Genomic DNA, 47630 nt, shown 5'->3' with positions numbered 1-47630 from the left:
ATGTGCGAAGGTGGCGGAATTGGTAGACGCGCTAGCTTCAGGTGTTAGTGCCCCCCGGGTGTGAGGGTTCGAGTCCCTCTCTTCGCACCATGCTTTTGTCAGACAGCATGTAAATCCAGACTGATAACCCGATGTGCGAAGGTGGCGGAATTGGTAGACGCGCTAGCTTCAGGTGTTAGTGCCCCCCGGGTGTGAGGGTTCGAGTCCCTCTCTTCGCACCATGCCTCTGGCATGTAAAACACAGAGAATGCGCTCCAACCGCATTTAAAAACCAGCTGGAGAAAATCAGTGTGCGAAGGTGGCGGAATTGGTAGACGCGCTAGCTTCAGGTGTTAGTGTCCCACGGATGTGAGGGTTCGAGTCCCTCTCTTCGCACCATTCCTTCTGCAAAAGGCCCATCACGACAGTGACGGGCCTTTTGTTTTTGTCCCTGCCATGGCTATGCTGTTGAAGACGTCATGCCACCACAGGGGCTTTCCCATGATCCTGGATACCGACATTCACAACTTCTATGAGCATCTGGTGCTCAAGGAGATAGAAAAACAGGGGCTTAGCCAGACACTGACCCCCCACCAACTGGCCGATCTCTGCTGCCTGACCCTGAACCAGCTCCCTTCCCACTACATCCGCCACGACGTCGACATGATCTACTTCACCACGGATGCAGAACGCAACGAGATGGAGCAGAAGGTCATCGCCTCCCTGCGACTGGCCCATGACAAGATCCAGGCCGTACCCGCCCGCTGACCGCTTTCCTATGGCCAGCTCTGCTGCCAGAGCAGGGTGACGACCCCCGTCATGCCCGCGACCGGCAGCAGGATCAGCGCCGGCCTCAGCCTGGGCTCCAGCATGATCCAGGCCGCCAGCAAGAAACCCAGGCTCCACAGGCCGTACGCCTTGTCCTGACCCCAGACCAAGACCGCCAGAAGAGCGGCCAAGAGTAGAGCACGTACTATCCAGTTCATTGGCAATGGCCCGAAAAGATATTAATGATAACCATTATCATCTTTGATGTTGCCATCTGCAATCGAACTTGCCTATGGGTTTCCGGCTTTCAAACGGCATCGACTGGACAGTGAAAAATGCCGATTGGATCAACTATTTTGTGGGATTTTAAAATTTTAAAGCGGTTTTGCCGAATGAGTGGGGATTTTACACCTCATCTTTATGGTAGATTGCGCCCTCTTTTGGTGAGCCCCTCGGGATACGCGTATCCGCAGGACGAGAGGGACTGACCTTGGCGAGCAAGAATTTAGGGAGCGTCTATGCAAAACCAACAAAACCACATCCGATTGCCGGGCATGTCACAGGTGTTTGCCTGCCTGGCCATCTTCCTGGCTCTGGCCTTCTCCTTCACCAGCGTGCTCGACCTGCCAATCCAGCTGGCACTGTTCATCGCCTGGTTCGTCATCATGGGGCTCGGCATCCGGCTCGGCCATGATTACAAGTCCCTGGAACAGGCGGCCGTCGACGGCGTCGCCAAGGGGATGGGGGCCATCCTGATACTGGTCTCCGTCGGGGCACTGGTCGGCACCTGGATTGCCGGCGGCATAGTCCCCAGCATCATCTACTTCGGCCTCAAGGTGATACACCCGTCCATCTTCCTGCTGGCGACCCTGATCATCTGCTCCCTCACCTCCCTGGCCACCGGCACCTCCTGGGGCTCTGCCGCCACGGCGGGGATCGCCATGATGGGGATAGGCCACAGTCTGGGGGTCCCGGCACCTCTGGTGGCGGGGGCCGTGCTCTCCGGCGTCTACTTCGGTGACAAGCTTTCCCCCCTCTCCGACTCCGTGGTGCTGGCATCCACCATGTCCAACGTCGACGTGGTGGAACACATCAAGGGGATGCTGCCCATCAGCCTCTTCTCCTACGTCATCACCGCCGCCCTGTTCACCGTGGTCGGCATGCAGTACTCCGGCAACGTCAGCCTGGAGCAGGTCAACCTGGTGATGGAGGCCCTCGACAAGCAGTTCAACATCACCCCGCTGGCCATAGTGCCGGTGATCCTGGTGCTGGGCCTCTTGGCCAACCGCAAGCCCGCCTTCCCGGTGATCAGCTTCGGCGCCCTGCTGGGCCTCGTATGGGCCATCGCCTTCCAGGGCATGGATCCGGTCAAGGCGATGCACGCCGCCTACAGCCCCTTCCCCATCGTCTCCGGGGTCGACTTCATCGACAACATCCTGGGCCGTGGCGGCATGGAATCCATGCTGGGCTCGGTGGCCGTCATCATCTTCGGTCTGGGGTTTGGCGGCCTGCTGGAGAAGGTCGGCATTCTCTCCGTCATCGCCAGCGCCTTCGAGAAGCGCATCAACAGCGCCGGCAGCCTGACCAGCCACACCATAGGCACCGCCTTCCTGGCCAACGTGTTCGGCTCCGCCATGTATGTGTCGCTTATCCTGACCCCCAAGATCATGGCCAAGAACTACGACCGGCTGGGACTGGCGCGCAAGAACCTCTCCCGCAACGCCGAGTTTGGTGGCACCCTCACCTGCGGCATGGTGCCCTGGAGCGACAATGGCATCTTCATGGCCGGGGTGCTGGGGGTGGCCACCCTCGACTACCTGCCCTACATGTGGCTCAGCTTCACCTGCATCATAGTGACCATCACCCTCGCCTATCTGGGCAAGGGGGTGAACCGGGTGCCGGTGATCGAGGCGGCCAACTCCCGCTAACCGCCGGAAAAACCATGACAAAAGGCGCCAGCACGGCGCCTTTTGTCTGGCCGCGATTCGAGGTTAAGCTGGCAGTCACCTTGATCGCACGCGGCAGGACGCCCAGATGAACTTCACCTTTCGCCAGATCCGCTATTTCGTGGCCGTGGCCGACAGCTTCTCGGTCAGCCGCGCCGCCGCCGAGCTGCACATCTCCCAGTCGGCGGTCACCAGCGCCATCCGCGAGCTGGAGACCGAGCTCGGCGCGGCCCTGTTCGAGCGCAATCCGCGCGGGGTCAGCCTCACCACCCAGGGTCACCAGTTTCTGCTGCACGCCCGTCGCATCCTCGGCGCCATGACCGAAGCCGGCCAGTCCCTCAAGGCGGTGGCCCAGCAGGATCAGGGGCGGCTCACCATAGGCGTGACCACGCTAGTGGCCGGCTACTACCTGTCGGAGGCCCTCGGCCGCTTTCGCCGCGCCTTCCCGGCGGTGCAGATCGAGGTGAAGGAGGATGAGCAGCCCTATCTCGAGCACCAGATCGTCAACGGCGAGGTGGATGTGGGGATCCTGATGACCAACCGCACCATCCGCCAGGAGGCGTTCGATACCGAGCTGTTGACCCGCTCGCCGCTGCGGGTCTGGCTCGCCGCCAACCACCCGCTCTGCGCCGAGTCGACCCTCTCCCTCAAGGCGCTGGGGGAAGAGCCCATGATCTCGCTGACCGCCGACCAGCTGGATCAGATCATCGGCGGCGGCCTGCGCCGCTACGGCATAGCGCCACGCATCGTGCTACGTACCGCCTCGGTGGAAGCGGTGCGCAGCCTGGTGGCGAGCCAGCTCGGGCTCGCCCTGCTGCCGGATTTTGCCTACCGCCCCTGGTCCCTGGAGCAGGAACGGGTCGAGGCCCGCGCCATCAAGGAGCCCATCCCCGCCATCGACATCGGCCTGGTGTGGCGGCGCGGCTCGCGGCTGGACTGGACCGCCCGCGAGTTCATCGACATCGCTAGGGATCAAAGCCGGCTGCGGGCCCGCCAGCACCTTCCCCGCTGAGTGGAACCTCCTGCTCCGTCACGGGGTCTCTTGCAGAAATTCAGATTCATCTGCACTCGATATCAATTTTTAAGATACCTCTGGCGTTAAAAATTGAAATTCTCATTGCTCACGGCTTCTCCTACGCTCATAGCTGGTTAACAGGATGTTAATTGTCAGCGTGGCATCACAACCGTGCCCGCCCCAGCAAGGAGAGCAAGATGAAACTGACCCCCCTCACCCTGGCCCTGATCCCCGCCCTGCTGGCAGGTCAGACCCAGGCCGCCCCCACCTCCCTCGGCAAGGGTGAAGGCCAGCTCAACATAGTGGCCTGGGCCGGCTATGTGGAGCGCGGCGAGACCGACAAGAACTACGACTGGGTGACCGGCTTCGAGAAGGAGACCGGCTGCAAGGTCAACGTCAAGACGGCCGCCACCTCGGACGAGATGGTGGCGCTGATGAACGAGGGGGGCTTCGATCTGGTGACCGCCTCCGGCGACGCCAGCCTGCGCCTCATCGCCGGCGGCAAGGTGCAGGCGCTGAACCTGGCGCTCATCCCGAGCTACAACAAGATAGACCCCCGCCTGCAGAAGGCCCCTTGGCACACGGTGGACGGCAAGCATTACGGCGTGCCCTACCAGTGGGGCGGCAACATATTGATGTACAACACCAAGGTGTTCCCCAAGGCGCCCGACTCCTGGAGCGTGGTGTTCGAAGAGCAGACCCTGCCGGACGGCAAGTCCAACAAGGGGCGGGTGCAGGCGTTCGACGGCCCCATCCACATCGCCGATGCCGCCCTCTATCTGATGACCCACCAGCCGGCCCTCGGCATCAAGGATCCCTACGAGCTGAACGAGGATCAATACAAGGCCTCCCTCGACCTGTTGCGCAAGCAGCGCCAGCTGGTAGGTCGCTACTGGCACGATGCCTTCGTCCAGATCGACGACTTCAAGAACGAGGGGGTCGTGGCCTCCGGCTCCTGGCCCTTCCAGGCCAATACCCTGATCGCCGACAAGCAGCCCATCGCTACCACAGTGCCCAAGGAAGGCGTCACCGGCTGGGCCGACACCAGCATGGTGCACAGCGAGGCCAAGAACCTGACCTGTGCCTATAAGTGGCTGGAGCACTCCCTCAACAACAAGCTGCAGGGGGATCTCGCCTCCTGGTTCGGCTCCGTGCCCGTGGTGCCGGCCGCCTGCGAGGGCAACGCCCTGCTGGGGAAAGAGGGGTGCAAGACCAACGGCATCGACAACTTCGACAAGGTGCACTTCTGGCGCACCCCTGTCTCCCAATGCAAGAGCCAGGGAACCTGCGTCCCCTACTATCGCTGGGTCTCGGACTATATCGCCATCCTGGGTGGCCGCTGATCCAGGCAATGCTGTAACCACTGGGCCGGACAGGAGTCCGGCCCGCTTCCCATAGACAAGGACGTATCATGACAGCCGTACAATTTGACCGGGTCAGCCGCCACTATGGCGAGGTGGCCGCGGTTGACGACATCTCCTTCCAGATCCCCGCCGGCGAGTTCTTCACCCTGCTGGGGCCGAGCGGTTCCGGCAAGACCACCTGCCTGCGGATGATCGCGGGCTTCGAATACCCGAGCGAGGGGGAGATCCGACTGTTCGGCGAGCCCTGTTCCACCGTGCCCCCCTACGATCGCAACCTCAATACCGTGTTTCAGGACTATGCCCTGTTTCCCAACATGGATGTGCGCGACAACATCGGCTACGGCCTGATGCTCAAGGGCGTCGCCAAGGCGGAGCGCTACCGCAAGGTGGACGAGATGCTGGAACTGGTGCGCCTGCCCGGCGTCGGCAACCGCAAGCCGGGCCAGCTCTCCGGCGGCCAGCGCCAGCGCATCGCCATCGCCCGGGCGCTGATCAACCAGCCGCGCATCCTGCTGCTGGACGAGCCGCTCGGCGCGCTGGACCTCAAGCTGCGCGAGCAGATGCAGCTCGAACTGAAAGCCTTGCAGCGCCAGCTCGGCATCACCTTCATCTTCGTCACCCACGACCAGCAGGAAGCGCTCTCCATGAGCGACCGCATCTGCATCTTCAATCAGGGCAAGATCGAGCAGATTGCCGCGCCGGATACCATCTACGATGCCCCCGCCACCCCCTTCGTCGCCCGCTTCGTCGGCACCGTCAACCTGTTCGAGGGGGAGCAGGCCAGGCGCCTGTGCGGCGATGAGCGCCAGATGATGGTGCGCCCGGAGCGGATCCGGCTCGCCGAGGCCGGCGCGCCGGGCTGGTCAGGGGAGGTGCGCGAAGTAGAGTATCTCGGCCCCTTCGTGCGCTACCGGGTCGATCTCGGCGAGCAGCTCGAGCTTATCGTCAACCATCCCAACGAGGGCCAGGCCCGCCTGCCCCGTGGCACCCGGGTCAGCCTCAGCTGGCCGGAGCAGGCGATCCATCGCCTGCACACCGCCCACCAGGGAGCTCAACCATGAGCGCCCCTCACAGTGCGAGCCTTGCCATGAGCCACGCTACCGACTCCGTTCGCGTAAGGCCGCTGCGGCGCCTCTCCACCCTGCTCTATGGTCGCTCCGGGCTGCTGCTGGCCATCCTGCTCGGGCCGCCCCTGCTCTGGCTCGGCATCATCTATGTCGGCTCCCTGCTGATGCTGCTCTCCAACGCCTTCTTCGGGCTGGACGAGTTCAGCGGCCAGATCCGCCACGAGCTGGGGCTGCAGAACTTCGTCGCCCTGCTGCGGGCGGAGAACCTGGACGTGATCCTGCGCACCGTCGGCATGTCGCTGCTGGTGACCCTGGCCTGTGCCCTGCTCGGCTTTCCGGTGGCCTACTACATGGCGCGCTACACCAGCGGCAAGACCCGGGCCCTGTTCTACGTCGGCATCATGCTGCCGCTCTGGTCCAGCTATCTGGTGCGGGTCTACGCCTGGAAGCTGATCCTGGCCAAGGAGGGGGTCATCAGCTGGCTGGCAGACACCCTGGGACTGGACTGGCTGCTGGACGCCATCCTCTCGCTGCCAGTGATAGGTGGCCCGTCGCTGTCGTTCTCCCGCATCGGTACCTTCATCGTGTTCGTCTACGTCTGGCTGCCTTTCATGATCCTGCCCATCCAGGCGGCGGTGGAGCGGATCCCGCGATCCTTGCTGGAAGCGAGCGGCGATCTCGGCGCCACCCCGGCCCAGACCTTTCGCACCCTGATCCTGCCGCTGGCCCTGCCCGGCGTGGTGGCGGGCTCCATCTTCACCTTCTCCCTGACGCTGGGGGACTACATCATCCCCGGCATCATAGGCAACTCCACCATGTACATAGGTCAGGTGGTCTACATGCAGCAGGGCACGGCGGGCAACCTGCCCTTCGCCGCCGCCTTCTCGCTGGTGCCGATCCTTATCATCGCCATCTACCTCACCATCGCGAAACGCTTGGGAGCCTTCGATGCGCTTTGATACCCATATGTCACTCATCCATACGAGTTCGCGGGTGCCCATCCTGATCATGGCTATTCACCTGACGACAGCGAAACGCCTGGGGGCCTTCGATGCGCTCTAATACCTCCATGAAACGGGACCATGGCAGCCAGCCCTCCGGCCTGCTCAAATACGCGGCCATCGGCGGCCTGTTGTTCCTGCACTTTCCGATCCTGTTCATCTTCCTCTATGCCTTCACCAGCGAGAGCAAGAGCTACCAGTTCCCACCCCCCGGGCTCACCCTCAAGTGGTTCGAGGTGACCCTCAACCGCCCCGACGTGTGGCGCGCCATCCAGCTGTCGCTGGAGGTAGCTGGGCTGGCGACGCTGGCCGCCATGGTGCTCGGCACTCTGGCGGCGGGGGCCATCGCCCGTAGCCGCTTCTTCGGCCAGGAGGTGGTGTCGCTCTTGCTGGTGCTGCCCATCGCCCTGCCCGGCATCGTCACCGGCATCGCACTGCGCTCCGCCTACGGGGTGATGGAGATCCCCTTCAGCTTCTGGACCATCGTCATCGGTCACGCCACCTTCTGCGTGGTGGTCGTCTACAACAATGCCCTGGCGCGCTTTCGCCGCACCAACCAGAGCCTCATCGAGGCGTCCATGGACCTCGGTGCCGACGGCTTCCAGACCCTGCGCTACGTGATCCTGCCCAACCTCGCCACCGCGCTGCTGGCGGGGGGCATGCTGGCGTTCGCCCTCAGCTTTGACGAGGTGATCGTCACCACCTTCACCGCCGGCCAGCAGACCACGCTGCCGATCTGGATGTATCAGGAGCTGATCCGGCCACGGGACAGGCCGGTCACCAACGTGGTGGCGCTCATCATAGTGGCCTTCACCACCATTCCCATTCTGCTTGCCTACTACCTCACCCGCGACGGCCAGGACGTCGCCGGCAGTGGCAAATAACGACTCAACGCGTGCGCAAGGATGCAACCATGAAACTCTCAACCCAACTCTTGATCGACGGCCAGTTCGTCACCGGTGACGGCCAGGCCGAGCCCATTCTCAACCCGGCCACCGGAGAGCTTCTCGCCTCGGTGCCAGAAGCCTCGTTCGAGCAGGTGAACCGGGCGGTGAACGGCGCCCAGCGCGCCTTCGCCCAGTGGAGCCGCACCACCCCAGCCCAGCGCAGTACCCTGCTGCTGCGCCTGGCCGATGCCATCGAGCGCCACGCCGAGGAGTTTGCGGCCCTCGAATCCCTCAACTGCGGCAAGCCCTATCTGGCGGTGCTCAATGACGAGCTGCCGGCAGTGGTGGACTGCTTCCGCTTCTTCGCCGGCGCCGCCCGCTGCCTGCAAGGGCCACTGGCGGGGGAGTATATCGAGGGGCATACCAGCATGATCCGCCGCGACCCCATCGGTGTGGTGGGCAGCATCGCCCCCTGGAACTATCCGTTGATGATGGCGGCCTGGAAGATGGCCCCCGTACTCGCCGCCGGCAATACGGTGGTGCTCAAGCCCTCCGAGCAGACCCCGCTTACCGCCCTGCGCCTGGCGGAGCTCGCCAGCGAGCTCTTCCCCCGCGGCGTCATCAACATCGTCTGCGGCCGGGGCGAGAGCGTGGGGGCGCCGCTGGTAGAGCACCCGCTGGTGCGCATGGTGTCGCTGACCGGTGACATCGCCACCGGCCAGAAGATCCTGCAGAGCGCCGCCCGCACCATGAAGCGCACCCACCTTGAGCTGGGGGGCAAGGCGCCGGTCATCATCTTCGATGACGCGGATCTGGAGGCCGTGGTGGCGGGCATTCGCACCTTCGGCTTCTACAACGCCGGCCAGGATTGCACCGCCGCCTGCCGCATCTATGCCCAGGGCAAGATCTACGACAAGTTCGTCGCCGCCATGACCGAGGCAGTGGCCTCCATCAAGGTGGGCGGTCCGCGCGAAGAGGGGGTGGAGATGGGGCCGCTCATCTCGGACCGGCAGCGCAACCGGGTGGCCAGCTTCGTGGAGCGGGCCCAGAGCAGCGGCCACGTGGAGGTGACCACTGGCGGCAAGATCCGCGCCGGCAACGGCTTCTTCTTCGAGCCGACCCTGATCGCCCATGCCCGTCAGGAGGATGAGATCGTGCGCCGGGAGGTGTTCGGCCCCGTGGTGTCGGTGACCCGCTTCAGCGACGCCGAGCAGGTGGTGCAGTGGGCCAACGACTCGGACTACGGCCTCGCCAGTTCGGTCTGGACACGGGATCTCGGCCTTGCCAGCAAGGTGGCCAGCCACCTGCAGTACGGCTGCACCTGGATCAACACCCACTTCATGCTCACCTCCGAGATGCCCCACGGCGGCATGAAGATGTCCGGCTACGGCAAGGATCTCTCCCTCTACGCGCTGGAGGATTACACTGTGCCACGCCATATCATGCTCAAGCTCTGAACATGATTCAGGCTGGCCCCTGGGCCAGCCTGAATGCGCAAACAACAACGAAATCCCCTGCCCGATACCTCCTACGACAACCGCCACAACCAGTGGTGATCCAGAATAAGCAGACCAAACAGCAGCATCAGGTGATAAATGGAGAAACGGAAGGTGCGCATCGCCTGACCGGGCGGCTCCCCATACTTCAGCAGCCAGCCATGCCAGCAGAACACGAGGTTCAGTCCCAGGCTGCCGACCAAGTAGAGCAGCCCCGACATGCCGATCAGGTAGGGCAGCAGGCAGACCAGGGTCAGGATCAGCAGGTAGAGCAGTATGGCCGTCTTGGTAAACGCAATGCCGTGAGTGACGGGCAGCATGGGAATATGGGCGCCGGCATAGTCATCACGCCGATGGATGGCCAGGGACCAGAAGTGGGGCGGCGTCCAGGCGAAGATGATCATCACCAGCAGCCAGGGTTCGGCCGAGAGCTGCCCCGTGATACTGGTCCATCCCAGCAGCGGTGGCATGGCCCCCGCCAGCCCGCCGATGACGATGTTCTGGGGCGTGGCCCGTTTCAGCAGCAGGGTATAGACGACCGCATAACCGAACAGGCTGGCCAGGGTCAGCCAGGCGGTCAGGGGATTCACCCCCCAATAGAGCAAGACAAACCCCAGCAAGGCCAGCAAGATCGCAAAGGTCATCGCCTGCCTCGGCGCTATCCGCCCCGTGGCGACCGGTCGCCAGCGCGTTCTTTGCATCCGGGCATCGATGCCGTGATCCAGAGAGTGGTTCATGGCCGCCGCCCCGGCCGCCAGCAGCCCTATCCCCGCCAGCCCCAGCACCATCTCGTCAAGGGAGGCTTGGGACGGCTCGGCCAGCAGCATCCCGACCCAGGCGGTCAGCAACAGCAAGGCCACCACCTTGGGTTTGGTCAGCTGGTAATAGTCCCGCAGCAGCCGGGGATCGATGAAGCGTGCCAAGGAGTGGCTGTTCATGTCTGACTCCTGATCGCCTCGGGCGACAGCAAGGGGGAAAGCCGGGGGATAGAGAGCCGCCCACGGGCCAGCACGCAGCACACCAGCAGGTGCGCCGCCACCAGGTTGTGCGCGAGGGCATTGGCCAGCGGCAGGGCCAGATGGACATTCGCCAGCCCTAAGGCAATCTGCACTAGCAGCAGGACCAGCAAGAGCGCCCCCAGAAAGCGCAGAGGGGCTCCCTGGCGGATCAGGACGAGGGCAAAGCCCCCCACCAGCAAGGCGGTGGCCAGGGCCCCCAGACGATGGGCGATATGGATGGTCTGGCGCGCCTCCTTGCTCAGCACCCCGAACTCATAGCTGGCATGACCCAGCGGCAGATGAAAGGCCTCCTCCCAGTTCAATTGCGCCTGCCAGCTCCCCTGGCAGAGCGGCAGCTCGACGCAGGCCATGGCGGCGTAGTTCGCCGACGTCCAGCCCCCCAGCGCTATCTGCAGCAGCAGCACGCCGCAGGCAGCATTGCCGAGCCAGGGCAGCCCCTGACTGCGGCAGACGGGCGCATTCGCGGGGGAGCGCGCAAGCTCGGCCCGATAGAGCCAGAGCAGGGTCAGGATGGCGAACCCACCCAGCAGGTGGGTGGTCACCACCAGGGGATGCAGCGCCAGCGTCACCGTCCACATGCCCAGCGCCGCCTGCCCAACCACCAGCACCAGCAAGGCCCCCGAGATACCGCGTAGGCGGCCGCCAGCGCGCCAGCTCAGCACGAACAGCAGCGCAATCACAGAGCCCAGCACACCTGCGAAGTAGCGGTGCACCATCTCGCTGCGCGCCTTGTGGGGCTCCAGCGGCGTATCCGGGTAGAGCTGGGCCGCCCGCGCTATGTGGCCAGATTGAGGGACGGCCAGGGAGCCGTAACAACCGGGCCAGTCGGGGCAGGCCAGCCCGGCATCCGTCAGCCGGGTATAGGCCCCGAGCAGGACCACCAGCACCGCCAACGCGATGGCGATCGAGGACAATCTCTTCTGCATTTTCATACACAACCTCGCTGACGCCGACCCGATCGTACCGCAGCCTGGGCCATGTGATCCCACACCAGCCTCGTCGTCATTGCACGCCTCGCTGATACTTGAGCAGTTGCTGCAGATCCGACAGCACCGCCTTGCCAAACAACGGCCATTGCGCCGTGCTGGCCGGCACTCGGTAGCGTAGGATGGCCAGTCCCTGAGCGTCCACCAACAACATGTCACCAGCCCGGACCTCGTCGCTTGCCCCGCGCTGAGAGGGCAATTGCACCAGCGCCAGCTTGTCCAGATTGCGCCCCAGGGCGCTCTGGATCCGTGCCATCAACTCGGGTACCTGCCGGCACAGCCCCTCGCAGGGTCTGGCCACCAGATAGACCAGTCGCCACTGACTCTGGCTGGAAGGGAGCGGGGGCAACAGATAGATCTCCTGGTGCATCCAGATCCCTTTGCTGCGGGTACCTGGCTCATACCAGCCCTGCCTCAGCGTCAGAGCCGCCAGCAAGACCGGTAGCAGGATCACTGCGGCAAAAAGGAGCGGTACCCTCCATCTGCGCCATGGAGTCATGGGGAAAACCTCCTCGCCAGCACCAGCCCCCCCACCAGCACCACCAGCGCCAGCCCAAGCCATTGCACCGCATAGGCCCTGTGCTTTTCTGGGGGCATGACGTTCTGCTGATAGTGATAGAGGAAGGGGGTGCGTTTCTGATAGAACACGGCGTCTGCGAGGGGGGAACCCATGGCCTGTCCCAGGGCATCCACCTGGATGGCCTGCACCCGGTTCGGGTAGGGGCCGGTCTCGATATTCTGGCCAAGCAGGATGCCACCGGGGGCCGTGCGCAGTACGCCTTCAAGTGTCAGGTCAGCCGGGATGACGGGATTGGGCAGTTGCTCCCGGCTCAGAGGGGCGGGTACCCAGCCCAGATTGACCAGCAGCAGGGAAGAGACCCCCTCCGCTCGCACCGGGATGAGCACGTCATAGCCTATCTCGCCCCCTACGGCCTGGTTGTCCAGCAACCAGACATGGGGGGATACCCACTCGACCTCCCCTCTCAGGGGCATGCCGTCCAGCGCTCCGGGATTTTGCCAGTCGAGCTGGGCCAACGTCCTTGGCCCGGCCTGCTGCATCTGCGCCATCCGCGCCAGCCAGTCCACCTTCTCCGCACCGCGCTGCCACTGCCAGAGCGCCAGCTTGCACAAACCGGCCGCCACCACCAGAGTGAACAACAGCACGAACCAGCGTCTGTGATGCCAGGGTCGTTGCTTGTTCCATGTTGCCAAGTCGCTCATATCAAGAAGGATCCCGACATGTTGCTCAAGATAGTGCTGGTACTCATGCTGCTGCTCATCATAGGTCAGCTGTTTCACGCCCTCTGGCTGATGATGAGCGCAGGCCATACGCAGAAGATGTCAGCCCCCCTGGGACGCCGCGTCTTCTTCTCCCTGCTGGTAATCGTCATCCTGCTGCTCTCCCTTGCAATGGGCTGGCTGGAGCCCAACCCCCGCCCCTATTAAACACGCCTTCAGAGCAGGTAGACGAAGACGAACAGACAGAGCCAGACCACGTCGACGAAGTGCCAGTACCAGGCCGCAGCCTGAAAGGCGAAATGACGCTGTGGGGTGAAATGGTCCCTCAGCATGATGCGCAGCCAGATGATGGTCAGGAAGAGGGTGCCCAGCATGACATGCAGACCGTGGAAGCCGGTCAGGATGAAGAAGGTATTGCCATAGATGCCCGAGTCGAACCGCAGCCCCAGATCCCGGTACGCATGCAGGTATTCATAGCCCTGCAGCCACAGGAATGTCAGCCCGAGCACCACTGTCACCAGCAGCATCCCCTTGAGTCGGTTGCGCTTCCCGGACTCCAGTCCGGTATGTGCAAACAGCAGGGTGACGGAGGATCCGAGCAGGATCACAGTGTTGATCAGGGGAATGCCATGCCAGGGCATCGCCTGGGTCGTGGTGCCCCCCGGGGTCTTGAGCAGGGGCCAGTGGGCGGTGAAATCCGGCCACAGCAACTGGGCCGTCATCGCCTTGTTGCCCGCGCCGTCGAGCCAGGGCATGGCGAGCTGGCGGGCATAAAACAGCACGCCGAAGAAGGCCAGAAAGAACATCACCTCGGAGAAGATGAACCAGACCATGCCTTGTCTGAAGGATCTGTCCATCTGGGCGCTGTAGAGCCCGGTCATGGACTCCTGGATGATGTGGCGAAACCAGCCGAACAGCATGAATGCCAACAGGGCGACACCGGCCATCATCAGATACCGACCGATACCGGTCTGTTCGCTCGCCAGCTCGTTGACCAGATGCCCTGCCCCCAGCGCCAGGAGAAACAGGGCCATGGCGCCTATGATGGGCCAGCGACTCTGGTCCGGGACGTAATATGTCTGATTCACCTTGGCCATGATTATTTCCTCTGTGCCAGTGCCGGAACGGGTGCGGACTGGGTGATGTCATAGAGCGAGTAGGAGAGCGTGATGGTGTTGATGTCGTCAGGCAGCGCCGGGTCGATATAGAACTTGAGCGGCATCAGCTTGCTCTGCTCCGGCTGCAGTTCCTGGCGGTTGAAGCAGAAACACTCCACCTTCTTCAGGTAGGCAGCGGCAGGACCGGGTGAGACGGACGGCACCGCCTGACCCACCATGGTGCGCTCAGTGGGGTTGAATACCCGGTAATTGACCAGCTTCACTTCCCCCGGTCGCACCGACAGCCGCACCGTTTCACCGCTGAACTCCCAAGGCATCCTGGCATCCGCATGGGCAAGAAACTCGACCTGTATGCTCCGCGTGCTGTCGGGCACCGCCCGCTCCGTCGTGGCTGGCCGGTCGTCGGTCTTGCCATTGAGACCGGTGATCCGGCAGAAGACGTCATAGAGGGGGACCAGCGCAAAGGCGAAACCAAACATGGCGAGCACGACCAGAGCCAGTTTTCTCAGCAGGGGGCCGTGATTGATCTGGGCCATATGGCCTCCTTACCGCTCTTCCGGCCCTATATCGGGCGGAGTCTTGAAGCTGTGATAGGGGGGCGGTGATGGCAGGGTCCACTCCAGCCCCTCGGCCCCCTCCCATACCCGATCGCTCGCCTGTTCCCCCCCCCTGATGCACTTGATCACCCCCCAGACGAACAGCAGTTGTGACAGCCCGAAGGCGAAGCCGCCGAGACTGATCAGCATGTTGAAGTCCGCAAATTGCAGGGCGTAATCCGGTATGCGGCGGGGCATGCCCGCCAAGCCGACAAAATGCATGGGGAAAAACAGCACATTGACCGAGACGAGCGAGCACCAGAAATGCCATTGCCCGAGCCGCTCGTCATACATGTGCCCAGTCCATTTCGGCAGCCAGTAGTAGGCAGCAGCTAGGATCGAGAAGACGGCACCGGTGACCAGCACGTAGTGGAAATGCGCCACCACGAAATAGGTGTCGTGATACTGGAAATCCGCCGGCGTCATGGCCAGCATCAACCCCGAGAAACCGCCGATGGTGAACAGGGTGATGAAGGCGATGGCAAACAGCATGGGGGTCTCGAACGTCAGGGAGCCGCGCCACATGGTGGCAACCCAGTTGAACACCTTCACCCCGGTCGGCACTGCAATGAGCATGGTGGTGTACATGAAGAACAGCTCGGCCACGACCGGCAATCCCGTTGTGAACATGTGGTGCGCCCAGACCATGAAGGAGAGCAGGGCGATGCTGCTGGTGGCATAGACCATGGAGCGATAGCCAAACAGATTCTTGCGGGAGAAGGTCGGTATGATGCTGGAGACGATGCCGAAGGCCGGCAATATCATGATGTAGACTTCCGGGTGACCGAAGAACCAGAAGATATGCTGGAACATCACGGGATCCCCGCCTCCGGCCGCGTCAAAGAAGCTGGTACCGAAGTACTTGTCCGTCAGCACCATGGTCACCGCCGCCGCCAGCACCGGCATGACGGCGATGAGCAGAAAAGCCGTGATGAGCCAGGTCCAGACAAACAGCGGCATCTGCATCCAGCCCATGCCGGGCGCCCGCAGATTGAAGATGGTCACGATGACGTTGATCGCCCCCATGATGGAGGAGATCCCCATGATGTGGATGGCGAAGACGAACAGGGCCGTGCTGTTGCCACTGTATTGGGTGGACAGGGGGGCATAGAAGGTCCAGCCCGAGCTGGGTCCACCTCCCTCCATGAACAGACTCGACAGCAGGATCAGAAAAGCAAACGGCAGGATCCAGAAACTCCAGTTGTTCATCCGGGGCAACGCCATGTCAGGCGCCCCGATCATGATGGGGATCAGCCAGTTGGCGAGGCCCGTGAAGGCGGGCATGACGGCACCAAAGACCATGATGAGGCCGTGCACCGTGGTCATCTGATTGAAGAACAGGGGCTCGACCAGTTGCAGACCGGGGTGAAACAGTTCGGCCCGGATCACCATGGCCATGGCGCCGCCGGTAAAGAACATGGTCAGGGCGAAGAGCAGATAGAGGGTGCCGATGTCTTTGTGGTTGGTGGTGTAGAGCCAGCGCCTCAGGCCCGATGCCGGTTGGTGGGCATGCTCGCTGTGCAGGGTATCCGTGATTCCATCGCTCATGCCGGCGCCTCACTTGTCCTTGATGGGTTCGACTGGGTTCAGAAGGGACTGCACCTCGGCAGCCTGGATGAGATCACCGGTCTTGTTGTCCCAGGCATTGCGTTCATAGGTGATGACGGCGGCAAGCTCCTGTGCCGTCAGTTGCTTGCCGAAGGGTTGCATCGCCGTGCCGCTCTTGCCGTGCAGGACGATGTCCAGATGCTGGGCCCGATTCTCCGCCAGCGTGGTCACCTTGCTGCCCTTGAGCGCAGGGAAGATGCCGGGCAGTCCGGTGCCAGCGGGTTGGTGGCAGGCAGCACAATGCCCCAGATAGATCTTCTCCCCCATCTCCATGGCTTGAGGCAGCGTCATGGTCTCCGCTGCCTGCGCCTGTTGCTCCGCCTGGGCAACCGCCTGATCTGCCGCCGCCTTGGCGATCCACTCGTCGAACTCCCCGGCGGGTTTGGCCAGCACGACGATGGGCATGAAACCGTGGTCTTTGCCGCACAGCTCGGCACACTGCCCTCGATAGGTTCCGGCCTTGTCGATCCGGGTCCAGGATTCGTTGATGAACCCGGGGTTGGCGTCTTTCTTCACGGCAAAGGCGGGCACCCACCAGGAGTGGATGACGTCGTCCGAGGTCATCAGGAACCGGATCTTCTTGCCGACCGGCAACACCAGCGGTTTATCCACTTCCAGCAGATAGGTGTCGCTCTTGGGTGCTTCCCCAGAGATCTGCTGCTTGCTGGTCGCCAGCAGGGAGTAAAACGCCACAGGATGCTCGAGATATTTGTAATGCCACTTCCATTGCGACCCCGTGATGAGCACGGTCAGATCGGCCTTGGAGGTGTCTTCCATCTTCAGCAGCGTCGAGGTCGCCGGGGCCGCCATCGCGACCAGGATCAGCACGGGGATGGCCGTCCACAGCAGCTCGATGCGGGTACTTTCATGGAATTGGGCGGCCTTGGCACCGCGGGACTTTCGATGGTGCACTATGGACCAGAGCATGACCCCGAAGACGAGCAGGCCGATGACGCAGCAGATATAGAAGATCGTCATGTGCAGGTCATAGACCTGCTGACTGATGGCGGTCGCCCCGCGCGTCATGTTGAAGGTGAGATCGCTGGCGAAGGCGCTGCTGCTGGCAAACCACATCAGCCATGCGCCATGGTTAACTGCATTTTTTCCCACACTGCACTCCCTGTGCACGTTAGAAAAGATGGACGGCATTGACTACCAATAAAGCTAACCACATGAAAAACAATGCATTTATTAAAATGCTATTTACATTCAAGTATTAGTCCATATTCGGAAAAAACCAAAATGCTGGCGGTCGGGGTGGTGCTCGTCAGAGCCGTCGATTGTCAGATAGCCCCGAACGAGGAGCGATTGACGATCGCTCACTTCCTCCGACACGGACCTGGAGAGGATGTTCAGCAAGCCAGAATGAACAAGGAGCCACCAGGGCTCCTCGTTCGTATCACGGCTATTCGCCTCGTCTTGTATCGCCCAGGCGGTCAGCCAGCGATCACCTTTGGCTCCAGCAGCCGGGCCAGCAGACTGCGCAAGGCCTTGATCAGGGCAGGCTTGCCGGTCATCCCCTGTTTCGTCGCCAGAGCGTCCCAGGGGGCATACTGCCAGATGGTGGCGATCAGCAGCCGGCGCTCGTCAGGGCTCAGTGCATCCAGCACCCTCAGCCGGCTGGCCAGCCAGCGTTGCAGCGTGGCCTGGCACAGCTCGAATGGCTTGTGATGGTGGGCAAAGCAGTCGAGCTCCTGCTGCTCGAACTCCCCCAGCCCAGCGGCCTGTCCCCCCTGCGCCCCTCTCAGGCATAGCCAGACCAGCTCAGGATCCAGCTGCTTTAACTCTCCCGCAAGCAGGGTCGGCAACTGGCTCACGAAACGCTGGCGCCATTGTGCCAGCTCGGCGTCGCAGCCGGTGTGCAGCGGCTTCAGCAGCAAGGCTGCATGACTGCCGCTGGCCGCATCCCGCTGCAGACCGATACGCAGCACCTGCATCCCCCCCTTGAGCCAGAAGGGCAGCAGGTCGGCGCTGGCGGAGAAGGCGGATCCCAGATAGTCGACGCCCTCTGCGCGATAGTGTGTCTCCAGCCTCTCTAGCAGCAGGGAACCCAATCCCAGGCGATGCAGGCTGGGATGAATGGCGATGCGCATCACCCTGGCGTAGGTGCGATCCCCCGCCGTGGTGAAGCCGGCGTGGGCCAGCAGCGACTGGGGCAGCAGATGACCGCGGGGACGCCGCCGCCCCGCCCAGATATCGCGGGCCAGTGCAGGGGAAATATTGCCCTCCCGCGCCACCAGCGCCACGCCGAGCAATGCCTCTTCCTGCTCCAGCAGGTGGATGTCGAGATCCGGCCCCTCCAGCAAATGCCTGAGGTCGCTGGGGCTGGTCTGGTAGTGGGCCAGCACCAGCAGACCGAATACCCGGTTGAGCAGGGCCTCATCGTCAGCCAGCTCGGCCTGCGCCACCCGACGCCAGCCGGGTGCCTTCGGCAACGGCGGCGCCACTGTGTCGGCATCGAGGCCGAGCAGGCGGAAGATCAGGGGCTCCAGAGGGTCATGCCGGCTCCAGCGAATGGGCTCGACCAGGCACAGCTCCTGCCAATCCGGGGTTTCCCGATCCAGCACCCGCTTGAAACGCAGATGAAAACCACGCCCGGTCCCTTCGTAGCCGTGCTCTGTGGTGGCGAAGACGATGCGGCTGTGGTGCGCCAGCATGGCTTCCAGCAGCGGCGTCGGTATGGCGGCAGCCTCATCGACCAGCAGCAGATCCGCCTGTACCTCCCCCTGCGCCACCCGATCCGGCGAGACATACTTCAGCCCCGCCAGCCTCTCTGGCGTACCCGCCAGCACCGCCTCTGCATGGGCAAAAAGCGTCGCCACGGTCGCCTGGGAGGGGGCCGTCACCGCTATCGTCAGGGCGGGATCCCGGCTCAGCAAGTCGGCACTGGCCAGACCCAGCAAGGCGCTCTTGCCACGACCGCGATCCGCACTCAGCACCAGGGGTCGTCGGCGATGGCCGTGCAGCACCTGGTGGATGGCGGGCAGCCCCCGGGCCTGATCCACACTCAGTGGCCGGCTCGCATCGAGGGGATGCCAGGGCTCGCCACTGGACGCAGGATCCAGAGAGAGCGCCGGGTCTCCCGCCAGCAGTCGCACCAGGCGGGAGATGAACCCCTGACCGGCCCGTCCGGCATCCTCCGGCTGGGCAACCAGCCTCTGACGATCCGGATCCGGGTAGGCCGGCCACGCCTCCCGGGGCGGAGTCAGCAGCAGCAAGAGGCCGCCCGCCCGCAGCGTGCCCGCCAAGGCACCGAACGCATCGGGATGAAAACCGCTGAAGGCGTTGAAGACCAGGGTGTCGCACTCCTGGCCCAGCCGCTGCAACGCCTTGGCGGCAGGCAGCGGAGCATGGTGATCCGGCCCATTGCCCAGCCAGAACACAGCCCCCCCCAGCAAGGGTTCGGCACGGGCGGTGCAATCTAACTCCCGGCCTTCCAGCCAGATCAGGCGCCGCTCACCGGCACGGGCAAGAGATTGGCGCAGGGTGGCCAGCTCGGCTGGATTCATGGCGCGGGGTTGGGTTCCGGTTTCACCCGGGGTTCAAACATGCGATCCCCCATCTGGTCGATGAAGGTATGGGCCTTCTGCACCATGAAACGCTCTGCATCGGCCGGGTTGGCAAAGAGATCGGAACGGATGAAGCGATGGCTCTGCAACACCCCGTCCAGCTCCTTGGTGATGCGACCGGCCAACCGGAACTGCCCCCCTTCCGGCATGGGCTCGGGATAGATGAGATAGCCGGCGTATTCGGTAGGCGTCACCTCAGCGCGCTGTGCAGCCTGTCCCTTGAACAGGGCATTGAGTAGTTTCTTGAGCATGTTCGCCTCCTCTCTGGTGATGGCATTCTCCCCAAGGGGAGAATCAGTGGCAAGCACGGGATCTTATTACCATTCGTTCTTTGCACTACGAACCATTCTCATTTAGATTTCTCTCATTCCAGCATAGAGGTCCATATTATGTACGTGTGTTTGTGCCGCGGCATCACAGATACCCAGATCCGCAAGGCGGTACAGGCAGGCAAGACCGAGTTTCGACAGTTGAAACAGTCGCTGGAAGTCGGGGCCCAATGCGGCAAGTGCGTGCGCATGACCATGGAGATCATCGCCACCGAGCTGGACAAGATGGAGTCAGAGCAGGCGCCGCTCTATTACGAAGTGGCCTGATACGGCGTTTATCGGCCCATCACCTCTTTTAAAGCGAATGCTCCCCGTCTCGGGAGTGTCGATTCGCCGTCCTTTTTTGGTCATGTTTCTGGACTAAGCTCTAGTGATCGTTGCCCTAGGCTCGAACACGAGGAGTAATGTCGATGAAAGGAGATCCCAAAATCATTGCCCACCTCAACAAGGTGCTGGCCAATGAACTGGTTGCCATCAACCAATACTTCCTGCATGCCCGCATCTATGATGACTGGGGCCTCAAGGGGCTCGGGCACAAGGAGTATCACGAGTCCATCGATGAGATGAAGCATGCCGACGAGCTGGTCAAGCGAGTGCTGTTTCTGGAAGGACTGCCCAACCTGCAGGATCTGGGCAAGCTGCGCATCGGTGAGACGGTCGAAGAGATGCTGCGTTGCGATCTCTCCCTGGAGATGGATGCCATCCCCGATCTGAAGCTGGCCATCACCTATGCCGAGTCCGTGCAGGACTACGTCAGCCGCGATCTGTTCCAGGACATCCTGGAGGACGAGGAAGAACATGTGGACTGGCTGGAAACCCAGCTCGATCTCATCGAACGCATCGGGCTGGAAAACTATCAGCAATCCCAGCTGCACTCGGAATCATCCTGAATAGTTATGGCATGAAATCCCCGCTTTCCAACCCGCTCCGGCGGGTTTTTTCATCTTTGTTCGCATAGCTTTTCACCACCATTATCCATATGAAATATAACGTTATTTTTGTTAAGTGAGTCGCAAAAGGCGGCGGTCTGAAGGTGCACTATTGGAACCCCTTTGTGGGACTCAAAATAACAAGGCATTAAAGGACTAGACCATGTACTTCTCACTCGACAAGGTGGCGCTGGGTTGCGCCATCGCCCTCTCCCTCACCGCCTGCAACGACAACAGCTCCAAGGCGCCGGCGGATCCCGTCGCCACCAAGGCAGCCCTGATGCAAACCATGGACGACGCCCTGCGCGAGAGCCAGGCGCTGGATCCCTACGGCTTTGCCATCGATGCCGCGAGCATCGCCAAACGCAAGGCGCTCGATGAAGCCCTGCTCAAGCGGCTGGATGCCCTGGATCCCGCCGTCCTGAGCGAACGGGATCGGCTGTTCTACGACCTGATCCGCTGGGATCTGCAGATCAACCTGGAGGGTTATGGGCTGCCCCAATCCCAGATCCCCATCCATCACTTCCGCAACCGGGTGGTGGACCTGGCCGACGAGGTCGGGGCCGCCCCTGCCAGCGGCAGGGCGGCCCGCACCGTCGATGGGCATTTCGACTACTTCACCGAGAGCTCGGCCGAGCGGGTCGCACCGGGGGATGCCAGCTGGCGCCGGGATCTCGACCGCACGGCCGCGGCCCCGGTGCAGACCAGGGCACGGACGGCGACGGCGCCGCTGGCCTGGTATCAGGAACACCTCATCTGGCTCAAGGCTTATGACGCCTATCTGGCCGAGGTGAAGCACCAGTTCGAGCAGGGCAGCGCCCGCGGCAACACCTTGCCGGATGAGCTGGTGGACCGGCTGCTGGCCCAGCTCAACGGCAGGCTGGATGGCGAGGCGATCGCCGGCTCCTACCTCGGCTGGCAGCAACTGCCCGGTGAGGCCGACGAGGCGCTGCGTACCGACTACAAGGCCGTGCTGGACAGCATCAACGCCCGCTATCTGGCGCTGCGGGACTACCTGGATTATCAGCATGGCGGCGCCTACGCGGTGCGCCTGGGCAACGGCGAGTGCGACGACGGCTTCTGCGGCATGACGGATGGCCGCGACTGGTATCGCTGGCTGCTGAAGAAGCACACCACCACCGAGATGACGCCGGAGGCGGTACACGAGCTGGGGCTGACCGAGGTGAGCCGGATCTTCGGCGCCATGGTCAAGGTGTGCCACACCGTCGGCAAGTGCGACAGCGATGACGTGGCCCAGAGCAAGCAGAGCGGCCAGATCTACGCCTTCTTCCGCTACCTCAACGAACCGGGCTTCTTCTACCAGAACCCGCTGGCGGCCTGGTCCGCCGGCCTGAATCCGGACAACGCGGCCGGAGCGACCTTGAGCGAGCTCCAGCAGCAGGCGCTGGCGGAGCATGAGCGGGCGCTGCGGGAGTACAACGCCTTCAAGAGCAAGGCGGCGCAGGTGCTGCCCGACTTCTTCGATGCCGAGCACACCATTCCCAAGCTGGATTACGCGGTGGTGCCGGTCGCCTACGAGGATGCGCCTTACGGCGGCGTCGCCTGGTATCAGGATGGCAACCCCCAGACCGGCCGCAAGGGGCAGTTCTTCCTCAACACCTATTACCCCTACGGCCTGCAGAGCTGGAACATCAGCACCCTGCTGGCCCACGAGGGGGCCCCCGGCCACCACTTCCAGATCACCATAGCCCAGGAGCTGGCGGCCAAGGATCCCGATTTCCCGCAGTACGTGGCGAACGCCTCCTACACCGCCTATGCGGAGGGTTGGGCGCTCTACACCGAATACCTGGCGGATCACGACATGGGGCTCTATCAGGGGCGTGGCCTCTACGATCCGACGGTGGGGGATGTGAAGGTCGAGGGCTCGCCTGCCTTCAACAACCAGTTGCAGTACTTCGGCCGCCTCAACGAGGAGATGCTGAGGGCCATGCGACTGGTGGTGGACACCGGCATCCACTGGTATGGCTGGAGCCACGACAGGGCCGTCGGCTACATGCAGGAGAACTCGGCGCTGGGGGCCGGCGACATCAGCTCCGAGGTGCCGCGCTACATGGCCTATACCGGCCAGGCCACCTCCTACAAGGCGGGTCAGCTGGCCCTGATCCGGATGCGAGAGTCCGCCGAACAGGCGCTGGGCGGAGGCTTTGACCTCAAGGCCTTCCACCACCAGGTGCTGGAATACGGCATGCTGCCCATCTCGGTGCTGGAGCAGAAGAACCGGCAGTGGATAGAAGCGTCGAAGTGATCACAGTTACGGCGCCCGGCAAGGCAGCGGGCGCCGCTTTCGAGTAGGATACGCCCCTACTCCTGTCACTTTGCTACGGATGATCCCCATGGAACTGATTGCACGTGAGATGGCGCCCCACAAGCGGGTCGCTCTGGTGGCTCACGACAACATGAAAGCCCCATTGCTGAACTGGGTGCTGCGCCGCAAGGAGGAGCTCAAGCTCCACCACCTCTATGCGACCGGCACCACGGGCACCCTGCTCGGCAAGAAGGCGCAACTGCCCATCACCTGCCTCTTCTCCGGCCCCATGGGCGGCGATCAGCAACTCGGCGCCCTGATCGCCGAGGGCAAGATCGACGTGATGATCTTCTTCTGGGATCCCCTCAACCCGGCGGCGCACGATCCGGACGTGAAGGCGCTGCTGCGCCTGGCGGCGGTCTGGAACATCCCGGTCGCCACCAACGAAGCGACGGCGGACTTCATCATGGACAGCCCGCACATGCAGCAGGCATTCAGCGTACAGGTGCCGGACTACGCCGGTTATCTCAAGGCAAGAACCGAGTAGCCTCAACCCGATAGCAAAGAGCCGGACACAGTCCGGCTCTTTTGCCTGAAGGATGACGGCAACTCAGCGCTGGAAACTCTTCTGGGCGAACTTGGGTCTGGCGTTCATGATCTGCTCCACCTGCTCGTCGCTCATCTTGCCCCGCGACAGCCCCAGCACCTTGTAGGTCAGCAGCGGCCGTGCCGGCAGTGCGATCATCAGGGCGCGGATCTGGTTTTCGTCCTCTTTCTCGCGCACCGGCTTGCCATAGGCATAGGTCAGCACCCCGGCATCCATCAGGTTTTTGACGGCGGGTTCGGTGATCGGCAGGTTTATGACGCTTTTGCGCTGCAACACGAACTCCCGCAGCACCGCCTTCTCGTTGAAGTCGAGGAACTCTATCATCTGGGCCAGTTGATCCTGCTGACGGCGGGATTGCCACTCGTCACAGGCCCACTCCCAGGCGATCAGGAAGCCCTGGCTGCAGAAGTAGGAGATGGCGATCAGCATGCCGACCCCGAGCCAGGCGGCGTGGGCCGTGGCCCACTGGCTGACGGCCCCCTTCATCAGACCGGCCGGGAACAGCAGTATGATGCTGCAGCAGAGCAGCAGCCAGACCATGAGCCAGTTGAGGCGGTTCAGCTGATAGAAATGTTGGATCCACCGTTTCATCGTTCACCCTTCCCAAGTCAATGTGGACAGTAGCCAACTCATAGCAATCGCTGTGCCAGCACCGAGAGCCCGGGAGAAAGATCAGGATCCTGGCGGGCAGGCGTTACATCCCCTTACAACTTGGCGGGCGTGATCCCAGGGTTTTGCCTTGTGGGGCGGCGGTCGACTTGGTAAAAATCCCGCACTGTCATAGGGGAGTAGCAACCCGCCCGTGATCCGGGCAGGGCTCATGTCAACATTCTTGGATCCGCAGATCCATGGCATGGGCGGCGATGGCATCCATCGCTCTGCAAGACCTTTGGCCTCGATATGCAAGCCAGCCGGGCGAGCCATGTCGGGTCCATTGGTTGTTCTGCTCGCCCGGCGGTTACTCATCATGCTGATTACCCTGCTGTTGTTGCTGCTCTCCGCCGTCACCATCTACCTGGCCTGCGAATACTTCGTCAACGGCATCGAATGGACCGGCCACCACTTCAGATTTTCCCAGAGCGCCACCGGCTCCCTGCTGGCGGCCCTCGGCACGGCCCTGCCGGAATGCATCGTCACCCTGACCGCCTTGCTGATGGGGGATGCCCCCGCCCAGCAGCAGATCGGGATGGGCGCGGCCCTCGGCGGCCCCCTGGTGCTGGCCACCCTGGGTTATGGCGCCGTCGGCCTGCTTCTGCTGTTGTGCATGAGCCCAGAGCACAGGACCATCGCAGGCGAGGTTCAACGGGAAACGGCCAGGGACCAGGCCTGGTTTGTCGGCATCTTTCTGCTGGCGACGCTGCTCGGCACGGCCGCCTTCACCGGCAAGTCCTGGCTGGCCCCCCTGTTCGTGCTGGCCTACCTCGCCTATGCGAGACGCGAGCTGACGCGGGCCGACAGCCACGAGGCCCAGCTGCCCGAGCCCCTCAGGCTGGATCCGGCCGCCGAGATCCCGGCGCTCGGCAAGGTGCTGATGCAGACTCTAGTGGCGCTGGTGGTGGTGGCGCTGGCGGCCCAGCTGTTCGTCCATCAACTGGAGGACATGGGCGAGCTGCTCGGTCTTTCACCTGTGCTGGCGGCCCTGTTGCTGAGCCCGGTGGCGACCGAGATGCCCGAGCTGATGAACGTGCTGATCTGGGTGCGACAGGGCAAGCACCGGCTGGCGCTGGCCAATATCTCGGGGGCCATGATGATCCAGGGCACCATTCCCAAGGCGTTCTGCCTGTTGTTCACCCCCTGGCTGCTGGACAGCACCATGATGGTCTCCTCGCTGGTGACGCTGCTGGCAGTCGTGCTGTTGTGGTGGGGGTTCAGTCGGGAGCGGATGACGGCGGGCAGGCTCGCCTGGGTGGGGCTGATCTATCTCGGCTTCTGCGGCTGGCTGATAGCGAGCTGAGGCAGCAGCCACACCACATGCAAAAGGGCGGGACCTTGTCCCGCCCTTTTTGTTGTCATCATCCCATGCCGGCCGATGCCGGCAAGGAGGTCAGAACTGCTGGAACCAGCGCTGGATCTGGGCCGGATCCTTGCTCTGGGTGAGCGAGAGCATCAACAGGATGCGCGCCTTCTGCGGGTTCAGGGTGCCGGCGGCCACGAAGCCGTATTTGGCGTCGTCGATCTCCGCATCCAGGGTGGTGGAACCGGTCGGCACGCGGGCGGAGCGCACGACGCGGATACCGTCCTTGCTCGCCTTGGCCAGGGTATCGAACAGGGTGTGGTAGAGGTTGCCGTTGCCCACCCCGGCGCTGACGATGCCGTCGAACTTGGCATCCACCATCGCCTTGGCCGGCAGATCGGTGGCGTTGGCGTAGCTGTAGACGATGCCGACCTGGGGCAGCTTGTCGAGCTTGCTCACGTCGAACGGGGTCTTGCTGGTGTGCAGACGGGCCGGGCTGCGCTGGTAGTCTATCTTGCCGTTGTGGATGTAGCCGAGCGGGCCGAAGTTCGGAGCGGCGAACGTCTGCACGCCGGTGGTGTTGGTCTTGGTGACGTCGCGGGCATCCAGCACGGTGTCGTTCATGGCGACCATGACGCCCCGACCCTTGGAGGCGGGATCGGAGGCGGTCACCACGGCGTTGTAGAGGTTCATGGGGCCGTCGGCGCTCATGGCGGTGGAGGGGCGCATGGCACCGACCAGCACCACCGGCTTGTCGCTCTTGACGGTCAGGTTCAGGAAGTAGGCGGTCTCCTCCATGGTGTCGGTGCCGTGGGTGATGACGATGCCGTCCACGTCATCCTTGGCCAGCAGCTCGTTGACCCGCTTGGCGAGCTTGAGCCACACCTCGTCACTCATGTCCTGGGAGCCGATCTTGACCACCTGCTCTCCCTGCACCTCGGCCACGTTCTTCATCTCGGGCACGGCGGCGATCAGGGTCTCGATGGCCACCTTGCCGGCCTCGTAGTTGGACTGGGTAGCGGACTGGCCAGCCCCGGCGATGGTGCCGCCGGTCGCCAGTATGTGCACGCTCGGCAGCGCCATGGCCATGGGGGAAAGGGTCAGGCCGAGTACGGCCGCGATCAGGGTCTTGCGGATAGGAAGGGTCATGCTGCAATCCTTTTTGATGAGGGTGTTGCAGCATTTTTATCCTTTTTAAACGGAATTTAAGTGATCACTCTCACCAATAAAAAGAGGTAATCAGAATATTAGTCTGATTTTTACCACTTAGGTGATAAATCACTCCGCGGTAAACCCTCTGGCTTCGATCAGGGCGATCAGCTCTTCCCTGCTCAGCTCGCTCTCGATGACGGCCTGGCGGCTGGCGAAATCGACGCTGGCTTCGCTGACGGCTGGCTGGGTCAGCAGGGCTTTTTGCAAGCTGGCGGCACAGCCACCACAGGACATGCCGGAAACGGTCAGTTGAATGGTCATGGGATACCTCCTCTGTTGATGTGCAATCACCCTAAAGCTGCCGCCCGCGGCAAGGTCAAGCCCCTGTGCTGTGCAAAGATCCCGGCGTGGTCATGATGACGACGATGCAGACGCTCAACATGTCCCCCCTCAGCCCATCAACCCCAGGTAGTTCATCAGGGCGGCCCCCAGGCTGGTGGTGACGAGCGAGCCCAGGGTGGTGGTGGCGATGATGTTCGCCGCCAGGGCGCTGTCCCCCCCCATGGCGCGGGTCATCACATAGCTGGCGGCGGCGGTGGGGGTGGAGCTGATGAGAAACAGGATGCCGAGGGCCTGCGGGCTGAAGCCCAGCCCCCAGGCCCCCGTCACCAGCAGCACCGGAATGCAGCACAGCCGGTTGACGGTGGCCCAGCCGGTCAGCAGGGCGCCGCCGCGCAGGGCCTTGAGGTTGAGGCTGGCCCCGGTGCAGAGCAGGGCCAGCGGCAGGGTCATGTTGGCGAAGTAGTTGCCCGTGGAGATCACCAGCTGTGGCAGCTCGATGCCGAGCAGGCCGAAGGGCAGGGCCGCCAGGATGGCGATGATCAGGGGATTCTTGCCGATCCCCCTGAGGATGGGCCCTATCCCCTTGCCGCCCCCCAGGCTGCGGGTCAGGGTGATCACCGCGAGCACGTTGTAGAGCACGGTGACCGCCCCCACCAGCAGGGCCGCGGCCCCTATCCCCTCGGGGCCGTAGGCGTTCTGCACATAGGCCAGCCCCATGATCCCCATGTTGCCGCGAAAGCTGCCTTGCACGAAGATGCCGCGCAGCCTCTGCTCGCTGATGAAGCGGGCCGCCAGCAGCTCCAGCACCAGGAAACCGGCCAGGGTGCCGAGCAGGCCGTAAAGGATGAGCCAGGGGCTCGGCATGGTGGAAAAATCGGTGCGCACCATGCTGAGAAACAAGAGGGCTGGCAGGGTGACCTGGAACACCAGGCGGGAGGCGGACTCGACGAAGCTGTCGGGCAGCAGCCCCAGCCGCTTGAGCCAGATGCCGAGTACCAGTACCAGGCAGATGGGGCCCGTGATGGAGAGGGAGAAGTGCAGACTTGCCAACAGATCCATGATGCGCGTCCTGTGCAATGGCGGAAGATCCGCCTCGGCAAAAGGGCATTCTAACGCCATGGGCTTGTATTCACAGGACTTAATCACAACAATGTCTGCATCCCGGTTGTCCCCCCTCCCCTGTCACGGATCCCACATGGAAAAGAAACTGACCATCCTCGATATCGCCAGCCTCAGCGGGGTCGGCAAGTCGACCGTCTCCCGGGTGCTCAATCAGGATCCCAGGGTCAATGCCCAGACCAGGGCCAGGGTCGAGGCGGTGATCGCCCAGCACGGCTTCGTGCCGAGCAAGTCGGCCCGGGCCATGCGCAGCCAGAGCCAGCAGGTGGTCGGCATAGTGGTGTCGCGCCTGGATTCCAGCTCGGAGAACCAGGCGGTGCGCGGCATGCTGGAGACCCTCTACGCCCGCGGCTACGACGCCGTGCTGATGGAGAGCAAGTTCTCCCCCGCCAAGGTGAGCGAACACCTGGCCGTGCTGGAGCGGCGTGGGGTGGACGGCATCATACTGTTCGCCTTCAACGATCTGGACTATGCCGCCATGGCGCCGCTGAAGGAGAAGCTGGTGCTGATGGCGCGCGAGCGCCCCGGTTTCTCGTCGGTCTGCTTCGACGACGACGGTGCGGTGCGATCCGTGCTCACACACCTCAGGGGGCGCGGCCTGAAAGAGGTGGCCTATCTCGGGGTCGAGCGCAGCGACCTCACCACCGGGTTGCGCCGGCATCAGGCCTATCTGGATTACTGCCGGGAACAGGGGCTCACGCCCCGCAGCGCCCTCGGGGATCTCGGCCTGCAGAGCGGCTACCGGCTGGCAGCCGAGCTGCTCACCCCCAGCACCCAGGCCATGGTCTGCGCCAGCGATACCCTGGCCATCGGCGCCGCCAAGTACCTGCAGGAGCAGGGGCGCACCGACATCCTGGTGAGCGGCCTCGGCAGCAACCCCATGCTCACCTTCCTGTTTGCCAACGCCCTCAGCCTGGACTTCGGCTACAAGGACGCCGGCATCCTGGCCGCCAGGCAGTTGCTCGCCCAGATTGAAGAGGGGCAAGCCCCCAGGGCCACCATAGCCCCCTGTCAGCCCCTGTAGTCTATCTTTCCTCTCATTCCCGGCGTTTTGCACTTTTTGTGACCAGCGCCACGAATTGGGAACGTTCCCATTGCCGCCGACGGCCACTGGCTTCATGCTGATTGGGAACGATACCAATAAGCGGGCGGTCATTGGCCAGCCGGTAAAGAAGCGACCATCATTCATGGAGTCACAGAGGGAAGGCTCATGTCAAAAGTCAACACACAACATCTGGCGCAGTTGATCGAGCGGATCGGCGGCAAGGAGAACATCACCACCGTCAGCCACTGCCTGACCCGGCTCAGGTTCGTGCTGGCCGATCCGGCCAAGGCCGACCCCAAGGCCATCGAGACCATACCGTCGGTGAAGGGCAGCTTCACCCAGGGCGGCCAGTTCCAGGTGGTGATCGGCAACGAGGTGGATCAGTGGTACAAGGCGCTGACCCAGGAGATCGGCGTCAGCGGCGCCAGCAAGGATGCCGCCAAGCAGGCCGCCCGCCACAACATGAACCCGCTGGAGCGCGGCATCTCCCACCTGGCGGAGATCTTCGTGCCCCTGCTGCCCGCCATCATCACCGGCGGTCTGATCCTGGGTTTTCGCAACGTCATCGGCGACATCAAGATGTTCGACGACGGGACTCATACCCTGGTGGAGATTAGCCAGTTCTGGGCCCAGGTGCACGCCTTCCTCTGGCTGCTGGGTGAGGCCATCTTCCACTTCCTGCCGGTGGGCGTCTGCTGGTCTGCGGTGAAGAAGATGGGGGGATCCGAGATCCTCGGCATAGTGCTGGGGGTGACGCTGGTCTCGCCGCAACTGATGAACGCCTACGGCATCGGCCAGCAGACCCCGGAAGTGTGGGACTTCGGCCTCTTCGTGATCCAGAAGGTGGGCTATCAGGCCCAGGTCATTCCGGCCCTGCTGGCGGGGGTCTTCCTCGCCTGGGTGGAGACCAACCTCAAGCGCATCATCCCGGCCTATCTCTACCTGGTGATCGTGCCCTTCGTCTCCCTGCTGCTGGCGGTGATCGTGGCCCACGCCTTCATCGGCCCGTTCGGCCGCTGGATCGGTGACGGCGTCGGCTTCGCCGCCAAGGCCGCCATGACAGGCTCCTTCGCCCCCATAGGGGCGGCCCTGTTCGGCTTCCTCTACGCGCCGCTGGTCATCACCGGCATCCACCACACCACCAACGCGGTGGACCTGCAGCTGATGCAGAGCATGGGCGGCACCCCCATCTGGCCGCTGATCGCGCTCTCCAACATCGCCCAGGCGTCTGCGGTCGTCGGCATCATCCTCATCAGCCGCAAGGAGAACGAACGGGAGATCTCGGTGCCCGCCGCCATCTCCGCCTACCTGGGGGTGACCGAGCCGGCCATGTACGGCATCAACCTCAAGTACAAGTTCCCCATGCTGTGCGCCATGGTGGGCTCAAGCTGTGCGGCCCTCATCTGCGGCTTTGCCGGGGTGATGGCCAACGGCATCGGGGTGGGCGGCCTGCCGGGCATCCTCTCCATCCAGCCGCAATACTGGGGCATCTATGCCGTCGCCATGCTGGTGGCCATAGTGGTACCGGCCCTGCTGACCCTGCTGGTCTACAAGCGCCAGCAGGCGGCCGGCAAGCTGGATCTGGCCACGGCCTGATCCACACCATATCGGCGGAGCCCCGGCTCCGCCCTTTTTCTTTGCCCTGTTCCAACCAACCCGGTTTCAACCAATGAGCGAACCAACCATGACACAGACCCCCTGGTGGCAGAGCGCCGTGATTTACCAGATCTACCCCAAGAGCTTTCAGGACAGTGGCGCGCGCGGTACTGGCGATCTCAAGGGGATCATGGCCCGCCTCGACTATCTCAAGACTCTGGGAGTAGATGCCCTCTGGCTGACCCCGGTCTACGTCTCCCCCCAGGTCGACAACGGCTACGACATCGCCGACTACCTGGCCATAGACCCGGCCTACGGCACCATGAGCGATTTCGAGGCGCTGCTGGCCGCCGCCCATGCGCGCAATATTCGCATCGTGATGGACATCGTCGTCAACCACACCTCCACCGAGCACGCCTGGTTCAAGTCGGCACTGGGGGACAAGAACAGCCCCTACCGCGACTACTACATCTGGAAAGACCCGCTGGACGGCGGTGTGCCGAACAACTGGCAATCCAAGTTTGGCGGCAGCGCCTGGGAGCTGGACAGCGCCACCGGCCAGTACTATCTGCACCTGTTTGCCCGCGAGCAGGCGGACTTGAACTGGGAGAACCCGGCAGTGCGTGCCGAGGTGAAGAAGGTCATCCACTTCTGGGCGAAGAAGGGGGTCGACGGTTTCCGCCTCGACGTCATCAACCTCATCTCCAAGGATCAGCGCTTCCCGAACGATGACAGCGGCGACGGCCGTCGCTTCTACACCGACGGGCCGCGCATCCACGAATTCCTGCAGGACATCAGCCGCGACGTGTTCGCCCCGGTGGGGGCCATGACGGTGGGAGAGATGTCCTCCACCAGCCTGGAGCACTGCCAGCGCTATGGCGCGCTGGACGGCTCCGAGCTCTCCATGGTGTTCAACTTCCACCACCTCAAGGTGGATTACCCCAATGGCGACAAGTGGACCAGGGCGCCGTTCGATTTCCTCGAACTCAAGCGCATCTTCAACCACTGGCAGAGCGGCATGCATGGCAAGGGGTGGTCGGCGCTGTTCTGGTGCAACCACGACCAGCCGCGCATCGTCTCCCGCTTCGGCGACGAGGGCCCCCATCGCGTGGTGGCCGCCAAGATGCTGGCCAGCACTCTGCACGGCCTGCAGGGTACGCCCTACATCTATCAGGGGGAGGAAATCGGCATGACCAACCCCGGCTATCAGCACATCGACGACTATCAGGATGTGGAGAGCCGCAACATCTTCGCCATCAAGCAGGCCGAAGGGATGAGCGAGGCCGAGATCCTCGCCATTCTGGCGGCCAAGTCCCGTGACAACTCGCGCACCCCGATGCAGTGGAGCGCGGCCCCCAACGCCGGCTTCACGACCGGCACTCCCTGGCTCAAGCCCGCCGCCAACTACCCCGGGATCAATGCCGAGGCGGCGCTCGCCGACCAGCACTCGGTGTTCTGGCACTACCGGGATCTCATCGCCCTTCGCAAGGCGCACCCCGTCTTCGCCCAGGGGGATTATCGGGAGCTGCTGACGGGGCACGCCCGGATCTGGGCCTATGCCCGACGCGCCGACGACCAGACCCTGGTGGTGGTGAGCAACTTCTACGGTGAGCCGGTGGCCTTCGACTTGCCTGCCGAGCTGGCCAGTGGCGAGGGGCGCCTGCTGCTTGGCAACTACCCCGACAGCCCGGCCCGCCCGCAATCCTGCGAGCTGCGCCCTTACGAATCCCTGATCTGGCTGATGGAGTAGGCGATGAACGAGGTGATGACAAAGGCGGTAGTGCGCGGCGTTGAGTGGCAGAAGATGGTAGCGGGGGAGCCTTATGATGCGGGCGACCCCGAACTCAGGGCGGCGCGGGAACAGTGCCGCGCCCTGCTGGGAGAACTGAACCGGGAGCGAACCGATGCCCCGGGCTGGGATAAGCGCCTTACCCGCCTGCTGGGCGGCCGCGCAGAGCGCTGTTTCATCACGCCCCCCTTCTTCTGCGACTATGGCGCCAACATCTTTGTCGGCCAGAATTTCTACGCCAATTTCAACTGCACCATCCTGGATGTGTGCGAGGTGCACATAGGTGACAACGTGCTGCTGGCCCCCGGGGTGCAGATCTACACCGCCACCCACCCGGTGGCGGTGGCACCACGTATCAAGGGGGTGGAGTTCGGCAAGCCGGTGCGCATCGGCAACAACGTCTGGATTGGGGGCAGCGTCGTCATCTGCCCGGGCGTCACCATAGGGGACAACAGCGTCATCGGGGCGGGGTCAGTTGTCACCAAAGACATTCCGGCAGGCGTGGTGGCGGTCGGCAACCCCTGTCGGGTGCTGCGCCCCATGACGGCGGAAGAGCTGGCGGCCGGCTAACCCGGCCGACAGGGAGGGGCTGACATCGCACCTGCCTTTTTTTGCCCCCTTTCCTGCACGCCCCCCGTTCGGGATGGCGTTGCACTCTCCCTGCAGGGCCCAGGCCTGGGCCACTCCGGCCTACGCTGGCAGCAGGGCGCCGCAGCGCTTGTGCTGCCCCATGACCACCAGGGTCTTGAAGCTGCGCACCTGCTCCCTGGCGTGCAGCACCCGCCGGGTGAACTGCTCGTAGCTCGCCATGTCCCGGGCGGCTACCTGCAGCACGAAGTCCTGCTCCCCCGTGACGTACCAGAGATCCATCACCTCAGGCTCCCCCTTCAGGCTGGCGATCATCTCATCGACGATGCGGCCGTGATCCCGCTCCAGGGTCACCAGCACCAGCATGGTGATGGGCCAACCCATGGTGGCCGGCGCCACCAGCGCCGCTTCCCGCTCGATGAGACCCGACTCCCGCAAGGCGCGGACGCGGCGGTAGCAGGCGGGGGCGGAGAGACCGACCCTGTGGGCCAGCTCCGGCGTGGGCAGACGGACATCCTGTTGCAGTTCGGCGAGGATGAGCAGGTCGAATTTGTCGGTCATGGGGCTCATTAGATAAAAATTATCGCGCAAGACCAGTATTAGACCGAAATTACGGCGATCTCCAGATATATTTTCTTGCTCCTACCCTACTCAGGTTTGAACAAGATGCAGCCAACCAGCCCCGCCCTCTCCTCCCTGCTGGCCGTCCTCCTCGCCATGCTGTCGATCACCCTCGGCGCCTCCCTGGCCAAGACGCTGTTTCCCCTGCTGGGAGCCGCCGGCACCACCTTGTTCCGGCTGGGGTGCGCCGCCCTGCTTCTCTCCCTGGTGTTTCGCATCTGGCGAGCGCCCCTCGATCGGCGCACCCTGCTGGGATCCATTCCCTATGGGCTGTCCCTTGGGGCCATGAACCTGCTCTTCTATCTCGCCATCGAGCGCATTCCCCTCGGCGTGGCGCTGGCCATCGAGTTCATCGGCCCGCTGACGGTGGCTCTGCTGAGCTCCCGCCACCGGGATGACTTCCTCTGGCTGGCGCTGGCCATCGTCGGCCTGCTGCTGCTCTTGCCGCTGCGGGCGGCAGAGCAGGCCATCGATCCCCTAGGGGCGGCGTTGGCCCTGGGGGCCGGCGTGTTCTGGGGGCTCTATATGCTGACCGGCAAGCGGGCCGGAGCCTTGCTGGGGACGCAGGCGCCAGCGCTGGGCATGTGGGTGGGCACCCTGCTGGTGCTCCCCTTCGGTCTGGGCGGGGCGAGCGAGGCCAGCTTCACCCTGCCCGTGGTGCTGGCCATCGCCGGGGTAGGGCTGCTCTCGAGCGCCATCCCCTACTCCCTCGAGATGTTTGCCCTGCGCCGCCTGCCGCTCAAGAGCTACGGTATTCTCACCAGCGGCGAACCCGCCATGGGCGCCCTGATGGGGCTGATGCTGCTGGGAGAGCGGCTGCCTCTCTCCCAGTGGCTCGGGATAGCTGCCATCATCGCCGCCTCCATGGGTACCACCTGGCATGGGGGACGGCGGCGCGCCGACCCGGCCTGACCCGCAAAAAACAGGGCGCCGTGGCAAGCGGCCAAGGCGGTGACGGGACGCCCGCGGGATCAGGATCTCGGCACATGCGCACATTCGGCGCACAAAAAAGGTTCATATTTTTTGAATGTGTAGACCAGTTTATCTCGCTAACAATGATGGATGAGGCTGTTTAATATTCACCCATCGCTTGGACAGGAGCGCCAAGCCACGACATGACTGGTCATTCATGACAATGATACCCCAAAACAAGGTGCCTGATGTCAGTGAAAGAACGACACACTATTTGAATGACCTCTTGCAAGGATGCATTGATACGGGCCTGTCCGGCCCTGCCAATGACATAAAAACCAAGAGAGTGAATGAACATGAAAAACGTGATCAAGATGCTGGCCGTCGCAGGCCTGATGAGTGCCGGTGTTGCCCAGGCTGCCGTCCCCGCCGATTTCAGCGCCACCCCGGGTGTGCTGTTCGTGAACTGGCATGCCAGTGCGGCCATGGCCGGCAAGAGTAACCCCATGCTGGAGGTGCGTGACGAGTCCGGCGACCTGATGGCCTCCGTCCACGCCAACCTCACGGGCTCCCAGCAGGTACAGATTCCGAGCCGCGCCCAGGGCAACCTGACCGTCAGCCTCGGGGAACAGAGCAGCGATTACCGCCTCCCGTTCGGCATCGGCAGCGGCAACCCGCGCTGAGAACCACAGGGCGATCGGTTGCGCCCAGCCAGACACGACAAGGGCGCCATCAAGGCGCCCTTGTCGTCGTTGCCGACTGACCGGAACACTACTGGGTAAACACGGGGCCAAAGCCGGATCCCCACAGAATGGCCGTGGCGGCCAGCACGCATACCAGCAGCACCAGACCGACCGTCACCACGGAGCTGGCATAGATGAACCCCTGCTCCTTGGGGATGTGCATCAGGATGGGCACCCCCACATAGAGCAGGTAGACGGAATAGGTGAGCCCGATGAGGCCGATGAGCATGACGAACCAGAGATGCGGGAAGAAGGCGGAGAAACCGACCATGAACAGCGGCGTGGAGGTGTAGGCCGCCAGCTCCAGCGAGGTCGTGTAGCTGGGATCCGAGCCGAAGGTATGACCCATCCAGTGCACCAGATAGGAGAGCGCGAGGACGCCGATGATGAGGGTCACGTACATGGCGATGGAGAGCATGAGCGCACTGTCGGCGGTCAGGGTGATGGGCTCACCGACGCCTATGCTCCAGCCGATGTGCACCGCGGAGTAGTAGGCGCAGATGGGAGGGATAAGGGCCACGATCAGGATATGGGTCAGACTGTTTCTGAAACTGTCGTGCCGCTCGTCTATGTTATGCCATTCGGTGTGAGGGTGGGCATACAATCCCCATAAGTGATTCAATATCATAGCGTTATTCCTTCTCTGCTTCGATGGTGGGTCGATCGATACCTTGCCGGCTCCTCTGTTTGTTTCTTGTCGTGCCATCGACCGCCGCGGCGATCGATGACTTTAAATAAAGTCGCTCCACCGCCACGGCGTCAAGGAAGGGGGTTCCGCCGGCGGGCATGGGGCAGATGGATGTTGGCTGCCGGGCGACAGCAGCCTGACGCCCGGTTCGCCATCAGTACTGCTTGGTTTTCGAGGCAAAGCCCGCGAGGAAGAGGCCGGTCAGAAACATGCCGCAGAACGCCTCTATGGCCGACAACAGCTGGAGGGGGGAAGAGGTCTGGGAGATGTCGCCGTACCCCAGGGTCACGAAGGTGACGATGCTGAAATAGAGGGAGCGCCCCAGATGGCCGTGGGTCACGGACTCCGGCGCCAGGAAATAGGTCAGGGTCGCCAGCAGGATGACCCCCATCGACATCAGCAGGCTTCTGATGGGCCGCTCGCCAAAGCCCCAGGTGATGAAGCTGATGAACTTGCCGGCACACCTGAGGTAGCACAGCAGGGAGAGCCCTCCCTTCCTCACCATGCCACTGCGCAGCCAGCGCTCCCTGAACAGATCCCGTGGGCTCGCCAGGGACTTCATTTCGTGCAGCTTCTCCTTGTAGTAACACTCGCCGGCATCCACTGTATCGCCCACGCTGGAGAAGAGGCGTTTGGCATTGCGATAGAGCTTGCTCGCTTCGTTGTGGTCGATCCGGCCATTCTCGTTGTAGACCACCTGCACCTTGTCCAGGTTGGTGTGCTCCATGGTGGCGTCGAAGTTCTTGGCGCTGACGTTGAAGTTCTTCAGCACGGCCCGGGAGGAGTGGAAGCGGATCTCCTCGCACTCTATGGTGAAGTCTTGGAAGACCCCGTCTTCCAGCGCCAGCTCCCGCTTCTTGGCCCAGGCCCTGTGATCCCAAAGCAGGGAATCGAACAGATCCAGCCCTATCACCCCGCCATTGACCCTCACTCCCTTGGCGGAGCAGTGCCACAGATAGACCTTGGAGTTGTTGACGGCCCCGTCGAGGGAGAGCTCGTCGAGGCAGGTGAAGTCCAGCAGCCGGCCGGAGATGATGGGGCTCTTGAGCGTCACGCCGCCGATGTTGAGCAGCCGATGCCTGCCCAGCACCTGGGCCTCCCCCTTGTTGTTCTCCGAGACGGAGAGCAGGCTCTGCACCCGCTTCACCTCGTCCTTGCCATGCTTGTCGGCCAGCCACATGCAGTAAGGTTCGAAACGGACCTCGGAGCGGATGAGGCCGCTCTTGCGCAGGGACTCTAGGGCGCTCGAGGCGGTCTCATAGAGGCGGATCTTGTCGTCGCTCATGTAGACGCACAGGCTGAGCACGCAGCGGGAGCTGATGAAGCGGGCTATCCCAATCTGGAAGATCACGCTCTTCTCTATCTTCTGCTCCCTCATCCAGTCGTCGAAATGAGGCAGCGACGCCACCAGCAGGTCCCAGATCAGGGGGTAGTCGTTCTCCCGCCGCCATTCGTTGAACTGCTCGGGGGAGAGCTGCCACAGCTCTGTTGCATTCATAGATTACCTCGGTCGTGAAAATGCCTCGAACGTGAGACTCGGTCGAGGGCGGCAAACTGGTGCAAGCTTACGGGAAAACGGGCGGCTCACGCCATCACGACAGGGGAAACGCCATGGTAGTGGCTGACGGGGAAGATGGACACAAGCGTGGGCAGGCCCTTTGACAGGCATCAGGCGGAGCGGCTGGAGAAAAGAAAAAAGCCCAGCATTGCTGCTGGGCTTTTGAATTGGCTCCTCCGACTGGACTCGAACCAGTGACATACGGATTAACAGTCCGCCGTTCTACCGACTGAACTACGGAGGAACAATGTGGTGCCCAGAGACGGAATCGAACCGCCGACACGGGGATTTTCAATCCCCTGCTCTACCGACTGAGCTATCTGGGCAAATGGTGCCGGCTACCGGAATCGAACTGGTGACCTACTGATTACAAGTCAGTTGCTCTACCTACTGAGCTAAGCCGGCACACTTCAAACCATTGTGCATGAACAAATTTTTATTTCATGGCACCAAAATGTGGTGCCCAGAGACGGAATCGAACCGCCGACACGGGGATTTTCAATCCCCTGCTCTACCGACTGAGCTATCTGGGCGTGGGCGCTATTAAACGGATTTTAAGGCAGGTGGTCAACGGGAAATTTTACTTTTCGTCTCGTTCGTCTCTTTTTTGCTCAGCATCACCCATTTTCACCACTTCTGCGGGGGAATCCCCTCCCCGGCGGCGCCAGAGGCGGGATTCCTCCCCCTTGAGCAGCCGGGTGATGTTCTCGTGATGGCGGATCAGAATGAGGCAGGAGAGCAGGGAGACCGGCAGGGTGTATTCGGGTTTGAGCAGATAGGTGAAGAGCGGCGTCAGCAGCACGGTGACGATGGAGGCCAGCGACGAATAGCCGCTCACCAGCAGCACCAGCAACCAGGTGGCGATGACGGCACCCCCCATGGCAAAGCCGATGGGCAGCATGGTACCGAGCGCGGTGGCGACCCCCTTGCCGCCCCGGAAGTGGAAGAAGAGGGGGTACATGTGGCCCAGGCAGGCGGCGACGCCGATGAAGCCGAGATAGATGGGTTTGATCTCCAGATACCAGGCGAGATAGACGGGGGCCATCCCCTTGAGCATGTCGAGCAGCAGGACGATCAGCGCGGCCATCCGGCCGCCGAGGCGCAGCACATTGGTCGCCCCCGGGTTGTGGGAGCCATGGTCGCGGGGATCCGGCAGACCGGTGAAGCGGGATACCAGCACGGCACTGGACAGCGAGCCGCCCAGATAGGCCAGAATAATCATCAAAATCGTCAGGGCCGTCATCTTGGTCGTTTTTACCACGATATGAATGGGGTATGATGCGGGCCACATTCTCTGGTCTGGATTTGCCCGAACGCGTGTCGCCCAAACCGGCCGCCAGCGGCAATCTGCTTGCCAGGCCTGCATCCCTGCGCTGTTTTCACAGCCCATCAAGAGTAAAGAAGAAGTACTGTCATGGACAAGGTGTTTATTCGCGGACTCGAGGTTTTGACCACCATAGGGGTCTATGAGTGGGAGAAGGGCATTCGCCAGAAGCTCTGTTTCGATCTCGAGATGGGGTTTGACAACCGCCCCGCCGCCGCAACCGACGATATCGCGCTGGCGCTGGATTACGCCACCCTCTCACGCAAGATCTGTGATCACGCCGCCAACACCATAGTCGAGCTGGTCGAGACCATGGCCGAGCAGGTCGCCGCCCTGGTGCTGGCCGACGAGCGGGTGCAGTGGGTCAGAGTCACCCTGACCAAGCCCGGCGCCGTGCCCAATGCGGCCGGGGTCGGCGTCGAGATCCTGCGCCATCGCACCCCGGCCGCGAGCGCCCAGTGAGCGCCCTCTGCCGGGAGGAGACGCCCATGATCCGCATCTATATCAGCCTGGGCTCCAACATCGAGCGGGAGCGCCATATTCGCGCCGGACTCGACGCCCTGCAGGCCCAGTTCGGCGAGCTGGCGGTGTCACGGGTGTTCGAGAGCGAGGCGGTCGGCTTCAATGGCCGTCCCTTCTACAACCTGGTGGTGGGAGCCGATACGGATCTGCCGCTGGCGACCCTGTGCCAGCGCCTGCGCGCCATGGAGTTCGCCCACGGCCGGGAGCCGGACGCCAAGAAGTTCGCGCCGCGCACCCTGGATCTGGATCTGCTGCTCTACGGCGACCTGGTCTGCGAGACGCCCCTGGCGCTGCCCCGCGGCGAGATCCTCACCAACGCCTTCGTGCTCTGGCCGCTGGCGGAGCTGGCGCCAAGCCTGCGCCACCCCGTGGACGGGCGCCCCCTGGGGGAGCTGTGGCAGGCCTATGACAAGGCCTCCCAGCGGCTCAGCCCCATTCCCTTCCACTGGGAAGCGTGCGAGCTGCAGCACCACTGATCGACAAGGGCACCTCGCGGTGCCCTTGTTGCTCATGACGGCACTGATGACCGATAAGAAAGGGTGATTGGGCCTGCGCCGGCGCCCGTGGCAGCATGGCTGCCAGCACAGGAGAACCCCATGCCACTCGACACCATTCACGACTTCAACTGCCAGCTGCTGGCGGAGCTGCCCCACGAACGCTACCTGCACGAACCCATCCTGGATTACGCCACCGACGAGCGGGTCAAGGCCCGGCTCGGCTGGCAGGCCGAGTTCAGCAAGACGCTGTTTCTCAAGTTCAAGGATGGCCGCTTCGCCCTGCTGCTGACCCACAGGGACGGGCGGCTGGACAACAAGGCGGTCAAGGCCAGCCTCGGCGCCAAGCCTTCCATCTGCACCCCAGAGGAGATGCAGGCCGAGATCGGCTGCCTGCCGGGGGCGGTCTGCCCCTTCCTGCCCCGCGCCGATCTCCCCCTGCTGGTGGATCCGGCCCTGCTGGCCCACGGCGCCTTCACCTGGACCCCGGGCCACCCGGAGCAGACCTTCCTGCTGGCGACCGAGCACCTGGCTCGCTTGCTGGCGCAACTGCCCTGCCCGGTCAGCTACCTGCAACCGGCCTGAGCCGTCATTTGCCCTTGCCCAACTGGGCGAAGATCAGTGCCGCCAGCATGGACATCAGGCCGATGCACAGATAGGTGAGGTGGAAGCCGCCGAGCCAGCGCCCGCTCTCCTGGGTCACCTGCCCGGCGGAGAAGAGCCCCAGCAGGCTGGCGGCGATGGCCACCCCCAGGCTCATGGAGAGCTGCATCACCACCGACAACAGGCCGTTGCCGCTGCTGGCATGCTCGGCGCTCAGATCTTGCAGCGTGAGCGTGTTCATGGCGGAGAACTGCAGGGAGTTGATGGCGCCAAACACCGCCAGCCACACCAGCAGCACCCCGTGCGGCACCTGGTTGTCGATGAAGTAGAAGCTCGCGATCATGGCCCCGAGCGCCAGGGTGTTGCCGATCAGGATGCGGCGATAGCCGATGCGCGGGATCAGCTTGTTTACCAGCGTCTTGGTCAGCATGGCGCCGATCACGGTCGGGATCATGGTCATCCCCGCCTTGCTCGGCGAGAAGCCGAGCCCCAGTTGCAGGAAGAGCGGGGTCAGGAAGGGCATGGCACCGCTGCCGAGGCGGGCGAACAGGTTGCCCCAGATGCCGATGGCGAAGGTGGAGGTCTTGAATAGCGCCAGGCTGAAGAGCGGCTGCTCCACGGTGGCGGCATAGAGCCAGTAGCTCGCCATGGCGGCCAGCCCGAACAGCAGGGCGAACAGGGCCCAACCGGTGGAGAGGCTGTGTTCCCCCAGCCCCTGCAAACCGACGGATACCAGCACCATGCCGGCGCTGAACAGCGCGAACCCCTGCCAGTCGAACCTGGCGGTGTGCTGGCGCAGTTCGGGCATGAAGTGCCAGCTCGCCACAAAACCTATCACCCCCACCGGCAGATTGATGAGGAAGACCCAGTGCCAGCTCGCCACCTCCACCAGCCAGCCCCCCAGGGCCGGGCCGATGAGGGGCCCGAGCAGGCCGGGGATGGTGACGAAGGACATGACCCTCAGCAGCTCGTGCTTGCTGTAGACCCGCAGCACCGCCAGGCGCCCTATGGGCATCAGCAGGGCGCCCCCCACCCCTTGCAGCACCCGGGCAACGACCAGCACGGGCAGGGTGTTCGCGACCGCACAGGCCAAGGAGCCCAGGGTAAACAGCAGTATGGCGGCCAGATAGACGCGGCGGGTGCCGAATCTGTCCGCCAGCCAGCCGGAGGCCGGGATGAGCAGCGCCACCGTCAGCATGTAGGCGATGACCACGGACTGCATCTGCAGCGGGCTCTCCCCCAGGGCCTCGGCCATGCTGGGCAGGGCGGTGTTGAGAATGGTGCCATCCAGCGTCTGCATGAAGAAGCCGACCGCCGTCAGCCAGGGCAGCCAGGTACGTTGGGCTGGGGTCACCATGTGAGTGCTGTCAGGCATGAGCTGCCACCTCCTCGTCAGGTAAGAAAAGACCCGCACGGATGCGGGTCATATCAGCATATCAGGCATCCGGCTGGCCGAGCATGGCCCTGAGCTGCGCTTCCAGGCTGGGCTCAGGCGCCCTCAGAGTGTCGAGGAACAGACGCTCTATCCCTTCCCTGTCCTGGCTCTTCACGATGAACACCAGCCGGGACTGGGCCTTGCCTTCGGGCCACTCCCCCAGGGTCTGCAGCGGATAGAGCTGGCCGTGCACGCCGTGGATCACCACGGGCTGGCTCTCCCCCTCCAGCTGCAGTATGCCCTTGAGCCGCAGCAGGGCGTCGCCGTACTGCGCCTGCACCGCATCGATGGCGGCCAGCAGACGGGCGGCTCTGAGGGGCTCGCCGATGCGCAGGGAGAAGCTCTCAATATTGTTGTGAGCAAAAGAGCCGCCGTGCGCGAAATGGGTCGGCGCGGCCGTGCCCACCCTGGCGGCAAAGGGCGTCATCTGCGGCTGCATGGGAGAAGCCAGCCCCTGCTTCGGGGATTCGGTGCGCAACCAGGCCAGCAGCTGGCGCACGTCGCGCCCCGCCGCCTCGTTGTAGGCGCCGAGCTTCTCAAGCACGGCGGGGGAGAGCACGCCGTTGCTGACCCGCTCGACGGGGGCCGCCGGATTGAGGGCCGCCAGTTGGGCTTCGACCCGTGCCAGCGTCTCTTCATCCACCAGATCGCCCTTGCTCACCACCAGCAGATCCGCCAGGGCCACCTGCTTGACCGCCTCGTACTGTTGGATAAGCTGCTGCTCGATATGGCCGGCATCCACCACGGTAACGGTGCCGTCGAAGCGGTAGCGCTGGGCGATAAAGCCCTCCTCCCTCAGCGTAAAGAGCACGGGAGCGGGATCCGCCAGGCCCGTGGTCTCTATGATGAGTCGCTTGAAGGGTTTTATCTTGCGCTGGATCGCCTTCATGAAGAGCCCCTGCAGCGCCTCCACCAGGGAGCCCTGCACCGAGCAGCAGATGCAGCCGGAATCGAGCAGCACCACCTGCTCGTCCACCTGCTGCACCAGGTGGTGGTCCAGCCCCACGGAGCCGAACTCGTTGATGAGCACGGCGCACTCGCCGAGCTCGGGCTGCTTGACCCAGTGGTTGAGCAAGGTGGTCTTGCCGCTGCCGAGAAAACCGGTCAGCAGGGTCACGGGGATACGGGTGTCTTGCGGGTCAGTCATGTCAAATCCTTAGAGCCTGTCGTCATGGGGCTTGAAGAGGTTATCTCCTTCCCCTCCTCCCCCTGCTCCCAGCCGGGGGGAAGGGAGCAAAAATGCCTGCCCTCTCGAAGGGGCCGGCCTCACCGGTCGGCAAACAGCTCGCCAAGCCAGCGGTTCTCGAAGCGGCCATGGGGGTCAAGCTCGCGCTTCAGGGCCAGGAAGTCGTGCCAGCGCGGCAACAGGGCCGGGAAGTCGTAGAGGTCCATCGCCAGATGCTTGCCAAAGTGCGGGGTGCCACCCAGCGGCACCAGCAGCTGTTGCAGCTCGCGCATCTGCTCCATGGAGCCCCCGACGAAGGTGCCGTCCGCCGCCAGATAGACCAGGAACCCAATCCAGCACACCGACTTGCCATAGGCGGCACTGAGCCAGGCCTCGGAGGGGCCGGTGCAGCGCAGGATAAAGGGGTAGTGCAGCACGCCGGGGTTGGCCTGCTGCCACGCCTGCAGGATTTCCAGCGCCTCCCCCATGCGTTCGAGGGGGACCGCCACTTCGCAGTTGATCTGGGGCGCCGGGATCCCCTTGCAGAGGATCTGGTAGACGTTGCCCACCAGATCGGAGGCGTCCTTGAAGCGGCGCACCGTCTCGAAGTGCTCGCCGGCCCGCGCCTCGTCCTTGGTGTCTCTGGCCATCTTCTGCAGGGTCGCGTCTATGGTGGCATTGAGCGCCAGGTTCATGCGCTCGTCCATGTCTCCCGCCAGCACCAGCGGCTCGCTGCCGCCGGCCCGGTAGCGGGCCACCTCCTCGTCGCTCGCCGGATCCACCAGCCAGATGTGACTCTCGCCGGTCCAGGCGAACCACCAGCTCTTCACGAAGGCGTGCTCCCGGTTGAGGCGCTCGTTGTGTGCCAGCAGGAAGGGGTAGTCGGTGGTGAACTTGGTGCAGCGCATGATGCGGTTCGGCACTGTGTTGAGGGTCACATCCAGCAGCACCCCGAGCATGCCCATGCCCATCACGAAGGCGCCAAAGCGTGGATCGCTGCGATCCACCCGGATGATGTCGCCACTCGCCAGCATCACCGTCATGGCCGCTACCGCGTCGCAGAGGGCGGACTGGTGCAGCCCCTGGCCGTGGGTGCCGGTGCTGAGCGCACCGCCCAGGGTCTGGATGCCGATGACGCCGGGAGACGCCGGCAGCATGCGATCCATGGCGATGAGATCGGCATAGACGGTATCGAGGGGCGTGCCCGCCTGATAGGTCACGGTATCGGCGGTCTTGGCCAGCTGGCCGCGCAGGTGGTGCAGGTCCACCAGCAGCGCCTGGCTGCCCTCGGCATAGACGCTGTGGATAGGTTCGAAGGAGAGGCCGGAGCCGATGAGCCGCAGCTTGCGCTCGGGGTATTCGCGCAGCAGCTGCTGCAGCTCGTCGCGGGTCGTCGGGCGCCACACCTGATCCAGGGCGCCGAGGGGGTTGGTCCTGGACCAGTTGAACAGCACCTCCCGATTGCCAATCGCCTTGATGCTGTGAAATGCCTGGAACCTGACCGTCATACCGCGCCTCATCTGACTTCAAAATGAGCGGCAATTCTACCGAAAAGTGGCACCCAAGGCATGAAAAACAAGCCCCTCCAATTCTCGGGTGGATTGCGGGGCCTGCAGGTTGCGCCCTCAGCGGGAGGGTTGGGTCAGCGCCAGCAGCATGCCGAATCCCACCAGCAGAGCGCCAAACACCCTATCGATCCAGTGACGTACCGCCAGGAGACGGGCCCGCACCGATGCGTTGGAGAAGAAGATCGCCACCGCGCTGAACCAGAGGGCATGGGCCAGCACGATGAAGGCGCCGTAACCGAGCTGGACCGCCAGCGGCGTCTGCGGCTGCACCACCTGCATGAAGAGGCTGACGATGAAGATGGTGGTCTTGGGGTTGAGCACATTGGTCAGGAAACCGGTGCGCAGCGCCCCCAGGCTCGAGAGGGCGGGCTGGTCGGCCATCACCTCATCGACCGCCGGTCGGGCCCGCAGCATCCTGATGCCGAGGAAGACGAGGTAGGCCGCCCCCGCCAGCTTGATGAGGTTGAACAGCCAGAGGGATTGCTGGATCAGCACCCCCACCCCCAGCAGGGTGTAGCTCACGTGCACGCAGACCCCGGCCGCTATGCCAAGCGCCGTCAGCACCCCGCTGCGGCGCGAGAGCAGCAGGCCGTTGCGCGACACCATGGCGAAGTCGGGTCCCGGGCTGATGACGGCAAGGAGGGTAATGGCGACGACGGCGAGCAGTTCGGTCATGAAAATAGTCCTGACAAGAAGTGATATCGGCTATTTTATTTGGCAATAACACCAATAACGAACGATGATTTCTGACATGAATGGTGAAAATAACTCACAAAAATCCCTCTCGCTCCCCTCCCTCACCGCCCTGCGCTGTTTCGAGGTGGCGGCCCGCACCGAGCACTTCGGCCGCGCCGCCGACGAGCTGCACCTGACCCACGGGGCCATCAGCCGGGCGGTGCGCCTGCTGGAGGAGGATCTGGGGGTCATGCTGTTCGAGCGGCGCCAGCGCCGGGTCTTCCTGACCGAGGCGGGCGAGCGGCTCTATGAGTCGGTCAGGGAGGGGCTTGGCCAGATCCGCCGGACGGCCCAGGTGCTGCGCCAGCGGAGCCGCCCCCAGTCACTGGTGCTCTCCTGCGAGCCCACCCTGCTGATGCGCTGGCTGATCCCGCGCTGGCCCGACTTTCAGGCGCTGCACCCGGAGCTGGACGTGCACCTGATGGCGGGGGGTGGCGCCCTCAGCTTCGACAGCGGCATCGATCTCGCCATCCGGCGCAACGACTTCCAGTGGCCTGCCGAGCTCTACAGCCAGTTGCTGTTCGAGGAGCGAACCGGGCCTGTCTGCCAGCCGGCCAGGGTGGCGCAGTTTTTCGAGCGACGGAAGGAGGGCTGGGCCCTGAGTGCGGCGGCGCCCCGCCTGCACACCCGAACCCGTCCCGGCGCCTGGCAGGAGTGGCGGCAGCATGCCGGCCTGCCAGCCGGTGACGAGGGATCGGGACAGACCTTCGAGCACTTCTACTTCAGCCTGCAGGCGGCGGTGGCCGGCCTTGGCGTCGCCATCGGCCCCTACCGCCAGGTGTGCGACGACCTCGAGGCCGGCCTGCTGGTGGCGCCGCTCGGCTTCATCCTGGACGGCACCGGCTATCACCTGCTCGCCCCCACGAGACCCGAGCCAGGTAGTGCCCACGAGACCCTGGTGAACTGGCTTCACGGCCTGGTGCGCTGAGCCCCATCAGGCCTGGGCGGCGCGCTCGACGAGGGGCCTGCACCTCTCCCCTGCCGCCAGCTCCCGGCAGAACTGGCGCAGCGGCATGGGGCGGGCGAACAGATAGCCCTGCAGATACTGGACCCCCTTGCCCCTGAGGTAGGCGGCCTGCTGCTCCGTCTCCACCCCTTCGGCCACTAGGGAGAGCCTCAGCCGGCGGCCGAGGTCGATGACGTTGTCGACGATGTGCTCGGAGAGGGACTCGGTGCCGATGCGGCCGATGAAGGAGCGATCGATCTTGAGATAGTCCACGTGGAACTGTTGCAGGTAGTGAAGGCTGGAGTGGCCGGTGCCGAAGTCATCGATGGCGAGCCTCACCCCCATCTCGTCGAGCTGGCGGAACAGGGAGAGGGTCTGCGGGTTGGTCACCAGCAGCTCCCGCTCGGTGAGTTCCAGCACCAGCACCACCCGCCCCGGCACGAAGTGGGCGAGGAAGGCACGGCACTCCGCCAGCAGGGAGAGATCGCGACAGTGCGTGGCGCTGATGTTGAAACTGATGTGAAAAGCCTCTGGCAACTGTCCCTGTACCGGCTGGAGCTTCTGGGCCACCGCCTTCATCAGGTTGACCGTCATGGGTACGATCAGGCCCGACTCTTCCGCCTGGGGGATGAAGAGATCGGGGCGGATCAGCCCCTCGGTGGCATGCTGCCAGCGCATCAGCACCTCGGCCCCCACCATGTTGCCGCCCTCGCTGGCAATGAGCGGCTGCAGATAGGGGACAAACTCCCTGGCCCGCAGTCCCCGCCTCAGCTCATCCGTGAGGGCCCCGGGCCGCCCGAGCACCCACCACACCAGCAGCGCCAGCAGCAGCGAACTGCCCCCCAGCCAGATCAGGGGCAGATGGCGCGCCTCCCACAGGGCGCGCCAGTAGAACGGCATGGCGTACCCGGCGTGGATGGTGAAGGGGTAGCGCTGGGAGGT

Annotated in this window: 48 protein-coding genes, 7 tRNA genes and 1 riboswitch (1 of these 56 running past the window's edge); of the genes, 27 read left to right on the top strand and 28 right to left on the bottom strand. The window is 63.5% G+C overall.

All coding sequences use genetic code 11. The features are described from left to right. Positions 1 to 4 precede the first annotated feature (4 nt). The 4 genes from AB5Y72_RS16130 to AB5Y72_RS16115 all read left to right on the top strand — a co-directional run bounded on the left by AB5Y72_RS16130 (position 5) and on the right by AB5Y72_RS16115 (position 747). A tRNA-Leu gene (locus tag AB5Y72_RS16130) sits at positions 5 to 90 on the top strand. A gap of 45 nt (positions 91 to 135) precedes the next feature. Further along, positions 136 to 221 (top strand) — tRNA-Leu (locus tag AB5Y72_RS16125). Positions 222 to 292: 71 nt separating this feature from the next. Beyond that, positions 293 to 378: transfer RNA gene (locus tag AB5Y72_RS16120), tRNA-Leu, on the top strand. A gap of 102 nt (positions 379 to 480) precedes the next feature. Next, positions 481 to 747 carry a late competence development ComFB family protein gene (locus tag AB5Y72_RS16115; protein WP_219143460.1) on the top strand — a complete coding sequence of 89 codons (267 nt, stop codon included), beginning with the start codon at positions 481 to 483 and terminating at the stop codon, positions 745 to 747. Positions 748 to 755: 8 nt separating this feature from the next. Here the strand turns inward: AB5Y72_RS16115 and AB5Y72_RS16110 are convergent, their stop codons facing one another. Next, the gene (locus AB5Y72_RS16110) at positions 756 to 965 is read right to left on the bottom strand and encodes a hypothetical protein (protein WP_318162568.1); all 210 of its coding nucleotides are present in this window, start codon (positions 963 to 965) and stop codon (positions 756 to 758) included. 300 nt (positions 966 to 1265) lie between these two features. Here AB5Y72_RS16110 and nhaC point away from each other — a divergent pair, with 300 nt between their 5' ends. The 7 genes from nhaC to AB5Y72_RS16075 all read left to right on the top strand — a co-directional run bounded on the left by nhaC (position 1266) and on the right by AB5Y72_RS16075 (position 9484). After that, on the top strand, positions 1266 to 2675 hold the full coding sequence (gene nhaC / locus AB5Y72_RS16105; RefSeq protein ID WP_325782841.1) for a Na+/H+ antiporter NhaC: 1410 nt from the start codon (positions 1266 to 1268) through the stop codon (positions 2673 to 2675). A 106-nt stretch (positions 2676 to 2781) separates the two neighbouring features. Beyond that, a complete protein-coding gene (locus AB5Y72_RS16100) occupies positions 2782 to 3705 on the top strand; it encodes a LysR family transcriptional regulator (protein WP_042075969.1) in 924 nt (307 codons plus the stop codon). 200 nt (positions 3706 to 3905) lie between these two features. After that, a complete protein-coding gene (locus AB5Y72_RS16095; RefSeq protein ID WP_042075971.1) occupies positions 3906 to 5051 on the top strand; it encodes an ABC transporter substrate-binding protein in 1146 nt (381 codons plus the stop codon). 68 nt (positions 5052 to 5119) lie between these two features. After that, the gene (locus AB5Y72_RS16090) at positions 5120 to 6133 is read left to right on the top strand and encodes an ABC transporter ATP-binding protein (RefSeq protein ID WP_368199221.1); all 1014 of its coding nucleotides are present in this window, start codon (positions 5120 to 5122) and stop codon (positions 6131 to 6133) included. Next, positions 6130 to 7098 carry an ABC transporter permease gene (locus AB5Y72_RS16085; protein ID WP_043171458.1) on the top strand — a complete coding sequence of 323 codons (969 nt, stop codon included), beginning with the start codon at positions 6130 to 6132 and terminating at the stop codon, positions 7096 to 7098. Before AB5Y72_RS16090 ends, AB5Y72_RS16085 begins: the two co-directional genes overlap by 4 nt. A 110-nt stretch (positions 7099 to 7208) precedes the next feature. Further along, positions 7209 to 8024, top strand: a complete 816-nt coding sequence (locus AB5Y72_RS16080) for an ABC transporter permease (RefSeq protein ID WP_019840685.1) — start codon at positions 7209 to 7211, stop codon at positions 8022 to 8024. 29 nt (positions 8025 to 8053) lie between these two features. Further along, complete coding sequence (locus tag AB5Y72_RS16075) at positions 8054 to 9484, top strand: gamma-aminobutyraldehyde dehydrogenase (RefSeq protein WP_318162565.1); 1431 nt, start codon at positions 8054 to 8056, stop codon at positions 9482 to 9484. Between the two features lie 71 nt (positions 9485 to 9555). Here AB5Y72_RS16075 and cyoE read toward each other — a convergent pair whose 3' ends face one another. From cyoE to AB5Y72_RS16055, 4 genes are all read right to left on the bottom strand, one after another. After that, a complete protein-coding gene (gene cyoE, locus AB5Y72_RS16070; RefSeq protein ID WP_368199220.1) occupies positions 9556 to 10461 on the bottom strand; it encodes a heme o synthase in 906 nt (301 codons plus the stop codon). Next, positions 10458 to 11468, bottom strand: a complete 1011-nt coding sequence (locus tag AB5Y72_RS16065) for a COX15/CtaA family protein (RefSeq protein ID WP_325782837.1) — start codon at positions 11466 to 11468, stop codon at positions 10458 to 10460. The genes cyoE and AB5Y72_RS16065 overlap by 4 nt, the downstream gene beginning before the upstream one ends. Positions 11469 to 11544: 76 nt before the next feature. Continuing rightward, positions 11545 to 11898 carry a hypothetical protein gene (locus tag AB5Y72_RS16060; RefSeq protein WP_244462917.1) on the bottom strand — a complete coding sequence of 118 codons (354 nt, stop codon included), beginning with the start codon at positions 11896 to 11898 and terminating at the stop codon, positions 11545 to 11547. Between the two features lie 125 nt (positions 11899 to 12023). Further along, positions 12024 to 12749 (bottom strand): SURF1 family protein, encoded by a 726-nt coding sequence (locus tag AB5Y72_RS16055; RefSeq protein WP_325782836.1) that lies wholly within the window; start codon positions 12747 to 12749, stop codon positions 12024 to 12026. Between the two features lie 18 nt (positions 12750 to 12767). On the opposite strand from AB5Y72_RS16055, the gene AB5Y72_RS16050 reads away from it, so the two are divergent. Beyond that, entirely contained in the window at positions 12768 to 12974 is a 207-nt protein-coding gene (locus AB5Y72_RS16050) for a DUF2909 family protein (RefSeq protein WP_209794132.1), read from the top strand. Positions 12975 to 12982: 8 nt separating this feature from the next. On the opposite strand, the gene AB5Y72_RS16045 is transcribed toward AB5Y72_RS16050, so the two are convergent. The 6 genes from AB5Y72_RS16045 to AB5Y72_RS16020 form a co-directional block, all read right to left on the bottom strand. Further along, a complete protein-coding gene (locus tag AB5Y72_RS16045; protein WP_216991064.1) occupies positions 12983 to 13864 on the bottom strand; it encodes a cytochrome c oxidase subunit 3 in 882 nt (293 codons plus the stop codon). 2 nt (positions 13865 to 13866) lie between these two features. Continuing rightward, complete coding sequence (locus AB5Y72_RS16040) at positions 13867 to 14421, bottom strand: cytochrome c oxidase assembly protein (protein ID WP_325782835.1); 555 nt, start codon at positions 14419 to 14421, stop codon at positions 13867 to 13869. A 9-nt stretch (positions 14422 to 14430) separates the two neighbouring features. Further along, positions 14431 to 16029 carry a cytochrome c oxidase subunit I gene (gene ctaD, locus AB5Y72_RS16035; protein ID WP_325782834.1) on the bottom strand — a complete coding sequence of 533 codons (1599 nt, stop codon included), beginning with the start codon at positions 16027 to 16029 and terminating at the stop codon, positions 14431 to 14433. Between the two features lie 9 nt (positions 16030 to 16038). Beyond that, positions 16039 to 17163: a cytochrome c oxidase subunit II gene (gene coxB / locus AB5Y72_RS16030; protein ID WP_325782833.1), complete on the bottom strand. Its 1125-nt coding sequence runs from the start codon at positions 17161 to 17163 to the stop codon at positions 16039 to 16041. A 362-nt stretch (positions 17164 to 17525) separates the two neighbouring features. Next, positions 17526 to 19598 carry a GNAT family N-acetyltransferase gene (locus tag AB5Y72_RS16025; protein ID WP_325782832.1) on the bottom strand — a complete coding sequence of 691 codons (2073 nt, stop codon included), beginning with the start codon at positions 19596 to 19598 and terminating at the stop codon, positions 17526 to 17528. Beyond that, positions 19595 to 19909 (bottom strand): HlyU family transcriptional regulator, encoded by a 315-nt coding sequence (locus AB5Y72_RS16020; RefSeq protein ID WP_325782831.1) that lies wholly within the window; start codon positions 19907 to 19909, stop codon positions 19595 to 19597. Before AB5Y72_RS16020 ends, AB5Y72_RS16025 begins: the two co-directional genes overlap by 4 nt. 138 nt (positions 19910 to 20047) lie before the next feature. Between AB5Y72_RS16020 and AB5Y72_RS16015 the strand changes: the two genes are divergently transcribed. The 4 genes from AB5Y72_RS16015 (at position 20048) to AB5Y72_RS16000 (ending at position 23729) form a co-directional block, all read left to right on the top strand. Further along, complete coding sequence (locus AB5Y72_RS16015) at positions 20048 to 20254, top strand: bacterioferritin-associated ferredoxin (protein ID WP_216991069.1); 207 nt, start codon at positions 20048 to 20050, stop codon at positions 20252 to 20254. A gap of 143 nt (positions 20255 to 20397) precedes the next feature. Then, positions 20398 to 20877: a bacterioferritin gene (gene bfr / locus AB5Y72_RS16010; RefSeq protein ID WP_042077684.1), complete on the top strand. Its 480-nt coding sequence runs from the start codon at positions 20398 to 20400 to the stop codon at positions 20875 to 20877. Positions 20878 to 21079: 202 nt separating this feature from the next. Then, positions 21080 to 23182, top strand: a complete 2103-nt coding sequence (locus tag AB5Y72_RS16005; protein ID WP_325782830.1) for a DUF885 domain-containing protein — start codon at positions 21080 to 21082, stop codon at positions 23180 to 23182. A gap of 88 nt (positions 23183 to 23270) precedes the next feature. Next, a complete protein-coding gene (locus AB5Y72_RS16000; protein ID WP_041211864.1) occupies positions 23271 to 23729 on the top strand; it encodes a methylglyoxal synthase in 459 nt (152 codons plus the stop codon). Positions 23730 to 23792: 63 nt separating this feature from the next. On the opposite strand, the gene AB5Y72_RS15995 is transcribed toward AB5Y72_RS16000, so the two are convergent. Further along, positions 23793 to 24380 carry a superinfection exclusion B family protein gene (locus AB5Y72_RS15995; protein ID WP_325782829.1) on the bottom strand — a complete coding sequence of 196 codons (588 nt, stop codon included), beginning with the start codon at positions 24378 to 24380 and terminating at the stop codon, positions 23793 to 23795. Positions 24381 to 24560: 180 nt separating this feature from the next. Beyond that, positions 24561 to 24667, top strand: a riboswitch (yybP-ykoY riboswitch). An 89-nt stretch (positions 24668 to 24756) separates the two neighbouring features. Between AB5Y72_RS15995 and AB5Y72_RS15990 the strand changes: the two genes are divergently transcribed. Beyond that, positions 24757 to 25743 carry a sodium:calcium antiporter gene (locus tag AB5Y72_RS15990; RefSeq protein WP_325782828.1) on the top strand — a complete coding sequence of 329 codons (987 nt, stop codon included), beginning with the start codon at positions 24757 to 24759 and terminating at the stop codon, positions 25741 to 25743. A 90-nt stretch (positions 25744 to 25833) separates the two neighbouring features. On the opposite strand, the gene ansB is transcribed toward AB5Y72_RS15990, so the two are convergent. From ansB to AB5Y72_RS15975, 3 genes are all read right to left on the bottom strand, one after another. Then, positions 25834 to 26892, bottom strand: a complete 1059-nt coding sequence (ansB, locus tag AB5Y72_RS15985) for an L-asparaginase 2 (protein WP_219143446.1) — start codon at positions 26890 to 26892, stop codon at positions 25834 to 25836. A gap of 129 nt (positions 26893 to 27021) precedes the next feature. Next, a complete protein-coding gene (locus AB5Y72_RS15980) occupies positions 27022 to 27216 on the bottom strand; it encodes a heavy-metal-associated domain-containing protein (protein ID WP_042077677.1) in 195 nt (64 codons plus the stop codon). Between the two features lie 129 nt (positions 27217 to 27345). Then, positions 27346 to 28296: an AEC family transporter gene (locus tag AB5Y72_RS15975; RefSeq protein WP_042077676.1), complete on the bottom strand. Its 951-nt coding sequence runs from the start codon at positions 28294 to 28296 to the stop codon at positions 27346 to 27348. A gap of 136 nt (positions 28297 to 28432) precedes the next feature. On the opposite strand from AB5Y72_RS15975, the gene treR reads away from it, so the two are divergent. From treR to AB5Y72_RS15955, 4 genes are all read left to right on the top strand, one after another. Further along, positions 28433 to 29380 carry a trehalose operon repressor TreR gene (treR, locus tag AB5Y72_RS15970; RefSeq protein WP_209794143.1) on the top strand — a complete coding sequence of 316 codons (948 nt, stop codon included), beginning with the start codon at positions 28433 to 28435 and terminating at the stop codon, positions 29378 to 29380. 186 nt (positions 29381 to 29566) lie between these two features. Beyond that, positions 29567 to 30997: a PTS trehalose transporter subunit IIBC gene (gene treB, locus AB5Y72_RS15965; protein ID WP_042077673.1), complete on the top strand. Its 1431-nt coding sequence runs from the start codon at positions 29567 to 29569 to the stop codon at positions 30995 to 30997. A gap of 88 nt (positions 30998 to 31085) precedes the next feature. Further along, positions 31086 to 32747, top strand: coding sequence for an alpha,alpha-phosphotrehalase (treC, locus tag AB5Y72_RS15960; RefSeq protein WP_368199217.1), 1662 nt, complete (start codon positions 31086 to 31088; stop codon positions 32745 to 32747). A 3-nt stretch (positions 32748 to 32750) separates the two neighbouring features. Then, positions 32751 to 33356, top strand: a complete 606-nt coding sequence (locus AB5Y72_RS15955; protein ID WP_368199215.1) for a sugar O-acetyltransferase — start codon at positions 32751 to 32753, stop codon at positions 33354 to 33356. Positions 33357 to 33476: 120 nt separating this feature from the next. Here the strand turns inward: AB5Y72_RS15955 and AB5Y72_RS15950 are convergent, their stop codons facing one another. Continuing rightward, positions 33477 to 33935 (bottom strand): Lrp/AsnC family transcriptional regulator, encoded by a 459-nt coding sequence (locus AB5Y72_RS15950; RefSeq protein WP_368199214.1) that lies wholly within the window; start codon positions 33933 to 33935, stop codon positions 33477 to 33479. Positions 33936 to 34040: 105 nt separating this feature from the next. Here AB5Y72_RS15950 and AB5Y72_RS15945 point away from each other — a divergent pair, with 105 nt between their 5' ends. Both AB5Y72_RS15945 and AB5Y72_RS15940 read left to right on the top strand, forming a co-directional pair. Beyond that, positions 34041 to 34907 carry a DMT family transporter gene (locus AB5Y72_RS15945; protein ID WP_368199213.1) on the top strand — a complete coding sequence of 289 codons (867 nt, stop codon included), beginning with the start codon at positions 34041 to 34043 and terminating at the stop codon, positions 34905 to 34907. Between the two features lie 350 nt (positions 34908 to 35257). Then, positions 35258 to 35590, top strand: coding sequence for a hypothetical protein (locus tag AB5Y72_RS15940; RefSeq protein ID WP_042077666.1), 333 nt, complete (start codon positions 35258 to 35260; stop codon positions 35588 to 35590). Between the two features lie 88 nt (positions 35591 to 35678). Here the strand turns inward: AB5Y72_RS15940 and AB5Y72_RS15935 are convergent, their stop codons facing one another. From AB5Y72_RS15935 to plsY, 7 genes are all read right to left on the bottom strand, one after another. Continuing rightward, on the bottom strand, positions 35679 to 36278 hold the full coding sequence (locus AB5Y72_RS15935) for a Yip1 family protein (RefSeq protein WP_042077665.1): 600 nt from the start codon (positions 36276 to 36278) through the stop codon (positions 35679 to 35681). A 214-nt stretch (positions 36279 to 36492) separates the two neighbouring features. Further along, positions 36493 to 37836 (bottom strand): potassium channel family protein, encoded by a 1344-nt coding sequence (locus AB5Y72_RS15930; RefSeq protein WP_219143442.1) that lies wholly within the window; start codon positions 37834 to 37836, stop codon positions 36493 to 36495. A gap of 228 nt (positions 37837 to 38064) precedes the next feature. After that, positions 38065 to 38140, bottom strand: a tRNA-Asn gene (locus tag AB5Y72_RS15925). A gap of 6 nt (positions 38141 to 38146) precedes the next feature. Continuing rightward, positions 38147 to 38222: transfer RNA gene (locus tag AB5Y72_RS15920), tRNA-Phe, on the bottom strand. Between the two features lie 3 nt (positions 38223 to 38225). Then, a tRNA-Thr gene (locus AB5Y72_RS15915) sits at positions 38226 to 38301 on the bottom strand. A 52-nt stretch (positions 38302 to 38353) separates the two neighbouring features. Then, positions 38354 to 38429, bottom strand: a tRNA-Phe gene (locus AB5Y72_RS15910). A gap of 47 nt (positions 38430 to 38476) precedes the next feature. Continuing rightward, positions 38477 to 39139 carry a glycerol-3-phosphate 1-O-acyltransferase PlsY gene (plsY, locus tag AB5Y72_RS15905; RefSeq protein WP_216991081.1) on the bottom strand — a complete coding sequence of 221 codons (663 nt, stop codon included), beginning with the start codon at positions 39137 to 39139 and terminating at the stop codon, positions 38477 to 38479. A 171-nt stretch (positions 39140 to 39310) separates the two neighbouring features. Here plsY and folB point away from each other — a divergent pair, with 171 nt between their 5' ends. The 3 genes from folB to AB5Y72_RS15890 all read left to right on the top strand — a co-directional run bounded on the left by folB (position 39311) and on the right by AB5Y72_RS15890 (position 40821). Next, on the top strand, positions 39311 to 39682 hold the full coding sequence (gene folB, locus AB5Y72_RS15900) for a dihydroneopterin aldolase (RefSeq protein WP_216991082.1): 372 nt from the start codon (positions 39311 to 39313) through the stop codon (positions 39680 to 39682). Between the two features lie 26 nt (positions 39683 to 39708). After that, complete coding sequence (gene folK / locus AB5Y72_RS15895) at positions 39709 to 40218, top strand: 2-amino-4-hydroxy-6-hydroxymethyldihydropteridine diphosphokinase (protein WP_219143441.1); 510 nt, start codon at positions 39709 to 39711, stop codon at positions 40216 to 40218. Positions 40219 to 40338: 120 nt separating this feature from the next. After that, the gene (locus AB5Y72_RS15890) at positions 40339 to 40821 is read left to right on the top strand and encodes a YbaK/EbsC family protein (RefSeq protein WP_219143440.1); all 483 of its coding nucleotides are present in this window, start codon (positions 40339 to 40341) and stop codon (positions 40819 to 40821) included. A 4-nt stretch (positions 40822 to 40825) separates the two neighbouring features. Here AB5Y72_RS15890 and mdtD read toward each other — a convergent pair whose 3' ends face one another. From mdtD to AB5Y72_RS15870, 4 genes are all read right to left on the bottom strand, one after another. After that, positions 40826 to 42214 carry a multidrug transporter subunit MdtD gene (gene mdtD, locus AB5Y72_RS15885; protein WP_368199212.1) on the bottom strand — a complete coding sequence of 463 codons (1389 nt, stop codon included), beginning with the start codon at positions 42212 to 42214 and terminating at the stop codon, positions 40826 to 40828. Between the two features lie 61 nt (positions 42215 to 42275). After that, complete coding sequence (locus tag AB5Y72_RS15880; protein WP_042077653.1) at positions 42276 to 43421, bottom strand: GTP-binding protein; 1146 nt, start codon at positions 43419 to 43421, stop codon at positions 42276 to 42278. A 119-nt stretch (positions 43422 to 43540) separates the two neighbouring features. Then, on the bottom strand, positions 43541 to 44947 hold the full coding sequence (locus AB5Y72_RS15875; RefSeq protein WP_209794175.1) for a D-arabinono-1,4-lactone oxidase: 1407 nt from the start codon (positions 44945 to 44947) through the stop codon (positions 43541 to 43543). 117 nt (positions 44948 to 45064) lie between these two features. Next, positions 45065 to 45682, bottom strand: coding sequence for a LysE family transporter (locus AB5Y72_RS15870; RefSeq protein ID WP_209794176.1), 618 nt, complete (start codon positions 45680 to 45682; stop codon positions 45065 to 45067). 76 nt (positions 45683 to 45758) lie between these two features. Between AB5Y72_RS15870 and AB5Y72_RS15865 the strand changes: the two genes are divergently transcribed. Then, the gene (locus AB5Y72_RS15865; RefSeq protein WP_209794177.1) at positions 45759 to 46670 is read left to right on the top strand and encodes a LysR family transcriptional regulator; all 912 of its coding nucleotides are present in this window, start codon (positions 45759 to 45761) and stop codon (positions 46668 to 46670) included. Positions 46671 to 46676: 6 nt separating this feature from the next. Here AB5Y72_RS15865 and AB5Y72_RS15860 read toward each other — a convergent pair whose 3' ends face one another. Next, positions 46677 to 47630: the 3' portion of an EAL domain-containing protein gene (locus AB5Y72_RS15860; protein ID WP_368199210.1), read on the bottom strand. 621 nt of this gene lie beyond the right edge of the window; the window shows 954 of its 1575 coding nt (coding positions 622-1575); its start codon lies beyond the right edge, outside the window — the gene reads right to left on this strand; its stop codon occupies positions 46677 to 46679.

Origin of the sequence: Aeromonas sp. R7-4 (assembly GCF_040908055.1) — a bacterium.
GTDB lineage: Bacteria > Pseudomonadota > Gammaproteobacteria > Enterobacterales > Aeromonadaceae > Aeromonas > Aeromonas sanarellii.
This window is presented reverse-complemented; position numbering and strand designations above follow the sequence as displayed.

What these genes read in the sequence shown, in the direction of transcription:
- AB5Y72_RS16115 (WP_219143460.1), top strand. Translation starts at nt 481, where the DNA reads ATGATCCTGGATACCGACATTCACAACTTCTATGAGCATCTGGTGCTC.
- AB5Y72_RS16095 (WP_042075971.1), top strand. Translation starts at nt 3,906, where the DNA reads ATGAAACTGACCCCCCTCACCCTGGCCCTGATCCCCGCCCTGCTGGCA.
- AB5Y72_RS16080 (WP_019840685.1), top strand. Translation starts at nt 7,209, where the DNA reads ATGAAACGGGACCATGGCAGCCAGCCCTCCGGCCTGCTCAAATACGCG.
- AB5Y72_RS15865 (WP_209794177.1), top strand. Translation starts at nt 45,759, where the DNA reads ATGAATGGTGAAAATAACTCACAAAAATCCCTCTCGCTCCCCTCCCTC.
- AB5Y72_RS16075 (WP_318162565.1), top strand. Translation starts at nt 8,054, where the DNA reads ATGAAACTCTCAACCCAACTCTTGATCGACGGCCAGTTCGTCACCGGT.
- folK (WP_219143441.1), top strand. Translation starts at nt 39,709, where the DNA reads ATGATCCGCATCTATATCAGCCTGGGCTCCAACATCGAGCGGGAGCGC.
- AB5Y72_RS16110 (WP_318162568.1), bottom strand. Translation starts at nt 965, where the DNA reads ATGAACTGGATAGTACGTGCTCTACTCTTGGCCGCTCTTCTGGCGGTC.
- bfr (WP_042077684.1), top strand. Translation starts at nt 20,398, where the DNA reads ATGAAAGGAGATCCCAAAATCATTGCCCACCTCAACAAGGTGCTGGCC.
- AB5Y72_RS15890 (WP_219143440.1), top strand. Translation starts at nt 40,339, where the DNA reads ATGCCACTCGACACCATTCACGACTTCAACTGCCAGCTGCTGGCGGAG.
- AB5Y72_RS15870 (WP_209794176.1), bottom strand. Translation starts at nt 45,682, where the DNA reads ATGACCGAACTGCTCGCCGTCGTCGCCATTACCCTCCTTGCCGTCATC.
- AB5Y72_RS16000 (WP_041211864.1), top strand. Translation starts at nt 23,271, where the DNA reads ATGGAACTGATTGCACGTGAGATGGCGCCCCACAAGCGGGTCGCTCTG.
- AB5Y72_RS16020 (WP_325782831.1), bottom strand. Translation starts at nt 19,909, where the DNA reads ATGCTCAAGAAACTACTCAATGCCCTGTTCAAGGGACAGGCTGCACAG.
- AB5Y72_RS15955 (WP_368199215.1), top strand. Translation starts at nt 32,751, where the DNA reads ATGAACGAGGTGATGACAAAGGCGGTAGTGCGCGGCGTTGAGTGGCAG.
- cyoE (WP_368199220.1), bottom strand. Translation starts at nt 10,461, where the DNA reads ATGAACAGCCACTCCTTGGCACGCTTCATCGATCCCCGGCTGCTGCGG.
- AB5Y72_RS16050 (WP_209794132.1), top strand. Translation starts at nt 12,768, where the DNA reads ATGTTGCTCAAGATAGTGCTGGTACTCATGCTGCTGCTCATCATAGGT.
- plsY (WP_216991081.1), bottom strand. Translation starts at nt 39,139, where the DNA reads ATGACGGCCCTGACGATTTTGATGATTATTCTGGCCTATCTGGGCGGC.
- AB5Y72_RS16045 (WP_216991064.1), bottom strand. Translation starts at nt 13,864, where the DNA reads ATGGCCAAGGTGAATCAGACATATTACGTCCCGGACCAGAGTCGCTGG.
- folB (WP_216991082.1), top strand. Translation starts at nt 39,311, where the DNA reads ATGGACAAGGTGTTTATTCGCGGACTCGAGGTTTTGACCACCATAGGG.
- AB5Y72_RS16055 (WP_325782836.1), bottom strand. Translation starts at nt 12,749, where the DNA reads ATGAGCGACTTGGCAACATGGAACAAGCAACGACCCTGGCATCACAGA.
- AB5Y72_RS16060 (WP_244462917.1), bottom strand. Translation starts at nt 11,898, where the DNA reads ATGCACCAGGAGATCTATCTGTTGCCCCCGCTCCCTTCCAGCCAGAGT.
- AB5Y72_RS15975 (WP_042077676.1), bottom strand. Translation starts at nt 28,296, where the DNA reads ATGGATCTGTTGGCAAGTCTGCACTTCTCCCTCTCCATCACGGGCCCC.
- mdtD (WP_368199212.1), bottom strand. Translation starts at nt 42,214, where the DNA reads ATGCCTGACAGCACTCACATGGTGACCCCAGCCCAACGTACCTGGCTG.
- ansB (WP_219143446.1), bottom strand. Translation starts at nt 26,892, where the DNA reads ATGACCCTTCCTATCCGCAAGACCCTGATCGCGGCCGTACTCGGCCTG.
- ctaD (WP_325782834.1), bottom strand. Translation starts at nt 16,029, where the DNA reads ATGAGCGATGGAATCACGGATACCCTGCACAGCGAGCATGCCCACCAA.
- AB5Y72_RS15940 (WP_042077666.1), top strand. Translation starts at nt 35,258, where the DNA reads ATGAACATGAAAAACGTGATCAAGATGCTGGCCGTCGCAGGCCTGATG.
- AB5Y72_RS15980 (WP_042077677.1), bottom strand. Translation starts at nt 27,216, where the DNA reads ATGACCATTCAACTGACCGTTTCCGGCATGTCCTGTGGTGGCTGTGCC.
- treR (WP_209794143.1), top strand. Translation starts at nt 28,433, where the DNA reads ATGGAAAAGAAACTGACCATCCTCGATATCGCCAGCCTCAGCGGGGTC.
- nhaC (WP_325782841.1), top strand. Translation starts at nt 1,266, where the DNA reads ATGCAAAACCAACAAAACCACATCCGATTGCCGGGCATGTCACAGGTG.
- AB5Y72_RS16065 (WP_325782837.1), bottom strand. Translation starts at nt 11,468, where the DNA reads ATGCAGAAGAGATTGTCCTCGATCGCCATCGCGTTGGCGGTGCTGGTG.
- AB5Y72_RS16025 (WP_325782832.1), bottom strand. Translation starts at nt 19,598, where the DNA reads ATGAATCCAGCCGAGCTGGCCACCCTGCGCCAATCTCTTGCCCGTGCC.
- AB5Y72_RS16090 (WP_368199221.1), top strand. Translation starts at nt 5,120, where the DNA reads ATGACAGCCGTACAATTTGACCGGGTCAGCCGCCACTATGGCGAGGTG.
- AB5Y72_RS15950 (WP_368199214.1), bottom strand. Translation starts at nt 33,935, where the DNA reads ATGACCGACAAATTCGACCTGCTCATCCTCGCCGAACTGCAACAGGAT.
- AB5Y72_RS16005 (WP_325782830.1), top strand. Translation starts at nt 21,080, where the DNA reads ATGTACTTCTCACTCGACAAGGTGGCGCTGGGTTGCGCCATCGCCCTC.
- AB5Y72_RS16085 (WP_043171458.1), top strand. Translation starts at nt 6,130, where the DNA reads ATGAGCGCCCCTCACAGTGCGAGCCTTGCCATGAGCCACGCTACCGAC.
- AB5Y72_RS15935 (WP_042077665.1), bottom strand. Translation starts at nt 36,278, where the DNA reads ATGATATTGAATCACTTATGGGGATTGTATGCCCACCCTCACACCGAA.
- coxB (WP_325782833.1), bottom strand. Translation starts at nt 17,163, where the DNA reads ATGTGGTTTGCCAGCAGCAGCGCCTTCGCCAGCGATCTCACCTTCAAC.
- AB5Y72_RS15995 (WP_325782829.1), bottom strand. Translation starts at nt 24,380, where the DNA reads ATGAAACGGTGGATCCAACATTTCTATCAGCTGAACCGCCTCAACTGG.
- AB5Y72_RS16100 (WP_042075969.1), top strand. Translation starts at nt 2,782, where the DNA reads ATGAACTTCACCTTTCGCCAGATCCGCTATTTCGTGGCCGTGGCCGAC.
- AB5Y72_RS15945 (WP_368199213.1), top strand. Translation starts at nt 34,041, where the DNA reads ATGCAGCCAACCAGCCCCGCCCTCTCCTCCCTGCTGGCCGTCCTCCTC.
- AB5Y72_RS16015 (WP_216991069.1), top strand. Translation starts at nt 20,048, where the DNA reads ATGTACGTGTGTTTGTGCCGCGGCATCACAGATACCCAGATCCGCAAG.
- AB5Y72_RS15875 (WP_209794175.1), bottom strand. Translation starts at nt 44,947, where the DNA reads ATGACGGTCAGGTTCCAGGCATTTCACAGCATCAAGGCGATTGGCAAT.
- AB5Y72_RS15930 (WP_219143442.1), bottom strand. Translation starts at nt 37,836, where the DNA reads ATGAATGCAACAGAGCTGTGGCAGCTCTCCCCCGAGCAGTTCAACGAA.
- treB (WP_042077673.1), top strand. Translation starts at nt 29,567, where the DNA reads ATGTCAAAAGTCAACACACAACATCTGGCGCAGTTGATCGAGCGGATC.
- AB5Y72_RS15990 (WP_325782828.1), top strand. Translation starts at nt 24,757, where the DNA reads ATGCTGATTACCCTGCTGTTGTTGCTGCTCTCCGCCGTCACCATCTAC.
- AB5Y72_RS15880 (WP_042077653.1), bottom strand. Translation starts at nt 43,421, where the DNA reads ATGACTGACCCGCAAGACACCCGTATCCCCGTGACCCTGCTGACCGGT.
- treC (WP_368199217.1), top strand. Translation starts at nt 31,086, where the DNA reads ATGACACAGACCCCCTGGTGGCAGAGCGCCGTGATTTACCAGATCTAC.
- AB5Y72_RS16040 (WP_325782835.1), bottom strand. Translation starts at nt 14,421, where the DNA reads ATGGCCCAGATCAATCACGGCCCCCTGCTGAGAAAACTGGCTCTGGTC.